This window comes from Mucilaginibacter sp. P5_A4 (genome assembly GCF_056400605.1).
On the sequence record NZ_JBFUKX010000027.1, the window covers coordinates 1 to 57,671 of the forward strand.

Below are 57,671 nucleotides of genomic sequence, written 5' to 3' on the forward strand. Positions count from 1 at the left end.
GTATATTGATAAGCCGCCCAGGCCCTAAAGGGGCCGTAAGTTGCAAATCCAGCAACTTTTCCGCCCACGTCGGCAACAAAAACAGGAATATTGCTTCTATTTTTATCCGCGAGCCAGTCCAACCGCATAGCAATGGTATGCGGTTCATAACTATAAACTGCTGTGGTGTTCACTATGGCGTAGTTGTAAATATCAAGAATATCGCCCGCATCGGCTGCACCGGCCTGGCGAATGACAACCATTGCATGACCATCGTTATTTTTTTCCATAATAAGCTATTTGCATCTAAATATTAAGTATTGAAACTACCAGGGATGATGGTGTGTTAATGATTTACCGCCTAAAACACAAAACCCCTTAAAACAAGTAAAGCCCCTGATGGGCAGGGGCCTTTACTAACCAATTATAAACCTAAATTATGAGAAGACTTTTTTGTGTTTTTGTTATAGTGTAAAAGTAACACTAAGTTTTTATATTATCAAGCATTATTTTGTAATTTTATTGTAACATTTATTAAAACCACTCAATTCTGCTGATTGATTCTCAAAAATACAAATAAATTATTGTTAATGTGATAATTTTTTAAATTTTTAATCTTAATCTATTTAACAAACAAAACAAATCGCAAATTATTATATTTTATTCAAATTTTTTTATCAAAAACATAAAATATACATAAATTACATGCTAAAAATATTATAAATCATTAAAAAATCATGTTTCAATGAATTTTAATCAAATTTTATTCCAAAAAAAGCCACAAAAATAAAAAATAGTCATAAAATTCATTTTTTTTATTCCAATTAGTAAAAAAATTTCCGTTTTTACTAAAATAATAAACTCCCAACCTTTGGAGATATTGTAAGCCCGTGTGTAAAAATTACTTTAAATAAGCATGACTTTAAGATTCCTTCTGCATTTTTGCGGCGCATTTTATATTTTTTCTGCCCATGCTAGCTATCCAATCGCCCAAAACACATCCTCACTTAACATCGTTCACTTTATGGATCATGACCATAGCTACAGGGTTGGTAGTGGCTAATATTTACTACAATCAACCCCTCCTGGCCGATATAGCGCACACTTTTAACATCACCGATAAAAAAGCGCAGCAGGTATCGCTGTTTACACAAATAGGTTATGCAACCGGCTTGCTGTTCATCATCCCTCTTGCCGACATGGTTAAGCGAAAACGGTTAATATTGATTGATTTTATATTCGTGGTTTTCTCCCTGCTGATAAGCGCCCTGGCCCCTTCTGTAACTATATTAACTATAGCAGGTTTTTTAGTTGGCGTATCATCCGTAATACCACAATTATTGATACCCATGGCAGCCCACCTGGCTAAACCGCATGAGCGGGGTAAAAAAATAGGTTTTGTAATGAGTGGGCTATTAATAGGAATACTACTCTCGCGTACCTTAAGCGGTTTTGTAGGCGAACACTTTGGCTGGAGAGCAATGTACTATATAGCAACCGGGCTGATGCTGGCTATGTGGTTAATGCTGTTTTTCTTTTTACCCGAGGTGGAGCCCGATTATAAGGGCAATTATAAAAACCTGATGAAATCGCTCATTCATTTGTTTAAAACAGAGCCTAAGCTACGGATGGCTGCCTTTCGTGGGGCGCTGTGCTTTGCAGGCTTCAGCGCTTTTTGGACAACACTTGTATTTTTACTGAAACAACCCCAGTTTAATGCGGGCAGTACGGTAGCCGGTACTTTTGGCCTGGTTGGGGCTTTTGGCGCTTTAGCCGCCGGACTGATGGGCAGATTAAGTGACAAAATGAATGCCTATAAATTATCAGGTTACACATTGCTGTTGGTGCTTGTCTCGTTTATCATCTTTTATTTCTCCACCCATAGTATAATTGGGTTAGTTATAGGGGTTATTGTGCTTGATATGGGTGTGCAGGCTACACATATCTCCAACCAATCCATAATTTTCTCGTTGATACCAGAGGCCCGCAACAGGTTGAACACGGTATACATGGTATCTTATTTTATAGGCGGCGCCTCTGGTACGTTTTTAGCCAGCCAGGTATGGAAAAGCTACCAGTGGAATGGTGTATGTGTTATTGGCGCCGCTTTAGCTGCCATTGCCCTGGCAGCCCACTTACTTGGTTATCAAAAAAACGTACGGAATTAAAGCAAGTGTCCGGTTATTGAATACTAAGCGGACAGCTGTTTGATGGGGATGAACACGTCCCCTCAAAAAAAATAAAAAAAAATATGCCGATAAAAACCGCTTAAAAACAGCCATTTGCACATTAATTATAAAAAAACCTGGAGATTTAATACCTTTTTTGGCGCGCCGTAAAAATTTTGGCACAGGATTGGAATAAAGCCTATCAAACGTATCTGTTATGAAAAATACCAAGAAACCGGTTAAGGAAGCAGAGAAGGAGTGGGAAAATCCGGTAGAGCCAACAAAAACAACAGACCCACGCGATGAGGAACAACTTTTAAGGCAATACAACGAAGCAAAACGTCGGAAAGAAAACCTTACCGAAAACCAGGAAAACGAAAAGAAAGACTAAACACAAGAAATTAAACTTAAAAAAACTAAACTATGAAAAACCCCAGGAAACCTTCAACCAACAAATTAGTAACACGTTTTGACAACGAATTAAAAATGATATTGGTGAATGATTTGAAAGCTGCTAAGGCAAAAGCATCACGGCTTTTACCAAGCGCGGCTTAATAAAACCAAACATACTTACCTACAAAACATCTACCTATGAAAGCTTATAAAATTGCACCATCAATGAGTAAATTAATTAACAGATTTGACGATGAATTATTAAACATTTTATTGGAAGATTTGAGAAACTTCAAATTGAAAAATCAATTTGTTAAAAACAACACGCAGGTTGCCACGCAACAAACAAGCAAGGCTGCCTGATCATCATATATACCCTACATCTATCTATCCGAAGTACTACACATCTATGAAAACGATAAAACCCTGCCAAAACAGGGTTTTATTTTTTCGAAGCATATTTGATGATAAGGCCCGCGGTTTTAGCCGATGCCCCCGGCTGCCCCATCCTCCCATCAAGCTCATCATAGTTGCTCAGCATGTTTGTACGGTAAGCATTATCATTTATGATAGCGTTAAGTTCGGCGGCTATTTTCAGTTCGTTACAATCCTCCTGTATAAACTCTTTTACAATGCTCTTATCAACGATAAGGTTAACCAAGGATATAAATTTGATTTTAACCAACAAGCGGGCTATCGCTATGGTTAGGGGATTCCCTTTATAAACCACTACCTGCGGTACATTAAACAGAGCGGTTTCCAGCGTAGCCGTGCCCGATGCTACCACAGCGGCATAGGCATGTGTTAATAAATCATAAGTAGCATTAAATATTACGGGGATGTTTTTGCCGCTTAAAAACCGGCTGTAAAAAGATGGCTTAAAAGATGGCGCTCCGGCTATAACAAACTGATGATCAGGAAACTGTTCTGTTACCGCTATCATTTCGGGCAGCAAGTAGCTTATCTCCTGCTTACGGCTGCCGGGTAACAGGGCGATGATCTTTTTATCAGTTAAATGATGCTTCCGTAAAAAACCAGGTTCGGGTTTAAATGCAGTTTTAGCATCCAGCAGCGGGTTGCCTACATAGTCAACAACCATTCCCCAGGTTTTGTAAAACTCAACCTCAAAAGGCAGGATACAAAACAAGTGATCAACTATCTTTTTGATTTTTAAAACCCGTTTCTGATTCCAGGCCCATACTTTGGGCGAGATGTAATAGTAAACGGTTAATCCAGCAGATTTTGCAAACTCCGCTATCTTTAAATTAAAACCGGGGAAATCTATCAGCACCAAAACATCGGGTTGATACGCAACAATATCCTGTTTACAGGCCTTCATGTTTTTCAGGATAGTGCGCAGATTTACTGCTACCTCTACAAAGCCCATAAAAGCCATATCGGCATAATGTTTTACCAATGTACCACCTTCGGCCTGCATCAGGTCGCCACCAAAAAAACGGAATTCGGCTGTTGGGTCGAGCTCTTTTAGGGCCTTCATCAAATTTGCCCCATGCAAATCGCCCGAAGCTTCGCCGGCTACCAGGTAATACTTCATCTGATGGGTTGTAATTTAAGTAAAAAAACAGCCGCCATAAATACAAAGGTAACTAGTATGATACCTACTCCGGTTTTATCATGCCCCTGCTTAAAACAATACCTGGTGATAAACAAATTAAAAGTGATAGCCACCAGGTATGGTACACCCGGCTTGTTGAATATTAAAAAGTTACCTTTTAGTAAGTACAAAAAGACGAACAGACTAATGCCCGGCAGTATTAAACCGCCAATTATCCCTGCCGCTATACTGTTGTTTTTTAGCATGTTTTTAACACGGTAATTTATACATTAAACTGCCAGTTATTTAAAAACGGGATAGCGTGGTGTGCTGTCATATCAAACTGTATAGGTACTACCGATACATAATTATGGTCCAAAGCCCAAACATCGGTATCTTCGCCGCCATCATTCAACTGAAAAACGCCGGTAAGCCAGTAATATGGCCGCTTATGCGGATCAACCCTTTCGTCAAACTCCTCGGCCCATTTGGCATTGGCCTGGCGGCAGATCCTGATACCTTTGATATCAGGTGTATTAGGAAAATTCACATTCAGTAAAGTATTTGCCGGTAAGCCGTTGGCTAAAACCTGCATGGCAAGCTCCTTTACAAATTTAACGCAGTGACTAAAATCTGCATCAAGGTTATAATCATCCAAAGAAAAACCTATTGAAGGGATACTCTCAATTGCGCCCTCAACCGCAGCCGACATGGTACCCGAATACAACACGTTAATGGAATTATTTAAGCCATGATTAATACCTGACACGCACAAATCGGGCTTTTGACCTTTAAAGATCTTGTTCACGGCCAGCTTCACACAATCAACCGGCGTGCCCGAGCAGCGGTACATTTCAATACCCTCGTAAATATCAACCTTATCTAAACGCAGTGGTTTCCCAATGGTAATGGCGTGCCCCATTCCCGATTGCGGACTATCAGGCGCAACCACCACTACCTTTCCAATCCCGCTCATCGCTTCAATTAAAACTTTGATACCGGGAGCGGTTATGCCATCGTCATTTACTACAAGAATATTGGGTTTGGTGATTTTCATTGTGCGAAATTAGTTATATTTGATTTATGCTGACTGCTGATAAGAAAAAGAAATACACCGTTGATGATTATTTGCTGCTGGAAGAAGGTGCCCCTTTTCAGTTGATAAACTATGATTTAATTATGTCGCCATCACCTTCCGCCCTCCATAAGTTGATATCAGGTAAAATATATTTAGCAATTCTGCTTTTTTTAGAAAAATCTGCCAATAATGGGATACTTATGTATGCGCCAATAGACGTCCACTTTGATGATGGAAATGTGCTACAGCCTGATCTTGTTTATATTTCGGAAGAAAGGAAAGACATTATTAAAACTTTTGTTGAGGATGCACCTGATTTGGTTATCGAAATACTTTCACCATCAAATGCCTATTACGATTTGAGGCAAAAAAAAGATGTCTATGAAAAATACGGCGTTAAAGAATATATTATCATCGACCCCGTACAGGAAAATGCAGATTTATATGCTTTAAAAAATGGAGCCTATTACCTACACCAAAAAGCCCAAAAAACCGAAGTACTAAATTCTTTATTACTACCAGGATTTGGCCTTGAGCTTTCAAAGATTTTTAAATGAAAAGGCCCGTTACAGGAGCCTTTTCTAAATCTTATAAACTGTTAATCCACTTCACTAATTCATCTCGGGTTTTACCCGTTTTTTTCTGAAGTTTCCCTAATGTTTCCTCGTCTTTACCTTCTTCATAAGTAAGGTCGTCATCGGTAAGGTCGCCGTAAGCTTGTTTAATCTTCCCCTTTAGTTCGTTCCAGCTGCCTTTTATTTGTAACTTATCCATAATGCCTTTTTATTTAGATGTATTGTTATAACATTCGGAAAACGATATGGTTTGGGGGAAAGAGTCAAGAGATAAGAGTCAAGACTTGTGAATTGGAACGGAGCAATAAATAGAATCCATTCCTGGTTCTTTCAGTCCCTCACAAACCGCTTCAATACCTTGCGCTCAAAATCATTAGAGGACCAAAGTTCTATTTTGTAGTGATCGGTGCCTTCATCTGCTTCGGAATTAATATTTTTGAGATCATAGGAGTAAACCCTTATACGATAATATCCAGGCGTTACTATAGCTTTCAACTGGATTTTATGATGCGGAAAATCAAGCACCTCCAATATCCCGGAACTGATCCTGATACCGGCCTCAACTACGTGATCATACTTTTTAAAATCTTTTTCCCGGCTTGCTGCGTCCAGTACAGCCAGTTCGGCCTTTACATGACCAAAACTTTCTATACCAATTCCTACAATATCTTTATCTTTTGATGTCGCCAATCTATCGGCATAAGCAGCGGAGGTCCAAAAGCTGGTGTCACCGGTTTCGCCTGTAAAGGCAGAATCACAGAGGTAAAACTGGTTTTCTGAAGTGAAAAAATCGAGTTTATATCTTGCAGACGGGCGATCTTTAAACGCCGATAAAAGAACAAGCATAAAAGGAGTAAGGATCAAAGCCATAGCTATTTTCTTCACTATTACTTTGATCCTCGTCATTTACACCTGTTTGATTGTTAATGCTACAAATTAGTTTTCGCTCGTTTATTCAAGCATCCTATTCTTACAAAGCTCCTGCCTTTATCTCTTCAACAACAGCCGGATCAAGCAGGGTGCTGGTATCGCCAAGATTACCTGTTTCACCCTCGGCTATTTTGCGTAAAATACGGCGCATGATTTTACCCGATCGTGTTTTTGGCAGCCCGCTTACAAACTGAATTTTATCTGGTTTGGCAATTGCGCCTATTATCCGGGCAACTGTCATAACTATATCCTTCCGGGTAAGCTCGGCATCACCATGCTGATTTGGGCATACCACAAAGGCATATACACCCTGTCCTTTTATATCATGCGGGTAACCTACAACCGCCGATTCAACTACACTGCTGTGCATGTTAATAGCATTCTCCACTTCGGCTGTTCCAATACGGTGACCGGATACGTTCAGCACATCATCAACACGACCGGTAATACGGTAATAGCCATCTTCATCGCGCAGGCAGCCATCCCCGGTGAAATATAAGTTTTCGTAAGTGGCAAAATAAGTAGTGCGGCAGCGTTCATGGTCACCATAAGTGGTACGCAGCATGCCCGGCCACGGGAACTTGATACATAGGTTGCCACTTACACCATTGCCCTCTATTATCTTCCCATTTTCATCAACCAATACAGGTTGTACGCCCGGTAAAGGCAAAGTTGCATAGCCCGGTTTGGTTGGCGTAACATTACAAATAGGCGATATCATTAACCCTCCATTTTCTGTTTGCCACCAGGTATCGGCAATAGGGCATTTGCCATGGCCTATTTTTTCATCGTACCAATGCCAGGCTTCTTCATTAATAGGCTCCCCTACCGAACCCAGTTTGGTAAGCGAACTCAGGTCTTTCCCTTTTAACGGCTCATCACCAAAACTCATCAACGAGCGAATAGCTGTTGGCGCAGTATATAATATATTTACTTTATACTTATCTACAATATCCCAAAACCTGCCGGCATCCGGATAGGTAGGCACCCCTTCAAACATTAAAGTTGTTGCTCCCTGCGATAGCGGGCCGTATACAATGTAAGAGTGCCCCGTAATCCAGCCGATATCGGCGGTACAAAAATATACTTCGCCCTGGTTGTACTGGAACACGTTAGCAAAAGTATAGCCGGTGTAAACCATATAGCCACCGGTAGTATGCACCACCCCTTTAGGTTTACCTGTTGAACCTGATGTGTATAGGATGAACAACATATCCTCGGCGTCCATTTGTTCTGCAGGGCATGCGGGGTTACCTTGTGTTTCTACCTTTTTAACTTCATCTTCCCACCAAACATCGCGTCCCTTTATCATAGAAACCGGTGTACGGCTGCGGGTTAAAACAATTACACGCTTAACAGATTTACACTGTACCAGTGCGTCATCAATTACCGATTTTAAAGGAATAGGTTTATTAGCCCTAAAGCCCCCATCGGCTGTTATTACAACATTACATTCGGCATCATTTATTCTATCGGCAATGGATTGTGCCGAAAAACCGCCAAATACAACCGAATGAATTGCCCCAATACGGGCACAGGCCAAAACGGCGATGGCCAGCTCGGGTATCATGGGCATGTATATACAGATGCGATCGCCTTTTTTAGCACCGTTATTTTTTAACACATTGGCAAACTGGCAAACCTTATCATGCAGCTGGCGGTAAGTTAATATCCGGTGATCTTCCTGTGGATCATTTGGTTCCCATATAATAGCAGGTTTATCGCCGATAGTTGCCAGGTGACGATCAAGACAATTTTCTGTAATATTGAGTTTAGCCCCCTGGAACCATTTAATCTTTGGCTCTTTAAAGTTCCAGTCGAGTACTTTGTCCCACTTTTTTTGCCATAAAAAATTTTCGGCAATATTGGCCCAGAACTCTTCAGGCTGCTCAACACTCTGCTGGTAAACCTGTTTATATTCGTCAAACGATGTAATCTTCATAGCATTCATAATGGTGGGCGTAAATTAGTAATTTCTGTGTTATGTACATATTAAAAAACATTACTTATTAAATATTTTTAATAAGTGGCGGCATTTAGAAAGCAGGCTAAAAATAGGCCGCTGATCGTTTTTATAAATAATTTGATAATTTTTAAAAACACTGTTGAATAATTGATTTAAAAGTCTGATATTTGCAAACTCTTTTGAATAAAGGGTTGATAATTAAAAATATTTGTCATGTCAAGAATTTGTGATCTAACAGGAAAAGGATCTATTGTAGGTAATAACGTTTCAAACTCAAACGTTAAAACAAAACGCAGGTTTCATCCTAACTTAAAACTTAAGAAGTTTTATATCCCTGAAGAAGATAAATGGATTACCTTAAAGGTATCTACATCTGCTGTTAAAACTATCAGCAAAAACGGCATTACTGCCTGTATCAATAAATTTGTTAAAAAGGGATACATTTAGTAGGTATTACGTTAAGGCCTTATGTTCGGCATAGGTATTAAACGCAGTATATAATTTAAAAAATTACGTAAGCCGGGATGGTGATACGTACAACATAAAAAGAAAATGGCAAAAAAAGGCAACAGGGTTCAGGTAATTTTAGAGTGTACTGAACACAAAACAAGCGGTATGCCAGGCATGTCTCGCTATATTACCACCAAGAACAAAAAAAATACAACTGAAAGACTGGAAATGAAAAAATTCAACCCGGTTTTAAGGAAAGTAACCGTTCACAAAGAGATTAAATAATCAGTTGAAGTTACTGGTAGTTGCTGTAGTTTTATACAGTATACAACTATAACATACAACTCAAAACTTAAATAACATGGCAAAGAAAGTAGTTGCAACACTGAAAGTAGCAGGTAAAGGCAAAGAATATTCAAAAGTTATTACAATGAACAAATCACCGAAAACCGGTGCTTATTCATTCAAAACCCAAATTGTCCCTAACGATTTTGTTAAGGATGCAATTGCAGGTAAAACTATATAATACCTTTTGATTTAAATATTGAAGCCGTCTTGTTTTTACGAGAGGGCTTTTTTCGTTGATGCCTATGCATCAGATGTGCAGACACGCAGATTAAAGTAATTATATTAAACTGACATCTGTTAATTATCATTTGGACATATTTGCATTACTAAATTAAACATCAAAAACACGCACATTATAAATCTGCATATCCGCACATCTAAAATTTGCACATCTAACTATGGGATTATTTGATTTTTTTAAGAAAAAGGAAAACACGCAGCAGGAGCAACAAGCCCTTGATACCGGTTTAGAAAAAACCAAGGATAACTTTTTTTCAAAGATCACCAAAGTTATTGCCGGTAAATCAACCGTTGATGATGATGTGCTTGATGAGCTGGAAGAAGTGCTGGTTACATCTGACGTAGGTGTAAGCACCACCCTAAAGATCATCGAGCGGATACAGGAACGCGTTGCCCGCGATAAATACGTGGGTACAGGCGAGTTAAATACGCTGTTAAAAGACGAAATTCAAAAACTACTTGCCGAAAACAACAGCAATGATTTCCGCAATTTTGAATATGGCGATCATAAGCCTTATGTAATAATGGTTGTAGGTGTTAATGGCGTGGGTAAAACCACTACTATTGGCAAACTGGCACATAAACTTAAACAGGCGGGTAACAAGGTAGTACTTGGAGCTGCAGATACTTTCCGCGCAGCCGCGGTTGAACAATTGCTGCTTTGGGGCAAACGGGTTGATGTAAAGGTTGTAGCCCAGCCAATGGGATCAGATCCGGCTTCGGTTGCCTATGATACCTTACGCTCGGCAGTTGCCAACGGCGATGATGTAGCTATTATTGATACTGCAGGCCGTTTACACAATAAGGTTGGCCTGATGAATGAGCTTACCAAAATTAAAAATGTAATGCAAAAGGTAATTCCCGGCGCACCGCATGAGATCTTGCTGGTATTGGATGCATCAACCGGCCAAAACGCCATTGAGCAATGCAAGCAATTTACCGAAGCCACCAACGTAAATGCCCTGGCTTTAACCAAGCTTGATGGTACCGCAAAAGGTGGTGTGGTGATAGGGATCTCGGATCAGTTTAAGATCCCTGTAAAATATATAGGCGTTGGCGAAGGCGTTGAGCATCTGCAGTTGTTTGACAGGCAAGCGTTTGTAGACTCCCTATTCAAACAATAATTATATCATTGCGAGGAGGTACGACGAAGCAATCTCCTACCTTGCAATTCAATCCTATATAGTTCGCGATTGCTTCGTTCCTCGCAATGACAATTTTTTCATTGCAATGATTAGTGTGTTATGAAGACAAAAGAAATTTCGCGCCCATTATCAAAACCAGTTAAACAACGTGTTAACGTGGTTACTTTGGGTTGTTCAAAAAATATATACGATTCCGAGATCCTGATGGGGCAGCTGAAGGGTAACCAGTTTGATGTGGTACACGAGGCAGAAAAAGTGGGCAAGAATGATATTATTGTTATCAATACCTGCGGCTTTATTGACAACGCCAAGCAGGAATCTATCGATACCATACTACAATACAGCGAGCTAAAGGAACAAGGCAAGGTTGGTAAAGTGATTGTAACCGGTTGCTTAAGCGAACGCTACAAACCCGAGCTGGAAGCCGAGATCACCAACGTTGATGCCTACTTTGGTACTAATGACCTGCAGAATTTATTGCAATCAGTTGGCGCCGATTATAAGCATGAGCTTATTGGCGAGCGCTTGCTTACCACCCCTTCCCACTTTGCCTATTTTAAAATTGCCGAGGGTTGTAACCGCCCATGTTCTTTTTGCGCCATCCCATTAATGCGGGGCAAACACCTGAGTACTCCCATTGATCAATTGGTAAAGGATGCGCAAAACCTGGTTAAAAACGGCACAAAAGAATTGATATTAATTGCACAGGACCTTACCTATTACGGCCTTGACTTATATGGCAAACGTAACCTGGACGAATTGCTTCGCCGCCTGAGCGATGTTAACGGGGTGGAATGGATCAGGCTGCAGTACGCCTACCCATCTGGTTTCCCGATGGAAATATTGGATGTGATGAATGAGCGGGACAATATCTGCAAGTACATGGATATGCCTTTACAGCACATCAGCGATGATATGCTAAAATCTATGCGCCGCGGTATCACCAAACAAAAAACCATCGACATTGTAAACCAGATTCGCGATAAGGTGCCCGGCATAGCCATGCGTACCACCCTCATTACAGGCTATCCCGGCGAAACCCAGCAGGATTTTGAAGAAATGGCCCAGTGGGTTGAAGATACTAAATTCGACCGGTTGGGTTGCTTCACTTACTCGCATGAAGAAAAAACACATGCGCATTCTTTAGTGGATGATGTGCCGGCCGATGTTAAACAGGAGCGCGCCGATGCGATAATGGAAATTCAGCAAGGAATTTCGTTTGATAAGAACCAGGAAAAAATTGGCCATATATTTAAAGTATTGGTGGATAAAAAAGATGGAGATTATTTTGTTGGCCGTACAGAATTTGATTCGCCCGAGGTTGATAACGAGGTACTAATTGATGCCAGCATTGATTACGCAACAATAGGCGGCTTTGTTAACGTAAAGATAGACAGCGCAGAAGACTTTGACCTTTATGGACAAATTGTAAAATAATCCAATTTGTGGTTTCCTATTGGTTTATTTTAAGATTTAAATCTAAATTCGAAATCAGCATTTAATATTTGATGCTGATCACATGTTCTATATTTGAATTTTTAAATCCGAAATCGAACATTCGAAATACAAAACCAAAAATGGAAGCCTCCTGTATAAGTTATAAAGAAACCGGATTTTTTTCGCCCACAGTTATTGACTACCTCGAAAACCGGGCCGAGCTACAATCGTTTTATGCCTTCCGGCCTGATATGGACGGTTTTGCCGAACTGCTGAAAAACAAAAAAGTAGTTGCCAATCGGGAGATATTGTTCCGTGTACTATCAAAGCAGTACGTGCATAATGAACAGGAAGGCAATTCAAAATTCAAAATTCAAAATTCAAAACTTGTCGCAGACAATATTGATCTGCTAAAGCTTGATAACACCTATACAATTACTACCGGTCATCAGCTGAATATTTTTGCAGGGCCGTTATATTTTCTTTACAAAATTGCCACTGCTATTAAACTGGCACAGCAATTAAAAGCAGCTCACCCCGATAAAAACTTTGTACCTGTTTACTGGATGGCCAGTGAAGACCATGATTTTGCCGAGATTAATTACACCAATATTGGTGGGAAAAAAGTGCATTGGTGGTACGAGGCATCGGGCGCTACAGGGCGGATAAATCCTGATACCATGCGCCAGGCGCTTAACCAATACAAAGGGGTTTTAGGGATGGAGGGTCATGCCGTGGAAGTTGCCGAAATTGTTGAAACCGCTTATACCCGCTTTGATAAACTGGCCGATGCCACCCGCTATTTAGTTAACGCACTATTCGGTCAATATGGCCTGGTTATTATTGATGCAGATGACCACGAGTTTAAACGCCAGTTTGCTCCTATTATGGAGCAGGATATCATTAACCAAAACAGTTTTAAAAATATAAGTGCCACCAACGAGCAACTGCAGAAACTGGGGGTACATATCCAGGTTAATCCGCGCGAGATCAACTTTTTTTACCTGAAAGATAGCCTGCGCGAGCGGGTAATATTTGAGCAGGAAAGCTACAAGGTAATGAACACCGAAATTAGCTTTACAGATGCGGAACTGAAAGAAGAAATAGCTAACTATCCGGAACGCTTTAGTCCCAACGTGGTAATGCGCCCCCTTTACCAGGAGTGCATTTTGCCCAACATTGCCTACATAGGTGGTGGCGCCGAGGTGGTGTACTGGCTGGAACTAAAATCAAACTTTGATTATTATAAGGTTGATTTCCCGATCCTGATCCTGCGTAATTCGGCATTGGTAATACGTAAGGAACAGGCGGCAAAAATTGAGCGCATGGATCTTGATGCTGCCGCCCTGTTTAAGCAAGATGATGAGCTTAAAACCGAATGGATAAAAAAACACAGCAACCATAACCTCAGTCTTGCAGGTGAGTGGCGCGAAATGTCTGCAATTTTTGAAAAGATCAAACTCCGCTCCTACAAAATAGACCCTTCCCTTTCGCCATCAACATCAGCCGTACAAGCCAGGCTAAAACATGCTATTGATAATCTCGAAAAGAAATTAATAAAAGCCGAGAAACGCAATTACGCGGTAAGATTGGAGCAATTATCAGCTGTAAAAGCCGAGTTGTTCCCCAAAGACAGTCTGCAGGAACGCACCGAAAACTTTGGTTTGATGTATGTTAAATGGGGACAATCATTCATCGATGAACTCATCCATCATTTTGAACCGCTCGATTTTGAGTTTACCGTGCTAACAGAAGAATAATTGTATTGAAAGCTATGCTGAATTTGTTTCAGCATGATTTTCCCTTAAAGCTTTTCAACAAAAACCCGGCGTTAACCGGGTTTTATATTTATCATTTCTTTGTCCAAACGTTATTGTCGGGGTTATAATCCGGCAATACTTTATCCGGATCATAGGTAACCGATTCAATTTCTTCTGTCGATGGATATTTAAATGTCCAGGAAGCATTACGTTCCCAAACTTCAACAGGTAGTTTCATCCGTTCGGTTTTACCGCTTTTGGTTTTTATTTCCAATATAACCGGCATAGCCATTTTACCAAGGTTATCAATAGTGATCAAAGCACCTTTTGAAGCGTCGTTATCAATGTATTTAACATCGCTAACGGCCACATCTAAACGCCAGTCGTTTAGGAACCACCCCCTCCAAAACCATTGTAAACTTTCGCCTGAGGCATTTTCAATAGTACGGAAAAAGTCGTCTGGTGTTGGATGTTTAAATGCCCAGCGGTTGATATACGTTTTAAAAGCAAAATCGAAACGTTCCGGACCCAGGATCTGCTCGCGCAATAAAACAAGGCCTGCGCTTGGTTTTGCATACAGCAAAGTACCGGTATTTTTTTCTTTAAGATTAGCTGGCTGGCTCATCATCGGTTCAAGCTCGGGTTTGGTAAAAAAATCACCGATTTTATGCATATCGCCTGGTTTTCTTGCATATTCCCCTTTATTGAAATCGGCGGTAGAAAGTGTATTGATAAAAGTATTGAATCCTTCATCCATCCAGCCATATAAACGTTCATTTGATCCTACGATCATCGGGAACCAGGTATGGCCAAACTCATGGTCGTTAACTCCCCAAAGGCTGCCTTTTTTAGCCCTGTATCCACAGAAAACAATGCCGGGATATTCCATACCACCTACTATACCGGCAACGGCGGTAGCAGCAGGATAAGGAAACTCAAACCATTTTGATGAATTGTATTCGATAGATTTTTTAACATACTCTGTTGAACGGGCCCATGCATCAATGCCATCACTTTCAACCGGGTAAGCTGATATGGCTATTGATTTTTTACCACTTGGCAAATCCATCTTAGCCGCGTCAACAATAAATGCTGCGGATGAGGCCCAGGAGGCATCCCTCGCATTTTTAATTTTAAAGTGCCAGGTAAGGGTAGCTTTACCGGCCGGGCGTGATGAAGCTTCAGTAACCTCGGCAGCCGAACGGATAACTACGGTTTTTTCACTCTGAGCAGCTTGTGCCCAACGTTTTTGCTGTTCGGGGGTATATACCTCGGTTGGATTCAGCAACTCGCCAGATGCCACTACAATGTGTTTTGCAGGAGCAGTGATGCTCAGGTCGAAATCACCATACTCAAGGTAAAACTCACCCGGGCCAGTGTATGGCTGGGTGTTCCATCCTAATACTTCATCGTACACACACATACGGGGGTACCACTGGGCCACAGTGTAGATTTTGCCATTTTTTGAGATCTTATCATCCAGGTAACCCATACGGTCTGATCCGTAATTTGGGGATACAAATGAATACTCAATTTTTAGCTTAGCAACACCGCCATTGGCTGTTACCTGTTTTGGCAAAAAAACCTGCATACGGGTATCGCTGATGATGAATTTAGCATCAACCAACGCGCCTTTAAGGCCAACATATTTTACCGATTTAATTTTATAACCGGCCTCAAAAGCCTCGCCACGCCCCCAGTTACGGCTGCCTGCAGGCGGAACGATTGCAGTACCACGGGAATCTAACTTAAACAGGTTTTGATCAAGCTGCATCCATAAAAAGCCCAGGTTTTGCGGGCTGTTATTGGTATATGTTACAACTTCCGAACCGGTAATTTCATTGCTTTGATCGTTCAACGTAGCGGCCAATGTGTAATCAGCACGATTTTGCCAGTATTTAGGGCCCGGCTGGCCATCGGCCGCGCGGAACTCAGTACCATTTTTAGTGTAGAAAGGGGGGCCGAAAGTTTCGTGATAATTGTAATCAGAAGCCGGAGGGGTTGGAGGTGGTGGAGGTGCGGTTTGCTGCGCGTTACCTGCCGTAAATGCAAGCATACAGGCCAAGCTTAAACCGGCCATCAGTTTTAAATTCATTTCAGTCAATTTTTTGAGTATACAAAGCAAGTATACTAAAAAAACTGTTTTTATATTCCCGGTAAAATGATTGTTACGCTTTTATTAAGGATTGAATTAATGATTTATTGAATTATCGATTTGTTTGATAATAATCTATTAATCAGGTAGATTTAATTTGTTTTAACAATTTTCATTGCTTCAAAAAGTGTTCTTCATAAACCTTCTCATCAAAGCCAAAAAACAGGAAACCGCCATCTTCAATAACCGGTCTTTTGATCATGCTGGTTTTTTGTTGCAATAATTTTAAAGCATCCGTATTGGTTTTAACACTTTCTTTTACTTCGGGATCAAGCTGTTTCCAGGTGAGGCCTTGTTTGTTCATGAATTTTTCGTAACCGGCTTTACTATCCCATTCCTGCAGTTTTTCGGTGCTTACACCCAGTTTTTTAAAATCCTGGAAATCGTAATCAACTTTATTGGTTTTGAGCCAGTCGAGCGCTTTTTTTACTGTATTGCAATTGGTAATTCCGTAAACTTTCATGCCGCAAATCTACTGATTTGTCCCACTACTTTTACCCCCGCCTTTGGTATCATCGTTATTTATGCCGCGCTGGTTCTTTTTAATATCGCTGCTAAGCTTACCAAATTTGTAGTTAACCCTGATAGCAAAATTGCGGTAAGGATTTTGATAAACCGATGATTGCGAAAAATCGGGCGTATTGGTGTATGTTTTATATGTGCGGTACTTACTGTAGGGATTGTTTGATACTAATGATATAGTGAGCGTTTTTTTAAGAAACTCCTTTCCTACTACATACGACGAAAATATGCCATGTCCGTTTTTACCCTGCAGGTTAACATCGCCGCTAAAATACCCGGCATCAATACCAAAGCGAAAGCCGCTATCAAACTTATAAGCAAGGTTGGCAAACGCATTACCGGTATACCCGTCATTTTTGTAAAACTGCCCGTTATAAGTTCCCTTTAACCAAACATGCGTTATCCGGGCATTTAAATTGACGGTGAACCTTTTTGTGATAGAATAGTTTGTGTTGATATTTAAGCCCAGGCTGCGGTTGCTGCCTAAGTTTTGATAGGTAGTAGTAGTAACCGTGTCAGTTTTACCATTTAATGTGCTATCAACCCTTATGCTGGTAACATTTTGTATAGCATTGTTTGAAAACGCGTAACTAAGGCTCGCATTAATTGAACCTTTTGAAAAATTACTATACGTAAGCTCAAATGTATTATTAAGCTCGGGGCTCAGGTCGGGATTACCGGTATTAATAAATTTAGGGTTCGATCTGTCAACAAAAGGATTTAACTGGTATATCCCGGGGCGCTGAATGCGCTGGGTAAAACCTAAACTTATACTGCTGCTTTTTAAGCTTCGTTGTACAGATATGGAAGGAATAAGGTTATTGTACCCTTTATCAAGCGGTATCCCCGAAAAATCGGCACTCACCTGGGTGTGTTCCAACCGCAAACCGCCTTTACCTGTCCATTTGCTAAATTTTAACTGGTACGAGTTATATATGCTATAAACATTTTGCTGATAGTCAAAAACATTGGTCTGGTTGGTATTAACCAAGTAATCATTGGTTAATGAGTCGCGGTCTTCGCGTCTGTAATCGCTGAAATTTTTACGCAGGATAGCTTTTGCACCTGTTTCAATGCTGATAGTTTTCAGCGGATAGGCATAATCCAACTGGAGGGTATGCTCTTTATTACCGGCTTTATTATATTGCCTGAAATCGGGCTGTATTTGCTGACCATAATTAACCCTGTCTGTAAAAAGGTTATCGGCAAACTGGGTGCTTGGCGAATAACTATATTTATAGGAAAGCGTAAGCAGTTCATCTTTATGCCCCTTGAAACCTAACTGGTAATTAAGGGCAGCGTCAAATCCCCTGTCGTGATTGTAACCATCGGTTAACTGGCGGTAGCCTTGTGTTAAAACCGCGTTGCTATTTGTTTGGGCCGATACCCTGTCGTTGTCCTGCACAAACTCTCCCTGGAAAAGTTCAACCGAACCAGTAAGCAGGTTAAGGGAATCTATCTCGTAACTTAACTCAAAATCGCCGTAACGGTAATTACCGCCAAAGGTGCCTGTACCATTTTGCAATATGGTGGTATTTTGCGCAAACTGATTCTGCGTATTGGTAAAGATATTATTATTTAAGTTTTGATGGCCAAAACCTGCATAACCGGCTAAGCCAAACTTACCATGCTTTACCGTTCCGTTAAGATTAAAACCCGGTCCCCAGACACTGTTATAGCGCGAGTTGATGCTACCGTTATAACCCTGGTCGGCATTTTTTTTGGTGATGATATTGATGATACCGGATAAACCTTCGGCATCATACTTGGCTGGCGGCGTAGTGATCACCTCTATCTTTTCGATATTGGTGGCCGGCATCGATTTTAGTACATCCGATGGATTTTTGGCCATCAAAGCTGATTCCTTACCGTTAATCAATATCTTATAATTTCCGCTTCCTTTTAGTTTAATCTTATCGTCACCATCAACAGAAAGCAACGGAACCTTGCGCATCATATCCAAAGCCGATATAGCTTTACTCTCCGGGTCGGCCTGCACATCATAGCTCAGGCGATCAACCTCCTGTTTCATCAGAGGTCTTACAGCGGTAATGCTTACCTCGTTCAGCTGCTTGCTAGAAGCCGACAAGTAAATTTTCCCCGCATCAAATACCGTTCCGGCAGGCTTTACAGGCAAGGTTTTGGAAGCAAGCCCCATAGATGCAACAGCCAACTGGTAGATTTTGCCATCTGGCGCTTTTAGCTCAAAGCTGCCGTCATTTTTGGTAAGCGTACTTTTTACGGATGCCTTGGTACCGGCATCCTGCAACATAACGGTAACATACCCTAATGGCCTATTAACGACAGAATCGATAACCAGGCCCTTAACTGTAATATTTGATGGGGTTTGAGTTTGCGCCATTACCTGCATTGAGAAATAACAGCAAAATATGATAAGTAAAAATTGTTTCATAAGGCATTTAGATGATAAGACACCTAAAGTTACCTAAGTGTTGCAAAAGCATGCAAATATTAAACACTTTTTAACTAAATGCTTAGTTTATCAGGGAGTCGCTTTTAAAATATCTGCATGGCAAATTTTGACTGAAGCCGCTTTTTGTTCCTTCGCTACCGTCCCATAAATGGGACGGCAATGAACTTTTAGCTATTTTAAACAGGAACAATCCTTAATTCATTGCCGTTCATGAATTGTTCGTAACCGGCTTACTATCCCATTCCTGCAGCTTTTCGGTACTTACACCCAGTTTTTTAAAATCCCGGAAATCATAATCAACTTTATTGGTTTTAAGCCAGTCGAGCGCTTTTTTACTGTATTGCAATTGGTAATTCCGTAAACTTTCATGGGCGGTGCTTATTGTATAAATCAACCAAAATTACTAATTTTTGCTGCCGCTGCTGGTATCGTCGTTATTAATTCCACGCTGATTTTTTTTGATGGTTCCATTAAGCTTCCCAAGCTTATAATTAAAGCCAATGCCAATAGATCTGTAGTAATTGTAATTATAGGAGTAGGTTTTAAAATCAGGCGTTTGGGTATAAAAATCAAGTTTGTTAAATTTAGCAAAAGGCCCGTTGATGTTTAAAAATATACTGCCTTTCTTTTTAAACAACTCTTTTGATATATTAGCCCCATAACCAAGGTAATAATTATCCGTACCCTGCAATAAAACATAACGGCTATCAAAACCAACATTTAAGCCAACCCGGTAACCGCTATCAAACTTATAGCTGCTGTTGGTAAACATATGCCCCTGCTGGCCGCTGTTGGTAAAAAAAGTACCCTTATAGGTACCCTTCAGCCAAATTTTCAGCAATTCGCCATTTATATTAACATTTAATTTAGGTGTTATTGGGTAGTTAATATTTACATCTAATCCTAAAGTTTGGTTTTTACCTACATTGGCAAATGTAGTAGTGGTAACAGCATCGGGCCCAACACTGGCTAAATTTTGAATAGTGTTATTAGCAAACGAGTAACTGGTGCTGATATTAACAGAACCTTTGGCGAAATTGCCGTAGCTGAGCTCGAAATTATTATTTATAGAAGGCTTTAAACCCGGATTACCTACGGTAATATATTGCGGGTTTGATCTATCGGCAAATGGATTTAACTGGTATATACCCGGCCGTTGGATACGTTGTGTGAAACCAAAATTTAAACTGCTGTTTTTTAAACTACGTTGAATAGAAAGAGAAGGAATAACATTGGTAAAGTTTTGATCTAAATTTCGGCTTGCAGAAAAATTGGCATTTATAGTGGTGCGTTCGTAACGTACACCACCTTTAACCGTCCATTTTGTGAGCTTTATAATATAAGAGTTATATAAACTATACACATCCTGCTGATACGTAAAATTATTGCTTAACGTGGTATCAGTAAGATAGTTCCCCTCACCGTCTGCGACATCGTTAAGAAAATCGCTATAATTATTACGGGCTATCATTTTGCCTCCTGCTTCGAGAGTTATTATTTTAAACGGCTGAACGTAATCCAGCTGGGTTGTATGTTCTTTGGATCCGGCGTTATTATATTGCCGGTAGTTCGATGCATTACCTGGGGTAACGTCATTAAACTGCTTATTGCCAGAGTTACTGTATTTATAAGATACTGTTAGCAATTGGTTTTTATGGTTTTTAAACCCCAACTGATAATTCAACCCAAAATCGGCTCCATGAAAATCGTTATTGCCGTTATTAATACTGGTATAATTTGTTTGCCCGCTGCTATCATGAACGGTAGTAAACTGCTCACTGGCCTGTGTGCCTGTGCCCGAGTAAAAGTTAAATGCGGCAGTCAGCAAGTTTAAGCTATCTGCTTCAAAGCTCAATTCGGTACTACCATAGGTATTTTTGTTACCGTTTGATCGTGTTCCGCTTTGAATTAAGGAAGCAGCAGAGTCAAAAAAATCTGTCTGGTTAAAAAAGCCAAAAGCACGTTGCGGCCGTTCGCCGTGGCCTACGTAACCGTTAAAGCCCAGCTTGCCTTGTTTAATAGTAGCATTAACGTTGGTCCTGTAACCAAAAACGTTATTATAATTGGCATTAACGGAGCCATTATAACCCTGGTCGGCCTTTTTTTGTGTAATAATGTTAATGATGCCTGCCAGCCCCTCGGCATCATATTTAGCGGGCGGTGTAGTTATTACTTCTATCTTCAAAATATTTACTCCCGGCATGGCTTTTAATATATCCGAGGGATTCCGGGCCATTAGCGCCGATTCTTTCCCATTAAGTAAAATTTTATAGTTGCCGCTGCCGCGCAGCTTAATATTATCAGATGCGTCAACAGAAAGTAATGGTACTTTACGGATCATGTCCAAAGCCGTTAATTGTTTACTCTCCGGGTCGGCCTGCACATCATAGCTCAGGCGATCAACCTCCTGTTTCATCAGGGGTTTTACGGCGGTAATACTTACTTCGTTCAATTGCTTGCTGGAAGCCGACATGTAAATTTTACCTGCATCAAATAAAGTTCCGGCAGGCTTTACAGCCAAAGTTTTGGAAGCGAGGCCCATAGAAGCAACAGCTAACTGGTAGATTTTGCCATCCGGTGCTTTCAGCTCAAAGCTGCCGTCATTTTTGGTAAGCGTACTTTTTACGGATGCCTTGGTACCGGCATCCTGCAACATAACGGTAACATACCCTAATGGCTTATTAACAACAGAATCGATAACCAGGCCCTTAACTGTAATATTTGATGTGGTTTGAGTTTGCGCTATTGCCTGTATTGAAAAATAACAGCAAAATATGATAAGTAAAAGTTGTTTCATAAGTATTTAGGTGATATGACATCTAAAGTAACTAAGTGTTGCAAGAGCATGCAAATATTTAACACTTTTTAACTAAATACTTAGTTTATTAAATTCCTGTTAAATAATTATTTATTATACCTGGTCATCGTGAGTTCGGTACCTATAGTGGAGAAGCTCTTGATCATTTCGATGGAGCGATCTATCAAAGCAGGCAGTTCTGGCTTTTCATCGTCATCAAAACMGTTTAATACATAATCAACCTGGCGGCCTTTGGGAAAATTATCGCTGACACCAAAGCGTAAGCGCGCATAATTATTGTGCCCAAGGGTGGCTTCAATATGTTTTAATCCATTATGCCCGGCGGCGCTCCCTTTGGGTTTTAAACGCAGGGTACCTAATGGTAAAGCAATATCATCCACTATCACCAAAACATTTTCCAGCGGGATCTTCAGATCTTTCATCCAATGATTCAAGGCTTTACCACTCAGGTTCATAAAGGTAGTGGGTTTAATGAGGCACAAAGTACGGCCTTTAAAAGAAACCTCAGTATAATAAGCAAGGCGCATATTATAAAATTTGGCCCCCTCCTGTTTGGCCAATTCATCAAGCACCATAAAACCTATATTATGCCGGGTATCAGCATATTCGGGACCTATATTTCCTAAACCTACTATTAGATATTTCATTAGCCCCCCAGCCCCCTAAAGGGGGAGTTTTTATTTGTTTATTTATTACGAAGATATTGCTTTTACATAAAAACAGCGATAAGTTACCTTATCGCTGTTTTAATTTGTCCTTTTATTCCCCCTTCAGGGGGTTAGGGGGCAATTACTTTTTACCAGAAGCAGCTTCCTGCTCAGCCTGACGTAATGCACGTGAAGTGGTTACAGATACGATAGTATCTTCCTGTGCATTGGTAATGGTAAGGTTTGGAACTTTAATTTCCGCTACTTTAACCGATTTACCAACTTCCAAAGCTGCAATGCTTACTTCAATAGCATCTAAATGATCTTTAGGTAATGCTTTGATGCGCAGTTTCCTTAGTTTTTGAACTAATTTACCACCCACTTTAACACCTGGAGAAGTTCCGGTTAATTTAACAGGGATCTCGATGGTGATAGGCTTTTTCTCGTCAAGCAACAAAAAGTCTACGTGGATAATTTGTTCAGTTAAAGGGTGAAACTGCATATCTTTAATAATAGCCTGTGATTTAACACCAGCAACATCAAGATCGATGAAATGAACAACCGGAGTGTAAACTACGGCTCTCAAATCAGCTGCGGACACTGAAAAGTGGGTTTGGGTTGGCCCACCGTAAAGTACTGCAGGCACCAGACCCTGGTAACGCAGTTCTTTAGCGTCTCTTTTCCCTACGTTCTCTCTTGGAGAACCGCTAATAGCAATTGATTTCATTTGTTTTTATTTTATTATTTATTTATTAAGTCCATGGTCAATAAACCATGGATTTGCTTTTATTCATTCAATGTACGTTCATTACCATGGACTATCGACCATTGGCTATGGACATACTACTTAATCCACCTTAAACAACTGGCTTATTGAGCCGTGTTCATTTACGTTAACTATGGCCTTCGCAAAAAGCTCGGCGGTTGATAGTACCCTTATTTTAGGGCTTTCGTGTTTCAACGGTATAGTATCTGTAACTATCAGTTCGGTTAATGCCGAATTTTCGATAGTTTCATATGCTTTACCTGATAATACCGGGTGAGTACAAACCGCACGTACGCTGCGTGCACCCCGCTCCATGATCAACCCTGCTGCTTTGGCCAATGTACCGGCTGTATCACAAATATCATCTATCAGTACAATATCCTGGTCGGTTACATCACCAATCAGTGTCATTGATTCAATTTCGTTGGCGCGTTTACGGCGTTTATCGCAAATAACCACTTCGGCATTAAAAAACTTAGCGAAGCTGCGCGCCCTGTATGAGCCGCCCATATCCGGCGAAGCAATGGTTAAATTGCCTAAGTCCAGGCTTTTTATATACGGTACAAAAATGATTGATGCATCAAGATGATCAACCGGAACATCAAAAAATCCCTGGATCTGCGCTGCGTGCAAATCCATGGTCATAATGCGGTCAATACCCGCTGCAACTAATAAATTGGCTACCAGCTTGGCGCTTATTGCCACGCGGGGCTTATCTTTCCTGTCCTGGCGTGCCAAACCAAAATATGGGATAACCGCGTTTACATAATGCGACGATGCACGGCGGGCGGCATCAATCATCATCAGCAATTCCATCAGGTTATCAGTAGGTTGGTGGGTACTTTGTATCAAAAACACATCGCATCCCCTAACAGTTTCATTAAAATGTGGTTGAAATTCGCCATCACTAAAACGTGAAAGTACTACATCGCCTAACTCGCGACCATAGGCTTCAGCAATTTTTTGCGCCAGCTCTTTTGAGCCCGAACCTGCAAATAATTTAACCGGATTAAATTGTAATGGCATTTTTTTTGATTTTGGATTTCGGATGTTAAATTTCGGATTTGTTTAATTTTCAGCTACTTATCGCTACATGAAAAAATTAATACTCCTGTTGATAACCTCCTAAAATACAATTCGGATTTCATTTTTCCCCCGAATCTAAATCCGAAATTGAAAATACGAAATCCGAAATTCTCTTGTTGCCCGACCAGGATTCGAACCTAGACAAACGGTACCAAAAACCGTCGTACTACCATTATACTATCAGGCAATCTCCTTTGGTTGTTTTACTCTCCGAAAAGGAATGCAAATATAAGACGATTTTTTAACTCTCAAAACAGAATTTGAAAAAAGTATTTATAAGCCTGTTTTACAGTCCAAAATGGGTTAAAAAGTGTTAATAAGGCTGTTTTTGTTTCAGCATCGTCATAGTTTTTCTTACTTTCGGCTATATTAAGCCTTTTGCTATCGAAAACATCCCGACATGAACTACAATAAAATCAATAATATTTTTGGCTGGATAACTTTTATCATCGCCACCTTAACCTACGTTTTAACCCTTGAACCATCATCAAGCTTTTGGGATTGCGGTGAATTTATAGCCTGTATTTTTCGTTTGCAGGTAGCCCACCAACCAGGTGCACCATTATTTACCATGATAGGCAAGGTATTTACGCTGCTATCCATGGGCGATAATACAAAGGTGGCTTACTGGGCTAATATGGCTTCGGCCATTTCAAGCGGGGCTACTATCATGTTCCTGTTCTGGACGGTAACCTCCTTAGCCAAAAAGATTCTGGTTAAAACAACCGAAGACCTTAATATCAGTAATTTGATCATCATAACAGGCTCGGGCCTGGTGGGTGCATTGGCTTATGCCTGGTCTGATACCTTTTGGTTCTCGGCAGTTGAGTCTGAAGTGTATGCGCAATCATCCTTATGTACAGCGGTAGTGTTTTGGGCCATATTAAAATGGGATGCCCATGCCGATGAACCTCGTGCCGACAGGTGGATTGTATTTATCGCCTATATAATGGGCTTATCAATAGGTATCCACTTGTTAAATCTGCTGGTAATACCGGCTATTGCTTTGGTAATTTATTTCCGCAAGGCAAAAAACATTACTACACGGGGTACTTTACTTTCATTTTTTGCAGGTATTGTATCGGTAGCTTTTGTATTGTGGGGAGTTATACAATTTACAGTTAAGGGCGCGGCATTCTCCGATCTGCTTTTTGTGAACACCCTGGGAATGGGCTTTGGCAGCGGTGCAATCGCATTTTTTGTTTTGCTGATAGCAACCATAGTATCGGGCATATGTTATACCATTAAACAATCAAACGCAGCTATTATCACTTGCGCCATCTGCTTTATCCTGGCGCTTGGAATTAGTGCGGGCTACCTCGGAGCTATGGTTGGGATAGTAGTTTTAGCATTGCTTGAATATGTGGTAAAAATACGCGAGAGGCGTTTTGCCCTCAATAGCTTTTTTGTTTGCCTGCTGTTTATCCTGTTTGGCTACAGCTCATTTGTAATGATTGTGGTACGCGCCAAGGCCGATCCTAATTTAAATAACAGCGATCCGCAGGACGCTTTTGCGCTTAACAGCTACCTGAACCGAGATCAGTATGGCGATACACCACTACTATACGGCCAGTTTTTTGATTCGACACCAACCGATCAAACTGAGGGAGCAACAATTTACCGCCGTGGTAAAACCAAATATGAGGTTGCCGGCAAAAAGCTCGCCACTATTTATGATCGTAACACCATATTCCCGCGCATGTTTAGCGATAAGGCCGGGCACCCCCAGTTTTACCGTGCCTGGAGTAAATTAGCCGATAGCGAAAAACCAACCCTTGCTACCAACCTGGGCTTTTTTGGCACCTGGCAGGTTAACCAGATGTATACCCGCTATTTCCTTTGGAACTTTGCTGGTCGCACCAATGACCTGGATGGCCAAACCAGCAACAGCGGATCTGATGGTAACTGGATAAGCGGCTGGAACTTTAACAAACAATTGCCTGATGCGGTTACCAAAAGCAAAAGCTATAACCGTTTATTCTTTTTGCCGCTCATCATAGGCTTGGCAGGCTTATTTTTTCACTTTAAACGCGACCAAAAAAACGCCGGCGTTGTAGGTGTACTTTTCTTTTTTACAGGTTTGGCTATTGTATTGTATCTAAACCAGGACCCATTACAGCCACGCGAACGTGATTATGCTTACGCTGGTTCATTTTATGCGTTTGCCATATGGATAGGCCTTGGCGTTGTTGCCTTAGCCGATTTGTTAAGTAAAAAACTTAATGCAAAAACCAGCGGTATTATTGCCACCGTAGTATGCTTGTTAGCGGCCCCCTTGTTAATGGCCAACCAGGAATGGGATGATCATAACCGCTCAACCAAACTTACGCCGCATGATATGGCCTATAATTACCTTAACTCCTGCGCGCCAAATGCCATTTTGTTTACTTATGCCGATAATGATACCTATCCGCTTTGGTATATACAGGAAGTTGAAAACGTACGCCCCGATGTACGGATTGTGAACCTAAGCCTGCTGGGTACCGATTGGTACATACGTGGGATGAAAAACAAAATGAACCAATCGGAACCATTGCCTATCAGCATGCCTTATGATAAGTTTAAACCAGGCGTACGTGATGTAATTTACTTTAACGATCAAAAAGTGCCCGGCGCTATTGAGCTAAAAGAGATTTTTGATTTCATCACCTCGGATGATAAAGCTGCCATGGTGGAGTATAACAATGGTGATTTGGCCAATTACCTGCCTACCAAAAACTTTAAATTAACAGTTAATCCTGATGAAGTGGTAAAAACCGGGACGTTACCAGCCATCCAAAAAGATAAAATAACCCCGGAAATGGACTGGACCTTTAATGGTAAGTATGTTACCAAGGATATTTTGGCAATGATGGATATACTGGCCCATAATAACTGGAAAAGACCCATTTATTTTGCAACCACTGTACCGGAAGAAAACCTGATAGGACTTAGTAAATATTTATATAGCGAAGGTTTTGCCAACCGCCTGCTTCCGTTAAAACCAGATACCGCAGCAAGCGCGGCAGATGTTACCAATACGCCGGTAATGTACCAGAACATGATGACCAAATTTAAATGGGGCAATATGAAAAATGCCAGTTACCTTGATCATGAATCAAACACCATGTTTTACCCTTTGATATCAAGGCTTTACTCAACCCTTGCCGATAACCTGCTTAATGAGGGTCATCCTGACATGGCAAAAAATGTTTTCAAAAAGTATGATGAAGTAATGCCTGATAACATTCCTAATACCGAGATAGCTATCCGTAAGTATTATATGATAGAGACGGCTTACCGGCTTGGTGATGTGCAAATGGCCAACAAACTGGCAAACCTGGTTGATGATTATATAATCGATCTGCTCAACTATAATTATACGCTTTTACAAAACGGTGAAGTAAGCCTTGATAGCAGGGATCTCCAATATTCGATGTCGATGTTGAATGGTTTAACCGAGTACACCAAAAATTATAAACAAACAGACCTTAATACCAAATTCAGCGCACAGCTTAGGGATTATGAGAAGAAACTGGGAATGGGTTCGAAGTAGCATTACATAGATCCAACAACAAAAAAAGCGACATAAGTCGCTTTTTTTGTTGTTATAAGATTCTTAAAATCTTTTATCCTTTATCTAAAGAATGTCCCTCGTCCAAAAATCCTTATTCCTTATTCCAAAGATTAATCCTCATTAACCACGCCCATCGAACAAAATTTCTCGATGCGCTCGTTAACCAGCTCAGTAATATCTTTCTCTTTCAGGGTTTTAAGATCTTTAAGCAGTTGTTTTTTTAGGGTGGCCGCCATAGCAACCGGATCCTGGTGGGCTCCGCCAAGTGGTTCTTTTATAACACCGTCTATCAGTCTGTTCTTTAACATTTCTGTCGAAGTTAATTTTAATACTTCGGCAGCACGTTCTTTATTTTCCCAGGTTTTCCATAGGATGGTTGAACAGTTCTCTGGCGATATTACCGAATACCACGAATTATCAAGCATCAAAACCCTATCACCGATACCTATACCCAATGCGCCTCCCGATGCACCCTCGCCAATAATAACGCAGATGACAGGAACTTTAAGTATCGACATTTCGAGCAGGTTACGGGCAATGGCTTCACCTTGTCCTCGTTCTTCAGCTTCTAAACCAGGAAACGCTCCCGGCGTATCAATTAAAGTAACAACGGGCTTATTGAATTTTTCGGCCATTTTCATCAGCCTTAAGGCTTTGCGGTAGCCTTCGGGATTAGCCATACCAAAGTTACGATATTGGCGCTCTTTGGTATTACGGCCCTTTTGCTGACCAATAAACATTACAGTTTGCCCGTTCAGGGTGCCAAAACCGCCTATAATGGCTTTATCATCACCAACAGTACGGTCGCCGTGCAGTTCAATAAAATCATCGCACATCAGCTCAATATATTGGAGCGTATATGGTCTTTCGGGATGACGCGAGATCTGCACTTTTTGCCAGCCGTTAAGGTTGGAATATATTTCTTTTTTGGTAGTTTCCAGTTTAGCCTCAAGTTCTGCCACTGTTGCAGACATGTCGAGCTTGTTTTTATCTTCAACCTGCTTCACTTTCTCTATCTGCTGCATCAGCTCGGCCAAGGGTTTTTCAAAATCAAAAGTTATTTTCATACACTTTATTTGGGGCCGCTAAATTAAACAAATCAAACGGCAAATTTATCAATTATGATTTTGCAAAGTTTCCAGCTTTTTAATTTGAGCCGGCGCCAGTAATTTCCACGTGTTATAGCAGGCTAATAATATGGCATTTCTGAGCTCACCGTAGTACAATCCCGATCGGTTGCCATAAAAAATAATACTGCCTTCATCAGTACCCTTCCGCAATAAGTTATCTAATGCCTGTTCATTGGTGATGATGAACTTGCCCATTTCTATTTTTTTACGTTTTAGCTCATTGGCTATTGCTGTAATTTGAGTTACCTGCACCGGGCTAAGCCCAACTTCTTTTTTAAACGCGATAGCCTTATCGGGTAACGGGTAATGATTTACAACAGCAACGGGGGGCATTTCATAAATATCATCACCCTTTAATAAGGCATTGTACTGCGCGTCACTCAAGGTTTTAACCGTCGATTTTTTAAAAGTGCTATCTGCCATTTGCGCTTTCGCGGAACAATAAACAAACAGGATCATCACAAAAACAGGTATGGTTTTTATCATATTTTGCAGTTTACAAAAAAATCCACAACTATTGGGCCATTTAGATGGATAAATATTGCTACCTAAGTCATTCCACCTTAATCACCTTTGTTCTTTCCGAAATTCCGTTCTCGTTAAAGGCCTCTATCTGGAAGTAATAAGGCAGATCCCTGTCCATCCCGCTAAAATAAAACTCATTTTTGCCGTAAACCATCATGTTGTTGTATAGTTTATCGGGCGCTATGCCAAAGTAAATGGTATAGCCGGTGGCTTTATCATTAGGTTTCCACTTAAGCCAGGAGTTGCGGCGCTCACTGTCGCCACGCAGAGCAATCAGGTTTTGAACGGTATCGGGCTTAACGCCAGCGCCTTTACCGAATACCCGGAACCCTGATAGCGCGAACTTGCCGGTTGGCATATGCAGGTTCACCATTTTAAGGTAGCGTGCTTTTACAGGTGTTTTCAACTCAATATAATCATGCGGAACATCGGTTTTGTTTTTGCTTTTGTCGATCAAAAGCTTCCACGTCTTTCCATACAAGGATGAATAAACAATATACTGATGATAAACGCCCAATGATTTACCCACAAATTCGGCATCCTGATCGGCATAGTTGATCTGTACAGCGTTTATAGTACTTATTTCACCAAGATCTGTTTTAAACCATTCGCCTTTGTTCGCAGTTTTGGCGCTCCAGTAAGTCTTGATATCCTCATCAACCGCATTGTTTGCGTAATAAGCGCCCAGGGTTGATGATACCTCCACCGGTTTATTGTAGTTGAGGATCATCCAGCCGGTGAAGTTACTTTTCAGGTGATCCTCCGGACCAGCAGCCAAATATTGCGGATAATCTCCATAGGCTGTATTACAATATAGCGTTCCGTCTTTATCAAAACCGGCAGGCCAGAAGCCTATGCGACGTTCAAAGTTGTTTTTTACCGAAATGCCCATGGTGCTGATATGCCAGTAATTACCAAACTTGTCTGCCCAGGTAGCCCCATGCCCCGCCCCTTTTGCAAAGCCTCCGGGCTTGTACGAGAACGGGTTATGCTTTTGGTAAGTAAACGGACCAAGCGGTTTATCGCCCACAAAAACGCCATCGCCATAGCCGCTTTGCTCGGTGCCGGGTGCGCCAAACTGCAGGTAGTATTTACCGTTATGCTTATTCATCCATGAACCCTCAATAAAGGGTAGCAGGAACACGTTATCATTGTGCTCACCAAAGCGCTCCCAGCCGTGTTTTTCGGGGTCGAGTTTTACCATCTCCTTTTTAGGGCCTATGGGTTCAAATGTTCTTCTGTCTATCTCCTGCCCGTAAAGCGGCAGCGTATTGCTGGAGCCATGGTAAATATATACCCGCCCGTCGTCATCAGCAAACATCCCCGGATCCCAGGCGCCTACTTTAAAATAATCCCTGGCAGCCTTCCAGTCATCTTTGGTGGGATTGGTACTCATCCACAGCGTAAAATCCTTATTATAGGTAGAACCGATCACCAGCAGGGTATCGCCCAAAACTAAAGTGGCAGGGGCGCAAAGTTCATCGCCGGCTACCTGGTTGTATGGGCGTACAAACTTGCGGTATACAAAGTTCCAGTTCAGCATGTCGTTGCTCCACCAGTAACCAAACTGGTTGGTGCTGAAGAGGTAGTATTTACCTTTAAACAGGGTCATGGTTGGGTCGGCGGTAGCGCGGTGCTTGCCCCAGTTTGCAAAATCGGCAAAGGGGGTATAGCCATAGTCGAGGTTAAGCGGGTTGCAGTAAGTAAGCCTCCTGGTTTGCGCGCTTAAATCTTTTAAACAAAAACAAAACAGCAGTATCGGTAAAATACGGGCAGCTATTTTCATAAAGTATAAAGGTTTATAAGATAATAACAGGAAGCTAATATCTGTTTTAAAATATTAATAAAATGGGCACTTATAACTACATTTATTGCACAAATTATCAATTTTATCAAGATTTATTAAGGTTTATCCCGCTCCTGCCGAATCTGAAACATTTTTGTTATTGTGTGTTAAAAACACAATTAATTTGTACCTTCATTTCCAGAACCAATTACCATATTTTTATGAAAAAGAAATACCTGCTGCTTTTCGTTGTGCAATTATTTTTCGGCGCCGCCGCATTTGCTCAATATCCCAAAATGGATAAGCTGCTTTACGGCGTTGCTTATTACGATGAGTACATGCCCTATGAAAGGCTGGATAAGGATGTGCAAATGATGAAGGATTGCGGCATCAACGTGGTGCGAATTGCCGAATCAACCTGGAGCACCGTTGAGCCGCAGGATGGCGTATTTGATTTCACCCATATCGACAGGATGCTGGCCGCCATGCAAAAAGGAGGCATCAAAGTAATCGTAGGCACCCCCACCTACGCCATACCTACCTGGATGGCCAAAAAACACCCCGAGATATTAGCCATCACCCCATCGGGCCAAAACCAATACGGACCAAGGCAAAATATGGATATTACCAATACCGATTTCAGGATGTATGCCGAGCGGGTGATCAGGAAAATAATGGAACATGTGAAAAACAATCCCGCAGTAATTGGTTACCAAATTGATAATGAAACAAAATCATACGGCACATCCGGGCCAAACGTGCAGGCGCTGTTTGTAAAATATATGCAGGCTAAATACAAAACGCTGGATAATATTAACCACATCTTCGGCCTTGATTACTGGAGTAACCGCATCAATAACTGGGACGATTTCCCATCGATGAATGCCACTATCAATGCCAGTTTAGCTTCGGAGTTTGCTAAATTTCAAAGGCAGGTGGTTACGCAATATTTAGGCTGGCAGTCGGCTATTGTGCGTGAATATAAACGCCCCGAACAGTTCATCACCCAAAACTTCGACCTGGATTGGCGCGGCTACTCCTTTGGCATCCAGCCCGATGTTGACCATTTTGCTGCGGCAAAAGCCATGGATATTGCCGGGATAGATATTTACCATCCGAGCCAGGATAAACTTACCGGTTCCGAGATCTCTTTCGGCGGCGATGTTGCCCGGTCAATGAAAGGTGGTAAAAATTATTTGACAATAGAAACCGAGGCCCAGGGTTTCCCGCAATGGACGCCTTATCCGGGGCAACTAAGGTTACAGGCATTCAGTCACCTGGCATCGGGCGCCAATATGGTGGGTTACTGGCCATGGCATTCTATCCATAATTCGGCCGAAACCTATTGGAAAGGCCTGTTAAGTCATGATTTTGAGCCCAACCCGGTTTACAACGAGGCTAAAACTATCGGTAAGGATTTTGACCGGTTGAGTCCGAAACTCATCAACCTGAAAAAGAAAAATGATGTGGCCATATTGTTCAGCAACGAGGCGCTTACCGGCTTCAAAGCTTTTGGCTTTGGCTGGGGTGTACGCACCGGCTACAATGAGGTATTGCGCCAGTTATATGATGGCTTATACCATATGAACGTTGGTTGTGATTTTGTTGACCCTACGAGCCAAAATATCGAGAATTATAAATTATTAGTCGTTCCTGTTTTGTATGCTGCGCCTGATAGTTTATTGCAACGCCTTAACCGGTACGTAAAAAACGGGGGGCATATCATTTACACATTTAAAAGCGGATTTAGTGATGAGAATGTTAAAGTGCGCACAACGCACCAGCCGGGCATAATCAACGAAGCGTTAGGCATTTACTACAGCCAGTTTACCGTACCCGAAAACGTGGGTTTAAAAGGCGATGATTTTAACCTGACGCCCGAAGATAAAAAACTTAATACCTGGATGGAGCTCATCACGCCTACCACGGCAAAGGTACTGGCTTATTATGATCATCCTGTTTGGGGCAAATACGCGGCCATTACCGAAAACACCTACGGCAAGGGGCTTGCCACCTACATTGGTTGCGTAACAACCAGCGCCGTAACCGATAAAATATTGGCCGACGCGGTAAAAAAGGTTGGTTTATGGGGTGCTGATCAGCAGTTGGCTTTCCCGATAATTACCAAGTATGGCGTAAACCAAAGTGGTAAAACAGTGCACTACTATTTCAACTATTCGGGGAAAGAAACCAGCTTTACTTATCCTTATGGAAATGGAAAGGAGCTGATATCAGGAGCCGGCGTAAGCAGCAATTCGGCTATGCAGCTGGAACCGTGGGGGATTAAGATTGTGGAGGTAAATTGATTTTTTATATAGTATTTGTACAAAAAATGTCTAATCGGGCAAAAACTTACGAAGTTTTAAAAACTTCGTAAGTTTGGTTCAACGACATGCAAGGTGTACAGCATGAAAGCCACTTGTCCTGTGGGATGCTGAAACGAGTTCAGCCTGACTTAACTTTTAAGGCTTGGGGTATAATACCGCTTCCTTAACCAAAAAGCCACATTCACCAATGCAATCAATGCCGGCACCTCAACCAGCGGACCAATTACACCTGCGAATGCCTCGCCGCTATTAATACCAAAAACACCGATAGAAACCGCGATGGCCAGCTCGAAATTATTACCAGCGGCAGTAAATGATAAGGCAGCATTTTGCGCATAATCTGCCCCAAGCCATTTGCCGGCCATAAAGGTTACCATAAACATAATGGCAAAATAAATAACCAGCGGAATGGCTATCCGCACCACATCAAACGGGATTTGTACAATCAGGTCGCCTTTGAGGCTGAACATCACCAATATGGTAAATAAAAGTGCTATAAGCGTTACCGGGCTTATTTTGGGGATGAATACGTTATTGTACCAATCATTCCCCTTCATCCTGCGTAATACATACCGGGTTAAAAAACCAGCAAAAAACGGGATCCCTAAATAGATCAGCACGCTTTGAGCTATTTGCCCTATGCTGATGTTTACCACCAGACCCTTCAGCCCAAACCAGGGCGGTAAGACGGTAACAAATACCCAGGCAAACAAACTGTAAAAAAGTACCTGGAAAATACTGTTAAAAGCAACCAGCCCGGCGGCGTATTCACGGTTACCATCGGCAAGCTCGTTCCATACTATCACCATGGCAATGCAGCGGGCCAGGCCAATCATAATTAAACCTATCATATAGGCCGGATGATCGCGCAGAAAAATTATTGATAGCAGAAACATCAGCACAGGACCGATAAGCCAGTTCATAACCAGCGAAAGGGATAAGATTTTAACATTGCTGAATACCCTGCCCAACTCCTCAAACCTCACCTTTGCAAATGGAGGATACATCATCAGCATTAACCCTATAGCAATAGGCACATTGGTAGTGCCCGATTGAAATTGATTAATAAAATCTTTTGCCGAAGGCATAAAATACCCGATAGCTACACCCGCGCCCATGGCCATAAATATCCATAAGGTAAGATACCTGTCTAAAAACGAAAGCTTTTTCCGTTGTGTTGGGTTGCAATTATTTGCACTCATGTTAATAAATTACATTTGTTTATTGCGATAAAGCAATGTATTTGATCAAAAAAAATCAACAACAATCTTTTTCTGGAAAATTCGCGGTTACCAGGAAAGCGCTCAGCTTATCTGCATACTGTTTCCATTTCACCTGGTCAATGCAATAGCTCATGGATGTGCCTTCTATGGTACCTTTTATTATACCGGCTTCTTTAAGCTCACGTAAATGTTGCGAGGTGGTAGGCTGGGCCAAACCCAAAACATCAACCAAATCGTTCCCGATGCAGGCATTGGCCTTTATTAAATGCTCGATAATAGCGATGCGCGCGGGATGCGCCAATGCTTTAAGCATTTTGGCCAGCTCGTTTTGAGCCTCGGTAAAGTTTTCTGTTTTGGTTAATCCCATTGTAAGCAATATTACGATAAAGCACTTAATAATCAAACCCAGGTTTAAACGTGCCGCTGTATAAAATCTACAGAGAATACTTTAATCATGTCCCTTACGCGCCTAAACTCGTCCATCACCTCCTCTTCAGTTCCGGTAGCTTTAGCCGGGTCGGGAAAGTTTTGGTGAAAACGTACGGCTTTGGATGGAAAGTAGGGGCAATTCTCTTTGGCATTATCACAAACAGTAATAATATAATCAAAAGGGATCTCCATATATTCATCCACATTATTTGATGTGTGTTGCGAGATATCTATATGATCTTCGGCCATTATTTTGATGGCTTTTGGGTTAACACCGTGGATCTCCACCCCGGCGCTATAAATTTCGGCTTTATCACCGGCAAAATATTGCAAATAGCCATGAGCTATCTGGCTGCGGCAACTATTGCCTGTACATAACACTAATATTTTTTTCATTTCAATTTATTTCTTTTTTCATTACGATGGCCGATACGGGGCATACATGGCTAAACTCAGATGATTGCTTTACCTCTTCGGGTATGTCCCCGCGCAAAATTGCTGTATAACCTTTGCGGCTAAAATATTCCGGTGCGGTTTCTGTAAGCAGGCAAATAACTTTAAGCTTATTTAACAGGGCCATACTTTCCACCTCCTGCAGTAACTTATCTGCAATGCCCTGGTTACGAAATTCCGGTTTAACCGCTACCGAACGGAGCAAAGCATTTGTACCATAAATTTCAAAACCTGCTACGCCTATTACCTGGCCGGTATCGTCTACGGCTGCCAAAAAGTTATTTAACAACGGCGGAAGATCATCAACAGGAAGCTTAGCAGCGCTAAGCAATTGCATTATACCATCTCTGTAGTTTTCGGCATTTTTTATTACCATGGTATTCTTATTTAGCAGCAACCACCACCGGGTGTACAGCATTCGGCAGCAACAGCCAGGTTCTTTAATTCAACTTTGGGTTTCACAGCAACCGGTGCGCAACACTCTTCGCCGGTAGCAGTGGTACCACAACTGCCGCCGCGTTCAATTGCCTTGCACTGCACAGTATCGGGCCGAAGATCAACAATCAGGTTACCGCCCTCAGCAATCACCTGGTTGGGATACATCTGGCGGGTATCAAAGTCCGAATTACCAAACTCAATTTTAACCTTTGCCAGCGGATTTAAAGGTAATGTTTTCTCAACCAATTCAACGATGGATAAAGCCTTGCCAACCTGCATTGGCCTTTCCTGCTGTTGATTTACAGGTTCCCAAAGTTGAACAATGATCTCGGTCCAGCTGTTCATTTTACCCCCGCAATCAACTGATGTGATGGGTGCCTGTTTAATTTCGGTGATGTGGTACGATGCATCTACCCACTTGTTTTCGGCATACTGAAATTGCAGATCCAGTTGCGGATGGGCAAGCAATTGCTCTTTAAATTCCATCCAGTTTATAGCTTCCTGATTTTTCATAATACAAGCATTGAATTATATATTGCAATATTACGATAAATAGTTTAAAATGCAAATGAATTTTAGAAGATCTTAACTGCGGTTGCAAAATCCGGGGAAATGACGTTTTTAAAGATTTGTCATCCTGAACGCAGTGAAGGATCTATTCGCAAACTGTACAGGGCGACGAAGCATGGCGAATAATAGATGCTTCACTCCGTTCAGCATGACAAGTGGCTTTTTTGCAAACACGTCATGGGTAGGTTATAAAAATGATTTGGTCATCCTGAACGCAGTGAAGGATCTATTCGCAGACTGTACTGGACGAAGAGGCATGACGAATAATAGATGCTTCACTACGTTCAGCATGACAAGTGGCTTTTTTGCAAACACTCATTGGTAGAAGCACCCGGGAGAGGCAGAGCTACACCGCCCTTTTCAGCGTAAAAGCAAACCTGCTGCCTGCCCCTATTTCACTATCAACGCCTATGTGGCCCGATTGGGCTTCAATAAAATCCTTGGCTATAGCAAGGCCCAAACCGGTTCCGGTTTGGTCGGCAGTGGCGTTGGGAACTTTAAAATAGCGTTCGAAAAGGCGCGACAGGTATTGCTCCTCTATACCTTTACCATGATCGGTTACAGAAAATTCTATCTCGTCGTTCTTGTATTTTTTAACCACCAGCTCCACTATCGATTTTTCGTGACTGTATTTTATAGCGTTTGATAACAGGTTGATAAGCACCCAGGTGGTTTTATCCAGGTCGGCATGCACTTCGGGCAAGCTGTCATCGCATTTTACCTTAATAGCAACGTGCTTTTGGTCGGCAGTAAATTTAATTGCCTTTACGGCATAGTCCACTATGTTTTTTGGATGGGTGCTGCCAAAGTTAAGCTGTAGTTTTCCGGTTTCTACCTGTGCCATATCCAGCAGTTCGCCGGTAATTTGTAACAGGCGGCGGGCATCGTCATCAATATTTTCCAGCAGTTGCCGCTGCTCGGTATTCACGTTACCTATCCGTTCATCTTCCAGCAATTTCAGGCTCATTTTTATAGACGATATAGGCGTTTTTAACTCGTGCGATATCGTAGCTATAAAATTGGTTTTAGCCTCATCCAGTTGCTGGTATTCGGTAATGTTTTTCAGGATAATCACCTTCCCTATCACTTTATTTTTGCTGCTTACCGATAACGATTCGCGTGAGTAAAAACTTTCGCGGTTATCGGCAAATATCTTAAGCCGGGGCTGCTCGTTTACTAAAAGGTTGCGCAGCAGATCGTTTTCCAAAGCTACATCCGGAGCATAACGGCCGGTAAGCTGCGCTGTACTCATACCTATTAATGAGCAGGCTACCTCGTTGGCAAATATGATAATCATCTTTTCATCCAACCCCACAATGGCATCCTGCATGGTATTGATGATGGTTTCGATCCTCTTTTTCTCGAACAAAATACTGGCCAGGTTACTGTTTTCATATTCATCCAGCTTTTTGGTCATGTTATTAAAAGCCTGGCCAAGCTCACCAAACTCGTCGTCCGACTGGAAATCTATCTGCTGATGATAATTGCGGTTTGATATTTCTTTTATCTTTTCTGTTAATTCTTTTAGGGGGTTTGCAATATATCCGGGGAAGTTCACCGCGAAAGTAAATGCGATGGTGAATAATAATACGGCGCAAAAGGCAACCAATATATTGGCTCTTTTGGCGGTATTAGCTGCAACAGAATTTTTATGCGCAATGGAATCCATATTTAAACGCATTATGCCATAAATCAATCGCCGTGCCTGCGCCCGTGCCTCAATTTGTGCACCAGCAACACCAGGCAGTTTAATATCCCGGTAAACAGCGGTTAATGAGTCGGTTAATTTCCCCTCACCTTTCTCTGTAATGTTATGCTGCTGCCTGTAAAGGTTATCATCAATTACAGCAATTTGCTTAGCCGAAAGCGGGCCGTCACCGGCATCTATCTCGTTCAGGATATTTTGCGTGTATTGCAGGGTTTTATAGTTATCCTTCAATATCACCCCGGCATCGGCCGAAAGACGGTTAAGGAAATATACTGATAAGCCGCAGCAGATGAGCGCCAGTACAAACAAAAAGCCAATGCCTGTACGGAGTTTATTTTTAATAGTCATTGTTATGATAGTATTACAAGGTCAATATCTGTTTTAGACATTTTATTTAATAACTGGGTAAACACAGCTGTTTTCATGATCAGTTGGTAAAATTTAAACCGTGGTTTACCAATACAAATAGTGGTGACGTCATATTTTTCGGCAGTTTCCCATATGGTTTGAGCTATCCGGTCGCTTTTTACTTTGAGCACCTGGCCGCCTAACTGGGTAGCCAGTTTCATATTATTAATCAAATGGCGCTGCGATGCCAGGTTTATCTTATCGCTACTTTCCCTTGAAGTTTGCACATACAACACAAAAAACTTTGATCGGTAATATGATGATAACCTTGCGGTTTTACGTATAATTATTTTTGCCGATGCGTCATTTGTACTGATGCAGGCTAAAAAAATCTCGGGCCTTAATTTAATGTTCCTGGGGATCTCAATATCAATTTTACGCTCTACCTGGTGGGCTACCTCGCGCAGAGCCAGTTCGCGCAGCTGCAGGATCCTATCCGACTGGAAAAAATTATTGAGGGCCAGGGGCACCTTTTTTTCATCATAAATCTTACCCTCTTTTAAACGGTCTATCAGCTCATCGGCGGTAAGGTCGATATTCACTACCTCATCTGCCAATTGCAAAACCTTATCGGGGATTCGCTCATTAATGGCGGTGCCGGTTATGCGCTCAACTTCCTCGTTAAGGCTCTCCATATGCTGAATGTTTACCGCGCTGATCACATTGATACCGGCGTTCAGGATCTCCAATACATCCTGCCAGCGTTTTTCGTTACTGCTGCCTTCAATATTGGTATGCGCCAGTTCATCAACCAAAACCACTTCGGGCCGCAAGCTGATAATGGCCTTCAAATCCATCTCTTCCAGCTCCTTCCCCTTGTAAAAAAGCTTACGGCGTGGAATTACGGGCAAGCCTTCCAGCTGCGCCACGGTTTCCTTACGGTTATGGGTTTCAATATAGCCTATTTTAACATCAATACCATTGCGCATTAATGCCTGGGCTTCCAGCAGCATGCGGTAAGTTTTACCCACACCGGCGCTCATGCCAATGTAAACCTTGAACTTGCCCCGCCGCGACCGTTTTATCAGTTCCAGGAAATGCTCAACCGATTGTTCTTTACTTTCTTCGCTCATTGCTTTATGAATTATTTTTCAAATTCATTAGTTTCATTATGTGTATAAATGTAATAAAAGGAGCCCCCTGACAGGTCCCCTTTTTACGTATGAACGTTCATGCTAACCAAACTTATAATTAACAACCAAAATTAATTATAAAACAATCCATACATATCTTTATCAGAAGGCATACACCGCAGCCAGCACAAATTGCGAGGCTGTTTTTGCAGGATCTCCTGAATGATTTTTAAACGCATCTGCCGATCCGCTATCAAGCCTGATCTCGGGGATCAGCGCCAGCGGACCAGCTTTTATATTTGCTGTAAAAGTAACAGCCGTTACATTTTCGCCGGGCGCCGGTGCAGCTGTTGATGTATAGGTACCGGTTTTGGTTTTAAAGTACTCGCCCCTTAAACCTAATGTTACTTCTTTTGATACTGCATATTGCGGATATAAAGCCAAACCTGTAAAACCACCGGTAACGCCACTATTGGCTTTATAATCGGCAGCATTTAAGCCTAACTTAAAAGCATCGGTTATTTGATAAGCGGTAGTCAAGTCAAATTCTGTTCCCTGCAGTCCGCCGGTTATCAGGTTCAGGTAAGCTGTCCATCCTTTTACAGGTGTAATGGCTAACTGGGCACCAAAATTATTTACCTTTTTTGTAGACTGATAGGCGTTCCAGTTATCATTAAAAGCGCCAACCATCAGGCTTATCTTATCGGTAAAAGCATAGGTTGCTTTAACACCGGCATTCTGGAAAGGCCCGTTGGTGAACAGGTATGATGTAGAATAGTTAAAATTACCTACGGGGCTTATCACCTCATAACCTATAAAGGTTGACATATAACCGCCTGCCAGCGTTAGTTTGTTAGTTACATCGTAAGATACATACAAGTTTTGGATGTGGTAGGAATCGCCGCTGGTACCATTAGGGATAGATTGTGCCTGCCCGCGCGGGCCAAATGAAAGCTCGCCTACAAAAGCTGATTTGCCTACTTTCTTTTTTAGTCCAAGATCGATCATTCCTATTGATACAGAGTTTTGATCTGTAGCAAAACTGGTTGGTATCTGCGAGCCTCTATTGGCAAAATCGTATTTATAATAAGTATCAACCGAACCAAAAATAACCAATGGCGCATCGGATGTTGTTTTTACAGTATCCTGGGCTTTTACAACGCTAAAGCCAGTTAAAAGTATTGCGAATAATAATATGTTCTTTTTCATTTATGTAGTTAAGTTCTCTTAAAACCCTTTGTCATTTCGAAATAAACAGACCGTCATTGCGAGGTACGAAGCAATCTCTACGTAAGCAGGTCGATCATGCTTGTGCCATACTGTTCTTTTCTCTCTGTATAGCTTAGAGATTGCTTCGTTCCTCGCAATGACGTGTTTGCAAAAAAAGCCTTTGTCATGCTGAACGTAGTGAAGCATCTATTATTCGCCATGCTTCTTCGCCCTGTACAGTCTGCGAATAGATCCTTCACTGCGTTCAGGATGACAAACCTTTTCTCTACCGGGGGGCTTTAGACGAAGCCTATTTCTTCAACTCATCCAAAGCCACATTCAATTTCAGCACGTTCACTTTAGCCGGACCGAATACACCCAATAAAGGTTTTTCGGTATGAGCATCAACCAATTTGGTTAACGCATCCGCAGATAAACCACGTACTTTTGCAATACGGGCTACCTGTACCTGCGCTCCTGCCGGAGAAAGGTCAGGGTCCAGGCCACTACCCGATGCGGTAACCAGTTCGGCAGGGATCTGCGCACGGGTTACACCGGGGTTATGTTTTAAAAAATCCTGGATCCTGCCCTCAACCTGTTTCAAATAATCGGGGTTTGAAGGCCCTTTGTTTGAACCACCTGAACCGGCAGCATTGTAATCAACTGCCGACGGGCGGCTCCAGAAGTATTCGTCTTTAGTAAATTTTTGACCTTCGTTGGCATAACCAACCACGCGGCCCTTGTAACTTACGGTCTCCCCGTCGCCATGACCGGGCGTTAATTTGCCTACACCGGCGATAGCTAATGGATAAATTCCGGCTGTTATTACTATCAGTATGATAGTTAACTTAATAGATGGCAACAAATATGTTTTCATTTCTTTTAGATTTGAGATATTAGATTTGAGATGTGAGATTAGCCCCGCATCCTTGAAATGTAGATCTGAGTGCTCCGATATAAGATATTCGACTTTTATTTTTTGTCTCAAATCTCATATCTCACATCTCATATCTAAATAAATACGCCTACTGCAAGGTCAATCAGTTTTATACCGATAAATGGTATCAGTACGCCGCCAAGGCCATAGATCAACAGGTTACGGCGCAATAATGCGCTGGCGCCAATCGGCTTATATTCTACCCCCCTTAAGGCCAATGGTATCAGCATCGGTATAATAATAGCGTTAAATATTACTGCCGATAATATGGCCGATTCCGGACTATGCAAGGCCATGATGTTAAGCGCCCTTAACGATGGTATAGATACCATAAATAAAGCCGGCACAATAGCAAAGTACTTGGCCACATCATTGGCGATAGAGAATGTAGTGAGGGTACCACGGGTCATCAGCAATTGCTTGCCTATTTCCACAATCTCAATCAGCTTGGTTGGGTCGTTATCCAAATCCACCATATTACCGGCTTCTTTGGCTGCCTGGGTACCGCTGTTCATGGCCACGCCAACATCGGCCTGGGCCAATGCAGGTGCATCATTTGTACCATCGCCCATCATAGCTACCAGCTTACCACCTTGCTGCTCTTTTTTAATGTAGTTCATTTTATCCTCTGGCTTAGCCTCGGCAATAAAATCGTCTACACCTGCTTTTTCGGCAATAAATTTGGCGGTTAAAGGGTTATCACCAGTAACCATTACGGTTTTAACACCCATTTTACGCAAGCGGTCAAAACGTTCGGCTATGCCGGGTTTAATAATGTCCTGTAATTCAATTACACCCATTATCTTCTCGTTTTGCGATACCACCAGCGGTGTACCACCATTTGAGGCTATCTTTTTAACGTTATCCTCTACCTCTGCAGGGAAGGGGTGACCGGCCTTTAAGGCGATGTTACGAATAGAATCAAAAGCTCCTTTGCGAACGCGTAAACCTTCGGGTGTATCTAAACCGCTTGACCGTGTTTCGGCAGTGAACTTTATAAATACCGAATCTTTAGGAGCGTTTACTGATGGCACCGACTTATCAAGGCTTGCCAGTTCAACTATCGATTTACCTTCGGGGGTTTCATCAGCCAGCGAACTCAATACACAGGCGGTAACAAAATCGGCCGGTTTTACACCTGTTGCAGGGTAAAAGTTGGTAGCCTTACGGTTACCAATGGTGATGGTACCTGTTTTATCTAATAACAGCGTATCCAAATCGCCTGCTGTTTCAACAGCTTTACCCGATTTGGTGATCACGTTGGCACGCAGCGCCCTATCCATCCCGGCAATACCGATAGCCGATAACAGGCCACCAATGGTGGTAGGGATCAAACAAACAAACAGCGATATAAAAGCAGCTATAGTTATAGGGGTATTGGAATAATCGCCGAATGGTTTCAGGGTTACGCATACAATAACGAAGATGAGCGTAAAGCCTGATAACAGAATGGTAAGTGCTATCTCGTTTGGTGTTTTCTGGCGCGATGCACCTTCTACCAGGGCTATCATCTTATCCAGGAAGCTTTCGCCTGGCTGGGTAGTTACCATTACCTTTATCCTGTCGGATAATACTTTGGTACCGCCTGTTACTGATGATTTATCACCCCCAGATTCGCGGATAACCGGTGCAGATTCGCCTGTGATAGCAGATTCATCTATTGTAGCAATACCTTCAATAATCTCACCATCGGTTGGGATGTTATCGCCTGTTTCGCAGATAAATACGTCACCTTTTTTTAATTGTGATGACATTACTCTTGTCTCTTTACCGTTAACCAATAAACGGGCGGGTGTTTCTTCACGGGTTTTCCTCAAACTTTCGGCTTGTGCTTTACCACGGGCTTCGGCAATGGCCTCGGCAAAGTTGGCAAACAAAACGGTGAGCAACAGTACCAAAAATACGGTGAAGTTATAGGCAAAACTGCCCTGGCCTTTATTTGCAAAAGAGAATATAGAAACAATAAGCATTACTGCGGTACCTATTTCAACGGTAAACATAACCGGGTTACGGAACAGTATGCGTGGGTTTAGTTTGATGAAGGACTGTTTAAAAGCCTCCTTCATCTGATCGCCCTGGAATAATGTATTTGAGGTTTTCATGATTATTTAAGTGAAAAGTGTTCGGCAATTGGACCTAAAGCCAGTGCAGGGAAGAATGAAAGGGCGGCTATAATAACAATCACCGCGAAGATCATTAATCCAAAAGTTGAAGTATCGCTTTTAAGGGTACCGGCTGATTCTGGAATGAATTTTTTGTTGGCGAGTAAACCGGCTATAGCCAGCGGACCAATTATGGGTAAAAATCTGCCCAATACCATTACTATACCTGTGGTAAAGTTCCAGAAGATGTTGCCATCGCCCAAACCTTCAAATCCCGACCCGTTGTTGGCTGCTGCTGAGGTATACTCATATAACATTTCGGAAAAGCCATGGTTGCCCGGGTTGTTTAACCAGGCCGATGGTTTTACCGCCCAATCTGCACCCGGCATATGTACCACAACGTATGATGATATGGCTAAGCCAACCAATATGATGAATGGGTGTAATAAAGCTATCAGCGATGCTATCTTCATTTCCCGGGCCTCAATTTTGCGCCCTAAAAATTCCGGTGTTCGCCCAACCATTAATCCCGATATAAATACGGCTATAATGATGAAAATATAAAAGTTAAGGAAACCTACTCCGCAGCCACCATAAAAGCAGTTAACCATCATACCCAGCAATTGCATAGCGCCGGATAAAGGCATAGTGCTATCATTCATGGAGTTTACAGAACCCGTGGATGTAACGGTGGTCATGATGCTCCAATAGGCGGAGTTAGCTGGTCCAAACCGTACTTCTTTCCCCTCCATGGCACCGGTGGGCTGGCTAATACCCATGTGGGCAATTGCCGGATTACCGCTCAGTTCGGCGTTCATAGTTGGTATAAGCAACAGCAACGTACCCAGTGTCATCACCCCGAAAATTACATATGCGAATTTCCTTTTGTTGAGATAAAAACCCAGCGCAAATACCAAACCAATAGGGATAATAAGCTGTGCAACCAGTTCAACGGTATTGGTTAAGTAATTAGGGTTTTCTATAGGATGGGCCGAGTTGGCGCCAAACCAGCCGCCTCCGTTTGTACCCAGGTGTTTAATAGCTACCAAAGGAGCAACCGGTCCGCGGGATACGTGAACGGTATCGCCCTGCATGCTAATGAAGGTATCTTTACCTGCATAGCTGGTGGTCATGCCGTTAAAGGCGAAGATGACAGCTATAACAAATGATATAGGTAATAAAATGCGGGTGATTGATTTTACAAAGTAATCCCAAAAATTACCCAATTTATCGGTCACCTTATCTTTTAATGCCCTGTATAGTACCATTAGCGCTGCAATACCGGTAGCTGCCGATACAAAGTGCAGGAACATAAATACAAAGTGCTGTGTAAAATAAGTAGCGCCGCTTTCGCCCGAGTAGTGCTGTAAGTTACAGTTAACCAAAAAGCTGATGGCTGTATTGAAAGCAGTATCGGCAGACTGGCCAGGGTTTGCATCCGGGTTAAGCGGCAAGTGGCCTTGTGCCATTAAACACACAAAAGCATAAATAAGCCAAACGCTGTTAATGGTAAGCAGGGCAAATAAATGCTGTTTCCAGTTCATTTCCTTTTTGGTATCAATGCCGCTAAAACGGAAAATGAAACGGTCGAGCGGGGCTAAAAAGTCGAGCCATGTTTTTTCGCCCTTAAAAACGCGGGCCATGTAACGACCTAAGGGGATGGCTATTACAAGCGTGAGGAGGTAGGTAAAAATTACACCTGAAATTTCAGTGTTCATGGTTTTAATAATTAAAATTTTTCGGGTTTAAGCAGCACGTACACCATGTATATAAACACGGCTATGGCCACAATGAATAATGCGATCATGATGATTAGATTTTTTCGAAGTAATTAACTGATTTGAAGAAGATCCAGAAGATGACTATGAACGTCACCACATAAATAACAACCTGTAAAATATCCATAGTATTCGTTTTTGCAGAAGGCTTTACCAAGGGGATGCCAACAAATGGCAAAATCAATTAAATAACTATTAATCAGTTATTTAATTGATTTTACAAACGCAACTTTAGTTTTAACAGGTAAAATATGCCTATCATTTTGATAGGCGATTATCAATGTGGAATAACGCTGTGATTATTAGTTGACCCGGGAGTGAAATTGGGCAATCGGAAGTCTTTTTTATTGAAAGGGATTTAGATAAAAAATCATCACAACTGTATCAACGCAATTCATTTATGCGTAATCATCAGTATGAAAACAAAACTTAGCCTGATCAAAATGTTCAGCCTTTTGGCCGCTGTTTTAGTATTTGCATTTTCTGCCTGTAAAAAGGATGCCGCAAACGGAACCATTGATATTACCGGGAAATGGGCAAAAATACAATTCCAGGGGATTGATCAATATGAGTTTAAAAACGACAATACCGTTGAATACAATATAATTGCAACAGATTCCATCACTAAAAAAATAATAGGATACCGCTTTAGAAGTATAGGGAAATATAGTGTCAAAAATGATTCATTAACCATGTTTGATCTTGTAAATTATTCAAACTCAAAAAATAGTTTTGGTCCGGCAACCGAACTTGTGCCCATTGATGGCTCCAAAACGGTTGGTTATACCGTATCACTCAACGCGCAAAAAAATAAACTTTTACTTTACTTTACCTGTCCGTTTAATGCAGATTGCGTTCCTTCGCCCATTATTTATAACAAGCAGTAGCAATATACCTCGTCAAGAAAAAGTTGATACTATTGTTAAGCCGGCATGAAATTACCGGGGGTATTTACTCTAACCCGTATTCTTTCAGCTTCCTGTACAATGTAGCTACCCCAATATTCAAAAGATTGGCCGCTTCGGCGCGGTTGCCGTGGGTATGGTTAAGTACACGCTGTATGTGGAGTTTTTCAACCGATGAAAGATCAAAGGCTGACATTGAGCTTCCTGCCTTTACCTGTTGCTGTTGAATTTCATAAGGTAGCAGGCTTTCATCAAGGGTGTTGTTATCGGTAAGTATTACAGCTCTTTCAATAATGTTTTTTAGCTCGCGGATATTGCCCGGCCAGTGGTAAGCTTCCAGTTTAGTTACAAACTCATCGCTTAGCACATTTATCTGTTTTTTAACCTTAAGGCCAAAGTACTGCATAAAGTACTCTGCCAGTAGTTTAATGTCCCTTTTGCGTTCGCGCAAGGGTGGCAAGGTGATCTGGAACACCGATAAACGGTAAAACAAATCCGAACGGAAATGGCCATCAGCTATTTCTGTTTGCAGGTTACGGTTGGTTGCAGCAAGTATGCGTACATTAACTTGCGTAGGTTTGGTATCGCCTATTTTTAAAAACTGCTGTGATTCAAGCACGCGAAGCAGCTTGGCCTGCAGGTCGTGATCAAGCTCGCCTATCTCATCTAAAAATATGGTGCCGCCGCTGGCTTCTTCAAAAAGGCCTTTTTTATCTTTTAAGGCGCCGGTAAATGAGCCCGCTTTATGCCCAAACAGTTCACTCTCTAACAACTCCTTTGTAAAAGCACTGCAGTTTACAGCCACAAACGATTTTGTATTGCGTTTACTGGCCTGGTGAATAGCTTCGGCGAAGATCTCTTTGCCGGTACCTGTTTCGCCTAATAACAGAACGGTGGTATCGGTTAGGGCTACCTTTTGAGCAAGCTTGATCACATCACCAATAGCGGTTGATCTGCCAATCAGCCTGTCGAAGCCAAATTTTTCATTCAGCTTGCTTTGCAACTCTATCACGGTTTGCTGTAACAGGGCTTTATCCATTGCTTTGCTTACCAACGGAATGATCTTTTCGTTATCATCCCCCTTGGTTATGTAATCAAATGCCCCTGCTTTAATCGCTTTAACGCCATCGTTAATAGTGCCATAGGCGGTAAGCACAATAATTTCTGTTGCGGGGTATGTTTTTTTTATAGTTTCGGTGAGGGTAATGCCATCAATATCGGGCAACTTTACATCGCTCAATACAACATGTATATGCTCCTGCTGTAATTTGCGCAAGCCTTCTTTACCGGTTGCTGCAGTAATTACCTCGTGCCCTTCCAGTTGTAGAATGCGAGCCATAAGGTTACGCAGGCGTTCCTCGTCATCAATAATTAATAGCTTACCTTTTTGCACTGTTGATCGATTTGATTTTTTTGCTGATTTTGCCTGCAAACATAACTATTTTCAAATCATCAAATTCTCAAATCAGCTTTTACCACGCCCTTGCTCTTCTTGTAGCTCTCATCAATTGCCGGTGCCTTCGGGCGTCATAATAATCGCTGGTAACCAATATGGAGTGAATAACCCCGGGGATCCAAAAAAACAGGGTCAAAAATATATTAAGGATAAATGCGCCTATCCTGCCGGTGGTTAATATGGCCAGAGGAGGCATTAAAAAACATAGAAAGTATCTCATGGATAATTGATTTTAAGCTAATACCATTTAGACCATACCAGTTACTTTTTGTTACGGATTTAATCTTTGAGATTTAACGGCAGTTGCTCACCAAAGAAAAGGGCCTTTAACTCGGTAGCATCATTAGGGTGCATTTTACCCCCCAGGATTAAACGCAGCTGGCGGCGGCGCAGGGCGCCTTCATATAGCGCTATTTCTTCTTCAGTTTCGGGCAGTAATATTGGTACCTGCGTTTTTTGCCCGTCGCCATCCAATGCCACAAATGTATAATAGGCCTCGTTGCTTTTTACCTTGGTGCCCGATGGGATATTTTGCGCCCATACATCCATCCTTACCTCAACCGAGGTGGTAAACGCTCGGGTAACCCTTGCCTCGATACTGATCACATCACCTAGTTTAACCGGTGCCTGGAACGATACATTATCCACCGAAGCTGTTACTACAATACGGTTGCTATGTTTTTGCGCCGATATAGCTGCGGCGATATCCATCCAGTGCAGCAGGCGCCCACCCATCAGGTTGTTTAATGTATTGGTATCATTGGGTAATACCAGTTCATTCATGATGGTATATGATTCTTTGGGTGCTTTGCCTGTCATACTGATGATTTTAAGGCAAATATAGACATTTATAGCCAGCCAAATAACAGTTGAAGCCTTTCATAAGCTGGGTGTTTAAGGATAGGTTAACACCTGAAACTGCAGCATAGTTAAATTTATTGGGCAATTCAACTTTACCGGGCATCATCCCGTGCTTTGTAGATTATTGAACGTTTCCGTTTTATATAAATACCGGTTTGAAAACGCCAGTATAATCAGCCAGATCAATGGCTCCAAAGCATTTACAATGGTATCGCCGCTATTGAAATGTGCAACACAGGCCGAGATTAACACAATACCAAATCCGGCGTATGCCCATTCTTTAATTTTTGCGGGGATCTGCGGAACAAGCAACACAATGATACCGGTTATTTTGGCTATTGCAAGCTCAACTCTGAAATATTTTGGAAACCCCAGGTGTTCATAATCTGCCGAATACATTTTGTAAATGCTAAAAAGCATGATGCACGAAATGATGATGGTGGTTGTCCAATAAATGGTCTTGTCCTTTTTCATGATATAAATTATTTGATGTTAACAGCCAGTTACAAGCTGGCGGGGTTTGTTCGTTTTCCATAGCAGGCGATTTTTAATTGAATTTAAAAACGCTTAATATGATGATGGTTATAAAAATGGCCAGCTGGATAATATAAAAGCGGTTGAGCTTACTCCTGCTTTGCATAATTTGCGGGCTCAGCTCAAAGCCGCCATCTGTAAGTAGCTTTCTGAATTTTAGTCCGTGGCGTCTGCCCACAATTACCGCGTTGGCTACCAGGATGATTACCAAACCAAACTTAATCCTGAACCATAGTTGTTCGCCAAAAACTCCTTTTGTTAAAGCCATCATTCCAAGCCCGGTCAGGATAAGTATTGCCGCCCCTATTCCAATCAGCCTCGAAAACCTGGCTGTCACTTGCAACAAGCTGTCGGGTTTTTCTTTTCCATGGTCAAGTAAATTCCAAATGTTACTAAAAGCTATATAATCCACAAAGGTGGTTCCTGCCATCAGTACAAGGCCCATCACATGCAGGCATAATAGCGTCAATAGGTAAGTTCCGTTATTCATATTACTACTTTTTGGTTGTATTTTGTTACAATATTAAACCAAAAAGTAGTTAATTGCAAATTATTGGTAACATTTTTTTATAATTGCTACCAAATGGCAGGAAATATGAATAAAACAGTTGAACTGGTTAAACTATGGGGAGCGTTCGAGGAGCAGTACCCCGAAGGCACACTTGAAGACTTTTATCGCCTGCAGTTAACAGCCACCATCAAACAGGATTTGCCTATAGCAACCAAATGGCAGATAATGCCGGATATTAATGGTCAGCTGGTTATCCTCATCCGTAAAATCGGCAAGTTTCATGTCATGTATTCCAATAAGGCCTTGGAAGGTACTGGCTTAGACCAGATTGAAGAGTTTGGCATCCTGGTAATTATTTTTAACAAAAAGAGCCCCATTAAATCAGAGGTGATCTATGATAACCTGCTGGAACTATCCAGCGGAACCAACATGCTTATCAGGCTTAAAAAACGCGGCATGATCAGCGAATATAACGACCAGGACGACAAGCGTGTGGTACGGCTCCGGCTAACCCCAAAAGGCGAGGAAACCCTGGATAAAGCAAAAATAGAAGTTTTGAAAGTAGCAGGCATGATGGTAAATGGCTTAACCGACGACGAAAAACAATTATGCATCCAATTGCTAAACCCCATCAGCACGCGGTTTTCGTCTATCTTTCAAAAACATAAAAACATACCTTTTGACGAGATTTACCGCGACATTATGAACATTGATAATTGAGTAATGAAATATACGGCAAAGCAATCAACACAGCGATCTGGCACCGTGCAATCCCTTTTTATAAATAGACACCCAACGCATTGACAACAAGGCTAAAATGGGCAAAACGAAGAATTATTTTATTGATATATGATCGTTGTTTTCGTAACTTCACATTAAGAAGAAACGCTATCCCCAGCGTTAAGCCAGTAAAAACCTAAAAAGCCAAATTATGCCAAAGTATGTAATTGAAAGAGAAATACCTGGAGCAGGTGAGCTTTCACAAGAACAACTAAAAGCCATTTCACAAGCCTCATGCGGTGTATTGAGCAATATGGGCCCGCAAATTCAATGGGTGCAAAGCTATGTAACCGATAACAAGATCTATTGCGTTTACATTGCCCCCAATGAGGATATGGTTAGGGAACATGCCCGGCAAGGTGGATTCCCGGCAAACTCCGTTAGTGAGGTTGGTACAATTATCGACCCAACAACTGCCGAGTAAATGGGCTTGTGATTACTGCATGCAGCCGGAATATTTTCTATTCTCCCGTCAGAAGAAGCGTGTTTATCCCCCTGAGGTAGACAGAAATCTCTATGAGCTGTTGCCGGTGTTCCACCGTTTAGGTGCAAGCTGACACACTATTTTCAAATACAGAGGCAAGCTATTATATATCAAATAGTTATAAAATTTCACTACGACATGACTTGTCGTAGTGGAGGCTGTTTGTCTGTTCGTTCATGGAACGGTGACTTTCCTGCTAACTCCAACCAACCGGGAACTTTACACAATACGCATCCACTTCACAATATGCGTACAATATCTAATTACGCACTTAACACCCACTGGCTATCAGTAAATTGTATCATAATAAAAGTTAACCAACTAAACCAGCGAGGGCTTATTTGCGGGTATGAACAAACCCGGCAAACGGCAAAAACCTTTAGGCCATGTAAATAGATCATCATTGCGAGTAACCACCAGGATAATCCTGGAAAAAATGGGGATGACGTGCTGGCTTTAGGGGGCTTACAACAACCATGTCATTGCGAGCGCAGCGCGGCAATCGCGAACTGTGCAGGTCCGCTCTGTATAGCATGCGATTGCTTCGTGCCTCGCAATGACATAGATTACATTAAAATACAACACTGATAATCAGCAATTTATAAACACGCCATTATAAGACACGAAGCAATCCTCTACCTACAGAGTAGCCGTGCAATCAGCTCTGCATAGTTCGGGATTGCTTCGTACCTCGCAATAACGGTCCGTTTTTTTATTTTTAAACAGCCTCTTATAATTTAATTAATATGCGTCTTAAGCCTTACGTTTTAGTCCAATTTATATCTGTTTGCAGCATTTTATCATATTTAAGTGCAGGTATTCATTACTGCCTTATAACTTCCAGGGTTTTAAAAATGCCGTTTTACATTTTAAACGGTAAAAGCCAATTATATAAAAACCTTAATCAAATCTGGTACACCCGGCTTGTCAGGCGGGTTATCTCGGTATCCGTGCGAAGTCCGCTTCGCCTCACTACACTCCGTTTGGTAAATTTTAATGTTACTATCCCTCCCGATTCTGGTTGTGTTATAGCCATTTGCCATACACCATGGAAAAGATTATTGGTGCAATGGTGCCTTGAAAACAATTTTTCGTTAATTATTGCAGGTGGTAAATGGACCAAACAAAGAGAGCGCATTCAACGACAGGCGCTGGGGATTACCGACTTGCGGTGTATAGTGAAATATTTGAACCAAAAAGGGCGAATAGTTATTGCCTGCGATATTTTTAATAATTTAAACAATTGCCCGGTTAACTTTTTAGGAAAACACCATAATGTATCGTTGCTTCCTGCCCGTTTAGCACGAATAGCAGGGGTACCATTAATTACAGCTGTACCGGTACTTAAAAAAGGGCATATCAATTTTGATGGGGGGCCGCAATTCAACCCAAGCAACCTGGATGCCGACCCCGGCGACGCAATGCAAAAAATTGTTTCGTTTTTGGAAACCGAAATAAAAAACAACCCGAGTGTGTGGCTAACAGCATATGTCAAAAATTTCGCTTAAAAACAAAAAAAGCCTCCTTTTGCAAGGAGGTCCGGTATAAATAAGTTTATAAATATGGATTAGCTTGAAAGGGCAGCCGCACCGCTCACAATCTCGGTAAGCTCGGTGGTAATGGCAGCCTGGCGGGCCTGGTTGTATGAAAGCTTAAGGGCTTTCAGCAGCTCGCCGGCATTGTCGGTAGCCTTATCCATGGCTGTCATACGTGCGCCATGCTCAGATGCGTTTGAATCTAATACAGCACGGTATAACTGGATCTTGATGTTTTTAGGGATCAGCTGCTCTACTATTTCCTCTTGCGATGGCTCCAGGATGTAATCAACATTGGCAGTTTTTACAGCTTCCTTCTTATCTGGTTTTGGCACAGGCAATAACTGCTCGGCAATAAGGTATTGTACAGCCGCGTTCCTGAAGTGATTATATACCAGTTCAACACGGTCAAACTTACCATCAACAAAACCTTCCATAATGCTTTCAGTAATTTTTGAAGCATTCTCGAAGTTAAGGTCAAGGTACAAATCGTTATTGTTACCAATTACGTTGTACTTGCGCCTTTCGTAAAACTCCTGGCTTTTTTTACCTATGGCAACTATCGAAACGTTACCTGCCTGCAATTGCTTACTGTACTTTTCGGCAATTAGGTTATTGGCCGTTTTAATTACGTTTGCATTAAATGCACCCGCCAAACCCCGGTTTGATGATACCACTACCACCAAAACACGCACGGGCTCGCGCTCCTGCAAATAAGGTGATGAGCCATCCTCTAAACTTTGAGAAAGGTTTGCCAGCAGCTCTTTAAGCTTATTAGCATAAGGGCGCAATTGAACGATAGCATTTGTAGCGCGCTTTAACTTGGCAGCCGAAACCATTTTCATGGCCTTGGTGATTTGCTGTGTTGACGTTACAGATTTTATCCTGTTTCTTACTTCTTTTAAATTAGCCATCTTTTGAGATTTGAGATGTGAGATTTGAGATTTGAGACAATCGCCTCAATATTCAAATACCCAACCTCGCTATGTTTATTATCTCTATTAAGATGTGAGTGAGCTTATCTCATATCTCACATCTAATATCTCACATCTAATTAATATTTACCTGCCAGTTCTTTAGCTACCGTTTCCAGTACGCCTGTTATCTGGTCGTCAAATTTACCTGCTTTAAGGGCAGCTAATACTTCGGGGTGACGAACTTCTAACTGGCTTGTGTATTCTGCTTCAAACTTCCTGATGTCTTTTACAGGAACATTACGCATCAGGTTTTTTGTACCTAAATAAATGATGGCTACTTGCTTTTCAACTGTTACCGGTGAGTACTGGCCTTGCTTTAACACTTCCACGTTACGTACGCCTTTATCAAGCACGTTTTTGGTTGATGCATCAAGATCAGATCCGAATTTTGAGAAAGCCTCTAATTCGCGGTATTGAGCCTGGTCAAGTTTCAAAGTACCTGCTACCTTCTTCATTGATTTAATCTGCGCGTTACCACCCACACGTGATACCGAGATACCTACGTTAATAGCCGGACGAACACCCGCGTTAAACAAGTTTGATTCAAGGAAGATCTGGCCATCGGTGATCGAGATCACGTTGGTTGGGATGTACGCAGATACGTCACCAGCCTGGGTCTCGATGATAGGCAATGCGGTTAATGAACCACCACCTTTAACGATACCACGGATAGACTCCGGCAAATCATTCATCGCCTGGGCGATAGAATCATTGGCGTTGATTTTAGCGGCACGCTCTAATAAACGGCTGTGCAGGTAAAACACGTCACCAGGATAAGCCTCACGGCCCGGTGGACGACGCAATAATAAGGATACCTCGCGGTAAGCAACAGCTTGTTTCGACAAATCATCATAAACGATCAATGCCGGGCGACCTGTATCGCGGAAGTACTCGCCAATAGCCGCACCTGCAAAAGGAGCAAAAAACTGCATGGTAGCAGAATCAGCAGCACTTGCAGCAACAACGATAGAGAAAGGCATAGCGCCGTTTTCTTCAAGCGTGCGTACAATGTTTGCAACTGTTGATGCTTTTTGACCGCAGGCAACATATATACAGATAACCGGTTTACCGGCATCGTAAAATTCTTTTTGGTTGATGATGGTATCCACGCAAACAGCGGTTTTACCTGTTTGGCGGTCACCAATAACCAACTCACGCTGGCCACGACCAATAGGGATCATCGCGTCGATAGCTTTGATACCTGTTTGTAAAGGCTCGGTAACCGGCTGACGATAGATAACACCAGGCGCTTTACGCTCCAATGGCATTTCGTAAGTTGTACCTACAATTGGTCCTTTACCATCAATTGGGGTTCCTAAAGTATCAACAACACGGCCAAGCATGCCTTCGCCAACATTGATTGATGCAATGCGATTGGTACGTTTTACAGTATCACCTTCCTTAATATCGTCAGATTTACCTAACAATACCACGCCCACGTTATCTTCTTCAAGGTTAAGTACGATACCTTGCAATCCTGTGCCAAATTCTACAAGCTCACCTGATTGTACTTTTGTTAATCCATAAACGCGCGCAATACCGTCACCCACCTGGAGTACAGTACCCACTTCTTCTAATTCAGATTCTGACTTAAAGCCTGCCAATTGCTGACGCAAAATTGCCGATACTTCGTCTGGTCTTACCTCTACCATTGTTTAAATTTATTTTAGAGTTTTGTTTTTACTATTATTGAATCACCTTCAGGGCAAATTCTTTTTTCAATTTTTTCAAGCTTGCGGCAATGCTGGTATCAATCTGCTTGTCGCCCACAGTTAGTACAAAACCACCAATTAATGATGGGTCAACCTTGGTTTCCAATACAACAGTACCACCTACTGTGCTTTGCACTTCGGCTATAATGGTTTTTTTATTTGCTGCCGATAATTCGGTAGCCGATGTAACCTTAGCCTTTGTAATATGCCTTTTAATATTAAACAGGTTTATATACTCAAAAGCAGTAGTATATAAAACCTCGCCACGGCCTTTATCAACCATCAGTTTAAAAAACGCAATAGTTGCCTTGTTTACCTTTTTCAGGAATACAGCATCAAGTATTTTGGTTTTTTTGGAGTGAGCAACAATAGGATTGCTCAAAACAGCTTTAAGCTCCGGACTGGCCTTTAAGGTATGTATAAACAGATCCATATCTGCTTTAATCGCATCAACAATATTTTGTTCCTGTGCAAGGTCAATAAGGGATTTTGCGTACCTGGATCCTACCGTTAATTCTGACATATTTTCTTTAGATGTGAGATGTTAGATATGAGATTGGAGACCGGAGAAAAAATCTCATATCTCATATCTCATATCTCAAATCTATACTATTATAATTTCACTTCTTTTAATAATTGGCTTACCAGAGCATCTTGTTTTTGCTGATCTTCAAATTGCCTGCGTAATATTTTCTCGGCAATATCTAATGATAAGGTAGCAACCTGGTTTTTAACATCAGCCATCGCGATAGCTTTCTGGTTGTTAATTTCCACGCGGGCAAGTTCAATCATGCGTGCGCCTTCTTTATGAGCAAGTTCTTTAGCATCAGCAATCATTTGCTCTTTAACTTTACGGGCATCGTTAAGTATCTGGTCGCGCTCGGCACGGGCTTGTTTTAATAACGACTCGTTTTCGTTAGTTAAACGGGCCATTTCTTCTTTAGCTGCTTCAGCTTTTGAAAGTGCATCTTCAATAAAACGTTCACGATCGCTAAGCGCGCCTAAGATAGGTTTCCAGGCATATTTCCCTAATATAAATAACAGGATCCCGAAGGATATTGTTGTCCAGAAAACTAAACCTAATGCGGGTGTAACTAAATCCATAAGTGTGTATAGTAATTACTTTGAGTATATTTCTTTTTTTAATGGGATTAAAAACAAGCCCGAAACCAATCGTTCCGGGTTGTTTTTTTCTTTTTTGCCTAATAATAATTAGAGCAAAGCTACTACCACGGCAAACAAAGCAACACCTTCAACAAGGGCTGCAGCGATGATCATGTTAGTTTGAATTTTTGAGGCAGCCTCTGGCTGACGGGCAATACCTTCAACGGCTTTACCGCCAATAGAACCGATACCAATACCAGCGCCGATAACAGCTAAGCCAGCACCAACTGCACCAAGGCTTCCATGTATTCCTGTAGTTGCCTGAGCTACAACCGTACCAATGGTTCCAATCATTCCAATCATTGTTTGATAATTTAACGTGTATATATAATTATAATTAATTCAGATTAATGGTGATGCTCTTCAACAGCCATACCTATAAACAGGGATGTAAGCATCGTGAAAATAAAGGCCTGCAAAAACGCCACAAGCAACTCAATAGTATCCATAAATACCACAAACGGAACAGATACTGTTGACATCCATGCGGTTTTAAAGATAAATATCAATGATATTAAACTCAACACGATAATGTGACCCGCAGTAATGTTTGCAAACAAACGAATCATTAACGCGAAAGGCTTTGAGATAATACCAATAATCTCAACCGGAACCATGATAGGGTATAACCATAGCGGAATATCCGGT

58 protein-coding genes and 1 tRNA gene (1 of these 59 running past the window's edge) are annotated in these 57,671 nt (G+C 41.7%); 17 read left to right on the forward strand and 42 right to left on the reverse strand.

The genetic code is table 11. The annotated features are described in order from the left end of the window. A partial coding sequence (locus tag AC1DQW_RS16315) for an N-acetyltransferase family protein (RefSeq protein WP_477455067.1) occupies positions 1–269 on the reverse strand: 269 nt, incomplete at its 3' end. Between the two features lie 681 nt (positions 270–950). Between AC1DQW_RS16315 and AC1DQW_RS16320 the strand changes: the two genes are divergently transcribed. The 4 genes from AC1DQW_RS16320 (at position 951) to AC1DQW_RS16335 (ending at position 2,903) form a co-directional block, all read left to right on the forward strand. Beyond that, positions 951–2,147, forward strand: coding sequence for an MFS transporter (locus AC1DQW_RS16320; protein WP_477455068.1), 1,197 nt, complete (start codon positions 951–953; stop codon positions 2,145–2,147). Between the two features lie 217 nt (positions 2,148–2,364). Then, positions 2,365–2,538 carry a hypothetical protein gene (locus AC1DQW_RS16325; protein ID WP_477406517.1) on the forward strand — a complete coding sequence of 58 codons (174 nt, stop codon included), beginning with the start codon at positions 2,365–2,367 and terminating at the stop codon, positions 2,536–2,538. Positions 2,539–2,570: 32 nt separating this feature from the next. Next, positions 2,571–2,702, forward strand: coding sequence for a hypothetical protein (locus tag AC1DQW_RS16330; protein WP_477406519.1), 132 nt, complete (start codon positions 2,571–2,573; stop codon positions 2,700–2,702). 36 nt (positions 2,703–2,738) lie between these two features. Beyond that, entirely contained in the window at positions 2,739–2,903 is a 165-nt protein-coding gene (locus AC1DQW_RS16335; protein WP_477406521.1) for a hypothetical protein, read from the forward strand. Between the two features lie 79 nt (positions 2,904–2,982). Here AC1DQW_RS16335 and lpxB read toward each other — a convergent pair whose 3' ends face one another. Genes lpxB through surE form a run of 3 tightly spaced genes read right to left on the reverse strand, consistent with a single transcriptional unit; the run spans position 2,983 to position 5,152 of the window. Next, positions 2,983–4,095, reverse strand: coding sequence for a lipid-A-disaccharide synthase (gene lpxB / locus AC1DQW_RS16340; protein ID WP_477455069.1), 1,113 nt, complete (start codon positions 4,093–4,095; stop codon positions 2,983–2,985). Further along, positions 4,092–4,361: a hypothetical protein gene (locus AC1DQW_RS16345; protein WP_477455070.1), complete on the reverse strand. Its 270-nt coding sequence runs from the start codon at positions 4,359–4,361 to the stop codon at positions 4,092–4,094. Before AC1DQW_RS16345 ends, lpxB begins: the two co-directional genes overlap by 4 nt. A 17-nt stretch (positions 4,362–4,378) precedes the next feature. After that, positions 4,379–5,152: a 5'/3'-nucleotidase SurE gene (surE, locus tag AC1DQW_RS16350; RefSeq protein WP_477416862.1), complete on the reverse strand. Its 774-nt coding sequence runs from the start codon at positions 5,150–5,152 to the stop codon at positions 4,379–4,381. A gap of 26 nt (positions 5,153–5,178) precedes the next feature. Here surE and AC1DQW_RS16355 point away from each other — a divergent pair, with 26 nt between their 5' ends. After that, the gene (locus tag AC1DQW_RS16355) at positions 5,179–5,730 is read left to right on the forward strand and encodes a Uma2 family endonuclease (RefSeq protein ID WP_477455071.1); all 552 of its coding nucleotides are present in this window, start codon (positions 5,179–5,181) and stop codon (positions 5,728–5,730) included. 31 nt (positions 5,731–5,761) lie between these two features. Here AC1DQW_RS16355 and AC1DQW_RS16360 read toward each other — a convergent pair whose 3' ends face one another. The 3 genes from AC1DQW_RS16360 to acs all read right to left on the reverse strand — a co-directional run bounded on the left by AC1DQW_RS16360 (position 5,762) and on the right by acs (position 8,620). Continuing rightward, on the reverse strand, positions 5,762–5,947 hold the full coding sequence (locus AC1DQW_RS16360; RefSeq protein ID WP_477406531.1) for a CsbD family protein: 186 nt from the start codon (positions 5,945–5,947) through the stop codon (positions 5,762–5,764). A gap of 131 nt (positions 5,948–6,078) precedes the next feature. Continuing rightward, complete coding sequence (locus tag AC1DQW_RS16365; RefSeq protein ID WP_477455072.1) at positions 6,079–6,654, reverse strand: hypothetical protein; 576 nt, start codon at positions 6,652–6,654, stop codon at positions 6,079–6,081. Between the two features lie 64 nt (positions 6,655–6,718). Further along, positions 6,719–8,620: an acetate--CoA ligase gene (gene acs / locus AC1DQW_RS16370; RefSeq protein ID WP_477455073.1), complete on the reverse strand. Its 1,902-nt coding sequence runs from the start codon at positions 8,618–8,620 to the stop codon at positions 6,719–6,721. A 237-nt stretch (positions 8,621–8,857) separates the two neighbouring features. Here acs and rpmB point away from each other — a divergent pair, with 237 nt between their 5' ends. From rpmB to bshC, 6 genes are all read left to right on the forward strand, one after another. Continuing rightward, a complete protein-coding gene (gene rpmB / locus AC1DQW_RS16375; RefSeq protein WP_022830076.1) occupies positions 8,858–9,091 on the forward strand; it encodes a 50S ribosomal protein L28 in 234 nt (77 codons plus the stop codon). A gap of 105 nt (positions 9,092–9,196) precedes the next feature. Beyond that, on the forward strand, positions 9,197–9,379 hold the full coding sequence (rpmG, locus tag AC1DQW_RS16380) for a 50S ribosomal protein L33 (RefSeq protein WP_067063463.1): 183 nt from the start codon (positions 9,197–9,199) through the stop codon (positions 9,377–9,379). Positions 9,380–9,455: 76 nt separating this feature from the next. Then, on the forward strand, positions 9,456–9,620 hold the full coding sequence (locus AC1DQW_RS16385) for a DUF4295 domain-containing protein (RefSeq protein WP_477401119.1): 165 nt from the start codon (positions 9,456–9,458) through the stop codon (positions 9,618–9,620). 220 nt (positions 9,621–9,840) lie between these two features. Then, entirely contained in the window at positions 9,841–10,806 is a 966-nt protein-coding gene (gene ftsY / locus AC1DQW_RS16390; RefSeq protein ID WP_477401121.1) for a signal recognition particle-docking protein FtsY, read from the forward strand. Between the two features lie 120 nt (positions 10,807–10,926). After that, positions 10,927–12,264 carry a 30S ribosomal protein S12 methylthiotransferase RimO gene (rimO, locus tag AC1DQW_RS16395; RefSeq protein WP_477455074.1) on the forward strand — a complete coding sequence of 446 codons (1,338 nt, stop codon included), beginning with the start codon at positions 10,927–10,929 and terminating at the stop codon, positions 12,262–12,264. Positions 12,265–12,404: 140 nt separating this feature from the next. Next, entirely contained in the window at positions 12,405–14,024 is a 1,620-nt protein-coding gene (gene bshC, locus AC1DQW_RS16400) for a bacillithiol biosynthesis cysteine-adding enzyme BshC (protein ID WP_477455075.1), read from the forward strand. A 91-nt stretch (positions 14,025–14,115) separates the two neighbouring features. Here bshC and AC1DQW_RS16405 read toward each other — a convergent pair whose 3' ends face one another. The 9 genes from AC1DQW_RS16405 to AC1DQW_RS16445 all read right to left on the reverse strand — a co-directional run bounded on the left by AC1DQW_RS16405 (position 14,116) and on the right by AC1DQW_RS16445 (position 24,639). Further along, positions 14,116–16,119: a M1 family metallopeptidase gene (locus AC1DQW_RS16405; protein WP_477455076.1), complete on the reverse strand. Its 2,004-nt coding sequence runs from the start codon at positions 16,117–16,119 to the stop codon at positions 14,116–14,118. Between the two features lie 172 nt (positions 16,120–16,291). Further along, entirely contained in the window at positions 16,292–16,642 is a 351-nt protein-coding gene (locus AC1DQW_RS16410) for a Spx/MgsR family RNA polymerase-binding regulatory protein (RefSeq protein WP_477455077.1), read from the reverse strand. 9 nt (positions 16,643–16,651) lie between these two features. Further along, complete coding sequence (locus AC1DQW_RS16415) at positions 16,652–19,114, reverse strand: TonB-dependent receptor (RefSeq protein ID WP_477455078.1); 2,463 nt, start codon at positions 19,112–19,114, stop codon at positions 16,652–16,654. A gap of 229 nt (positions 19,115–19,343) precedes the next feature. Next, positions 19,344–19,481, reverse strand: coding sequence for a hypothetical protein (locus tag AC1DQW_RS16420; RefSeq protein WP_477455079.1), 138 nt, complete (start codon positions 19,479–19,481; stop codon positions 19,344–19,346). Between the two features lie 57 nt (positions 19,482–19,538). Then, positions 19,539–21,932 carry a TonB-dependent receptor gene (locus AC1DQW_RS16425; protein WP_477455080.1) on the reverse strand — a complete coding sequence of 798 codons (2,394 nt, stop codon included), beginning with the start codon at positions 21,930–21,932 and terminating at the stop codon, positions 19,539–19,541. A 107-nt stretch (positions 21,933–22,039) separates the two neighbouring features. Next, positions 22,040–22,600: an aminoacyl-tRNA hydrolase gene (gene pth, locus AC1DQW_RS16430; RefSeq protein WP_477455081.1), complete on the reverse strand. Its 561-nt coding sequence runs from the start codon at positions 22,598–22,600 to the stop codon at positions 22,040–22,042. Between the two features lie 142 nt (positions 22,601–22,742). Next, the gene (locus tag AC1DQW_RS16435) at positions 22,743–23,327 is read right to left on the reverse strand and encodes a 50S ribosomal protein L25/general stress protein Ctc (RefSeq protein ID WP_477455082.1); all 585 of its coding nucleotides are present in this window, start codon (positions 23,325–23,327) and stop codon (positions 22,743–22,745) included. Positions 23,328–23,447: 120 nt separating this feature from the next. After that, positions 23,448–24,392, reverse strand: coding sequence for a ribose-phosphate pyrophosphokinase (locus AC1DQW_RS16440; protein ID WP_477455083.1), 945 nt, complete (start codon positions 24,390–24,392; stop codon positions 23,448–23,450). Between the two features lie 176 nt (positions 24,393–24,568). Then, positions 24,569–24,639 (reverse strand) — tRNA-Gln (locus tag AC1DQW_RS16445). A 213-nt stretch (positions 24,640–24,852) separates the two neighbouring features. Here AC1DQW_RS16445 and AC1DQW_RS16450 point away from each other — a divergent pair. Next, positions 24,853–27,987: a DUF2723 domain-containing protein gene (locus tag AC1DQW_RS16450; protein WP_477455084.1), complete on the forward strand. Its 3,135-nt coding sequence runs from the start codon at positions 24,853–24,855 to the stop codon at positions 27,985–27,987. Positions 27,988–28,118: 131 nt separating this feature from the next. Here the strand turns inward: AC1DQW_RS16450 and AC1DQW_RS16455 are convergent, their stop codons facing one another. The 3 genes from AC1DQW_RS16455 to AC1DQW_RS16465 form a co-directional block, all read right to left on the reverse strand. After that, positions 28,119–29,075 (reverse strand): acetyl-CoA carboxylase carboxyltransferase subunit alpha, encoded by a 957-nt coding sequence (locus tag AC1DQW_RS16455; protein WP_477401134.1) that lies wholly within the window; start codon positions 29,073–29,075, stop codon positions 28,119–28,121. 48 nt (positions 29,076–29,123) lie between these two features. Next, on the reverse strand, positions 29,124–29,624 hold the full coding sequence (locus AC1DQW_RS16460) for a hypothetical protein (protein WP_477455085.1): 501 nt from the start codon (positions 29,622–29,624) through the stop codon (positions 29,124–29,126). Positions 29,625–29,691: 67 nt separating this feature from the next. Then, entirely contained in the window at positions 29,692–31,449 is a 1,758-nt protein-coding gene (locus AC1DQW_RS16465; protein ID WP_477455086.1) for a family 43 glycosylhydrolase, read from the reverse strand. Positions 31,450–31,670: 221 nt separating this feature from the next. Between AC1DQW_RS16465 and AC1DQW_RS16470 the strand changes: the two genes are divergently transcribed. Beyond that, positions 31,671–33,755, forward strand: coding sequence for a beta-galactosidase (locus AC1DQW_RS16470; protein ID WP_477455087.1), 2,085 nt, complete (start codon positions 31,671–31,673; stop codon positions 33,753–33,755). Between the two features lie 149 nt (positions 33,756–33,904). On the opposite strand, the gene arsB is transcribed toward AC1DQW_RS16470, so the two are convergent. From arsB to kdpF, 12 genes are all read right to left on the reverse strand, one after another. Next, positions 33,905–34,978: an ACR3 family arsenite efflux transporter gene (arsB, locus tag AC1DQW_RS16475; protein ID WP_477455088.1), complete on the reverse strand. Its 1,074-nt coding sequence runs from the start codon at positions 34,976–34,978 to the stop codon at positions 33,905–33,907. A 55-nt stretch (positions 34,979–35,033) separates the two neighbouring features. Next, positions 35,034–35,366, reverse strand: coding sequence for an ArsR/SmtB family transcription factor (locus AC1DQW_RS16480; RefSeq protein WP_477455089.1), 333 nt, complete (start codon positions 35,364–35,366; stop codon positions 35,034–35,036). Between the two features lie 44 nt (positions 35,367–35,410). Next, positions 35,411–35,824 (reverse strand): arsenate reductase ArsC, encoded by a 414-nt coding sequence (locus AC1DQW_RS16485; RefSeq protein ID WP_477455090.1) that lies wholly within the window; start codon positions 35,822–35,824, stop codon positions 35,411–35,413. A gap of 1 nt (position 35,825) precedes the next feature. Beyond that, positions 35,826–36,257 (reverse strand): arsenic resistance N-acetyltransferase ArsN2, encoded by a 432-nt coding sequence (arsN2, locus tag AC1DQW_RS16490; RefSeq protein WP_477455091.1) that lies wholly within the window; start codon positions 36,255–36,257, stop codon positions 35,826–35,828. An 11-nt stretch (positions 36,258–36,268) separates the two neighbouring features. After that, positions 36,269–36,832, reverse strand: a complete 564-nt coding sequence (locus AC1DQW_RS16495) for a DUF6428 family protein (protein ID WP_477455092.1) — start codon at positions 36,830–36,832, stop codon at positions 36,269–36,271. A 403-nt stretch (positions 36,833–37,235) separates the two neighbouring features. Next, positions 37,236–38,945, reverse strand: coding sequence for a HAMP domain-containing sensor histidine kinase (locus AC1DQW_RS16500; RefSeq protein WP_477455093.1), 1,710 nt, complete (start codon positions 38,943–38,945; stop codon positions 37,236–37,238). Positions 38,946–38,947: 2 nt separating this feature from the next. After that, entirely contained in the window at positions 38,948–40,078 is a 1,131-nt protein-coding gene (locus AC1DQW_RS16505; RefSeq protein ID WP_477455094.1) for a sensor protein KdpD, read from the reverse strand. Positions 40,079–40,240: 162 nt separating this feature from the next. Then, positions 40,241–41,287 (reverse strand): outer membrane beta-barrel protein, encoded by a 1,047-nt coding sequence (locus tag AC1DQW_RS16510; RefSeq protein ID WP_477455095.1) that lies wholly within the window; start codon positions 41,285–41,287, stop codon positions 40,241–40,243. Positions 41,288–41,597: 310 nt separating this feature from the next. Next, positions 41,598–42,164 carry a K(+)-transporting ATPase subunit C gene (locus AC1DQW_RS16515; RefSeq protein ID WP_477455096.1) on the reverse strand — a complete coding sequence of 189 codons (567 nt, stop codon included), beginning with the start codon at positions 42,162–42,164 and terminating at the stop codon, positions 41,598–41,600. 134 nt (positions 42,165–42,298) lie between these two features. After that, entirely contained in the window at positions 42,299–44,326 is a 2,028-nt protein-coding gene (gene kdpB / locus AC1DQW_RS16520) for a potassium-transporting ATPase subunit KdpB (RefSeq protein ID WP_477455097.1), read from the reverse strand. Between the two features lie 2 nt (positions 44,327–44,328). Beyond that, the gene (gene kdpA, locus AC1DQW_RS16525; protein WP_477455098.1) at positions 44,329–46,044 is read right to left on the reverse strand and encodes a potassium-transporting ATPase subunit KdpA; all 1,716 of its coding nucleotides are present in this window, start codon (positions 46,042–46,044) and stop codon (positions 44,329–44,331) included. 11 nt (positions 46,045–46,055) lie between these two features. Further along, positions 46,056–46,133 (reverse strand): K(+)-transporting ATPase subunit F, encoded by a 78-nt coding sequence (kdpF, locus tag AC1DQW_RS16530; protein ID WP_169611101.1) that lies wholly within the window; start codon positions 46,131–46,133, stop codon positions 46,056–46,058. A gap of 387 nt (positions 46,134–46,520) precedes the next feature. On the opposite strand from kdpF, the gene AC1DQW_RS16535 reads away from it, so the two are divergent. Next, positions 46,521–46,991 carry a hypothetical protein gene (locus tag AC1DQW_RS16535; RefSeq protein ID WP_477455099.1) on the forward strand — a complete coding sequence of 157 codons (471 nt, stop codon included), beginning with the start codon at positions 46,521–46,523 and terminating at the stop codon, positions 46,989–46,991. A gap of 64 nt (positions 46,992–47,055) precedes the next feature. Here the strand turns inward: AC1DQW_RS16535 and AC1DQW_RS16540 are convergent, their stop codons facing one another. The 5 genes from AC1DQW_RS16540 to AC1DQW_RS16560 form a co-directional block, all read right to left on the reverse strand. After that, on the reverse strand, positions 47,056–48,402 hold the full coding sequence (locus tag AC1DQW_RS16540; RefSeq protein WP_477455100.1) for a sigma-54-dependent transcriptional regulator: 1,347 nt from the start codon (positions 48,400–48,402) through the stop codon (positions 47,056–47,058). 79 nt (positions 48,403–48,481) lie between these two features. Next, positions 48,482–48,685: a YqaE/Pmp3 family membrane protein gene (locus AC1DQW_RS16545; protein ID WP_477414578.1), complete on the reverse strand. Its 204-nt coding sequence runs from the start codon at positions 48,683–48,685 to the stop codon at positions 48,482–48,484. Between the two features lie 59 nt (positions 48,686–48,744). Next, positions 48,745–49,284, reverse strand: coding sequence for an acyl-CoA thioesterase (locus tag AC1DQW_RS16550; RefSeq protein WP_477455101.1), 540 nt, complete (start codon positions 49,282–49,284; stop codon positions 48,745–48,747). A 144-nt stretch (positions 49,285–49,428) separates the two neighbouring features. Continuing rightward, positions 49,429–49,800, reverse strand: coding sequence for a DoxX family protein (locus AC1DQW_RS16555; protein ID WP_477455102.1), 372 nt, complete (start codon positions 49,798–49,800; stop codon positions 49,429–49,431). A gap of 73 nt (positions 49,801–49,873) precedes the next feature. Continuing rightward, positions 49,874–50,350, reverse strand: coding sequence for a hypothetical protein (locus AC1DQW_RS16560; RefSeq protein ID WP_477455103.1), 477 nt, complete (start codon positions 50,348–50,350; stop codon positions 49,874–49,876). 105 nt (positions 50,351–50,455) lie between these two features. Between AC1DQW_RS16560 and AC1DQW_RS16565 the strand changes: the two genes are divergently transcribed. The 3 genes from AC1DQW_RS16565 (at position 50,456) to AC1DQW_RS16575 (ending at position 53,143) form a co-directional block, all read left to right on the forward strand. Continuing rightward, positions 50,456–51,091 carry a MarR family winged helix-turn-helix transcriptional regulator gene (locus AC1DQW_RS16565; protein WP_477455104.1) on the forward strand — a complete coding sequence of 212 codons (636 nt, stop codon included), beginning with the start codon at positions 50,456–50,458 and terminating at the stop codon, positions 51,089–51,091. A gap of 211 nt (positions 51,092–51,302) precedes the next feature. Continuing rightward, the gene (locus tag AC1DQW_RS16570; RefSeq protein WP_477455105.1) at positions 51,303–51,575 is read left to right on the forward strand and encodes a DUF4242 domain-containing protein; all 273 of its coding nucleotides are present in this window, start codon (positions 51,303–51,305) and stop codon (positions 51,573–51,575) included. A gap of 914 nt (positions 51,576–52,489) precedes the next feature. Next, positions 52,490–53,143 (forward strand): LpxL/LpxP family acyltransferase, encoded by a 654-nt coding sequence (locus AC1DQW_RS16575; protein WP_477455106.1) that lies wholly within the window; start codon positions 52,490–52,492, stop codon positions 53,141–53,143. A 59-nt stretch (positions 53,144–53,202) separates the two neighbouring features. On the opposite strand, the gene atpG is transcribed toward AC1DQW_RS16575, so the two are convergent. The 6 genes from atpG to atpB form a co-directional block, all read right to left on the reverse strand. Beyond that, entirely contained in the window at positions 53,203–54,084 is an 882-nt protein-coding gene (atpG, locus tag AC1DQW_RS16580; protein WP_477414591.1) for an ATP synthase F1 subunit gamma, read from the reverse strand. Positions 54,085–54,224: 140 nt separating this feature from the next. Next, positions 54,225–55,799 (reverse strand): F0F1 ATP synthase subunit alpha, encoded by a 1,575-nt coding sequence (gene atpA, locus AC1DQW_RS16585; protein ID WP_477455107.1) that lies wholly within the window; start codon positions 55,797–55,799, stop codon positions 54,225–54,227. A gap of 34 nt (positions 55,800–55,833) precedes the next feature. Continuing rightward, on the reverse strand, positions 55,834–56,382 hold the full coding sequence (atpH, locus tag AC1DQW_RS16590) for an ATP synthase F1 subunit delta (protein ID WP_477455108.1): 549 nt from the start codon (positions 56,380–56,382) through the stop codon (positions 55,834–55,836). 89 nt (positions 56,383–56,471) lie between these two features. Continuing rightward, positions 56,472–56,963 (reverse strand): F0F1 ATP synthase subunit B, encoded by a 492-nt coding sequence (gene atpF / locus AC1DQW_RS16595; protein ID WP_477414597.1) that lies wholly within the window; start codon positions 56,961–56,963, stop codon positions 56,472–56,474. Between the two features lie 108 nt (positions 56,964–57,071). Next, positions 57,072–57,272: an ATP synthase F0 subunit C gene (gene atpE, locus AC1DQW_RS16600; RefSeq protein WP_477404072.1), complete on the reverse strand. Its 201-nt coding sequence runs from the start codon at positions 57,270–57,272 to the stop codon at positions 57,072–57,074. 98 nt (positions 57,273–57,370) lie between these two features. Then, on the reverse strand, positions 57,371–57,671 hold the 3' portion of the coding sequence (gene atpB, locus AC1DQW_RS16605) for a F0F1 ATP synthase subunit A (protein WP_477404054.1). Its footprint extends 770 nt past the window's final position; only the last 301 of its 1,071 coding nucleotides appear in the window; its start codon lies off the right edge, out of view — the gene reads right to left on this strand; the stop codon is at positions 57,371–57,373.

What these genes read in the sequence shown, in the direction of transcription:
- AC1DQW_RS16320 (WP_477455068.1), top strand. Translation starts at nt 951, where the DNA reads ATGCTAGCTATCCAATCGCCCAAAACACATCCTCACTTAACATCGTTC.
- AC1DQW_RS16325 (WP_477406517.1), top strand. Translation starts at nt 2,365, where the DNA reads ATGAAAAATACCAAGAAACCGGTTAAGGAAGCAGAGAAGGAGTGGGAA.
- AC1DQW_RS16330 (WP_477406519.1), top strand. Translation starts at nt 2,571, where the DNA reads ATGAAAAACCCCAGGAAACCTTCAACCAACAAATTAGTAACACGTTTT.
- AC1DQW_RS16335 (WP_477406521.1), top strand. Translation starts at nt 2,739, where the DNA reads ATGAAAGCTTATAAAATTGCACCATCAATGAGTAAATTAATTAACAGA.
- lpxB (WP_477455069.1), bottom strand. Translation starts at nt 4,095, where the DNA reads ATGAAGTATTACCTGGTAGCCGGCGAAGCTTCGGGCGATTTGCATGGG.
- AC1DQW_RS16345 (WP_477455070.1), bottom strand. Translation starts at nt 4,361, where the DNA reads ATGCTAAAAAACAACAGTATAGCGGCAGGGATAATTGGCGGTTTAATA.
- surE (WP_477416862.1), bottom strand. Translation starts at nt 5,152, where the DNA reads ATGAAAATCACCAAACCCAATATTCTTGTAGTAAATGACGATGGCATA.
- AC1DQW_RS16355 (WP_477455071.1), top strand. Translation starts at nt 5,179, where the DNA reads ATGCTGACTGCTGATAAGAAAAAGAAATACACCGTTGATGATTATTTG.
- AC1DQW_RS16360 (WP_477406531.1), bottom strand. Translation starts at nt 5,947, where the DNA reads ATGGATAAGTTACAAATAAAAGGCAGCTGGAACGAACTAAAGGGGAAG.
- AC1DQW_RS16365 (WP_477455072.1), bottom strand. Translation starts at nt 6,654, where the DNA reads ATGACGAGGATCAAAGTAATAGTGAAGAAAATAGCTATGGCTTTGATC.
- acs (WP_477455073.1), bottom strand. Translation starts at nt 8,620, where the DNA reads ATGAAGATTACATCGTTTGACGAATATAAACAGGTTTACCAGCAGAGT.
- rpmB (WP_022830076.1), top strand. Translation starts at nt 8,858, where the DNA reads ATGTCAAGAATTTGTGATCTAACAGGAAAAGGATCTATTGTAGGTAAT.
- rpmG (WP_067063463.1), top strand. Translation starts at nt 9,197, where the DNA reads ATGGCAAAAAAAGGCAACAGGGTTCAGGTAATTTTAGAGTGTACTGAA.
- AC1DQW_RS16385 (WP_477401119.1), top strand. Translation starts at nt 9,456, where the DNA reads ATGGCAAAGAAAGTAGTTGCAACACTGAAAGTAGCAGGTAAAGGCAAA.
- ftsY (WP_477401121.1), top strand. Translation starts at nt 9,841, where the DNA reads ATGGGATTATTTGATTTTTTTAAGAAAAAGGAAAACACGCAGCAGGAG.
- rimO (WP_477455074.1), top strand. Translation starts at nt 10,927, where the DNA reads ATGAAGACAAAAGAAATTTCGCGCCCATTATCAAAACCAGTTAAACAA.
- bshC (WP_477455075.1), top strand. Translation starts at nt 12,405, where the DNA reads ATGGAAGCCTCCTGTATAAGTTATAAAGAAACCGGATTTTTTTCGCCC.
- AC1DQW_RS16405 (WP_477455076.1), bottom strand. Translation starts at nt 16,119, where the DNA reads ATGAATTTAAAACTGATGGCCGGTTTAAGCTTGGCCTGTATGCTTGCA.
- AC1DQW_RS16410 (WP_477455077.1), bottom strand. Translation starts at nt 16,642, where the DNA reads ATGAAAGTTTACGGAATTACCAATTGCAATACAGTAAAAAAAGCGCTC.
- AC1DQW_RS16415 (WP_477455078.1), bottom strand. Translation starts at nt 19,114, where the DNA reads ATGAAACAATTTTTACTTATCATATTTTGCTGTTATTTCTCAATGCAG.
- AC1DQW_RS16425 (WP_477455080.1), bottom strand. Translation starts at nt 21,932, where the DNA reads ATGAAACAACTTTTACTTATCATATTTTGCTGTTATTTTTCAATACAG.
- AC1DQW_RS16435 (WP_477455082.1), bottom strand. Translation starts at nt 23,327, where the DNA reads ATGAAATCAATTGCTATTAGCGGTTCTCCAAGAGAGAACGTAGGGAAA.
- AC1DQW_RS16440 (WP_477455083.1), bottom strand. Translation starts at nt 24,392, where the DNA reads ATGCCATTACAATTTAATCCGGTTAAATTATTTGCAGGTTCGGGCTCA.
- AC1DQW_RS16450 (WP_477455084.1), top strand. Translation starts at nt 24,853, where the DNA reads ATGAACTACAATAAAATCAATAATATTTTTGGCTGGATAACTTTTATC.
- AC1DQW_RS16455 (WP_477401134.1), bottom strand. Translation starts at nt 29,075, where the DNA reads ATGAAAATAACTTTTGATTTTGAAAAACCCTTGGCCGAGCTGATGCAG.
- AC1DQW_RS16460 (WP_477455085.1), bottom strand. Translation starts at nt 29,624, where the DNA reads ATGATAAAAACCATACCTGTTTTTGTGATGATCCTGTTTGTTTATTGT.
- AC1DQW_RS16465 (WP_477455086.1), bottom strand. Translation starts at nt 31,449, where the DNA reads ATGAAAATAGCTGCCCGTATTTTACCGATACTGCTGTTTTGTTTTTGT.
- AC1DQW_RS16470 (WP_477455087.1), top strand. Translation starts at nt 31,671, where the DNA reads ATGAAAAAGAAATACCTGCTGCTTTTCGTTGTGCAATTATTTTTCGGC.
- arsB (WP_477455088.1), bottom strand. Translation starts at nt 34,978, where the DNA reads ATGAGTGCAAATAATTGCAACCCAACACAACGGAAAAAGCTTTCGTTT.
- AC1DQW_RS16480 (WP_477455089.1), bottom strand. Translation starts at nt 35,366, where the DNA reads ATGGGATTAACCAAAACAGAAAACTTTACCGAGGCTCAAAACGAGCTG.
- AC1DQW_RS16485 (WP_477455090.1), bottom strand. Translation starts at nt 35,824, where the DNA reads ATGAAAAAAATATTAGTGTTATGTACAGGCAATAGTTGCCGCAGCCAG.
- arsN2 (WP_477455091.1), bottom strand. Translation starts at nt 36,257, where the DNA reads ATGGTAATAAAAAATGCCGAAAACTACAGAGATGGTATAATGCAATTG.
- AC1DQW_RS16495 (WP_477455092.1), bottom strand. Translation starts at nt 36,832, where the DNA reads ATGAAAAATCAGGAAGCTATAAACTGGATGGAATTTAAAGAGCAATTG.
- AC1DQW_RS16500 (WP_477455093.1), bottom strand. Translation starts at nt 38,945, where the DNA reads ATGACTATTAAAAATAAACTCCGTACAGGCATTGGCTTTTTGTTTGTA.
- AC1DQW_RS16505 (WP_477455094.1), bottom strand. Translation starts at nt 40,078, where the DNA reads ATGAGCGAAGAAAGTAAAGAACAATCGGTTGAGCATTTCCTGGAACTG.
- AC1DQW_RS16510 (WP_477455095.1), bottom strand. Translation starts at nt 41,287, where the DNA reads ATGAAAAAGAACATATTATTATTCGCAATACTTTTAACTGGCTTTAGC.
- AC1DQW_RS16515 (WP_477455096.1), bottom strand. Translation starts at nt 42,164, where the DNA reads ATGAAAACATATTTGTTGCCATCTATTAAGTTAACTATCATACTGATA.
- kdpB (WP_477455097.1), bottom strand. Translation starts at nt 44,326, where the DNA reads ATGAAAACCTCAAATACATTATTCCAGGGCGATCAGATGAAGGAGGCT.
- kdpA (WP_477455098.1), bottom strand. Translation starts at nt 46,044, where the DNA reads ATGAACACTGAAATTTCAGGTGTAATTTTTACCTACCTCCTCACGCTT.
- kdpF (WP_169611101.1), bottom strand. Translation starts at nt 46,133, where the DNA reads ATGATCGCATTATTCATTGTGGCCATAGCCGTGTTTATATACATGGTG.
- AC1DQW_RS16535 (WP_477455099.1), top strand. Translation starts at nt 46,521, where the DNA reads ATGAAAACAAAACTTAGCCTGATCAAAATGTTCAGCCTTTTGGCCGCT.
- AC1DQW_RS16545 (WP_477414578.1), bottom strand. Translation starts at nt 48,685, where the DNA reads ATGAGATACTTTCTATGTTTTTTAATGCCTCCTCTGGCCATATTAACC.
- AC1DQW_RS16550 (WP_477455101.1), bottom strand. Translation starts at nt 49,284, where the DNA reads ATGACAGGCAAAGCACCCAAAGAATCATATACCATCATGAATGAACTG.
- AC1DQW_RS16555 (WP_477455102.1), bottom strand. Translation starts at nt 49,800, where the DNA reads ATGAAAAAGGACAAGACCATTTATTGGACAACCACCATCATCATTTCG.
- AC1DQW_RS16560 (WP_477455103.1), bottom strand. Translation starts at nt 50,350, where the DNA reads ATGAATAACGGAACTTACCTATTGACGCTATTATGCCTGCATGTGATG.
- AC1DQW_RS16565 (WP_477455104.1), top strand. Translation starts at nt 50,456, where the DNA reads ATGAATAAAACAGTTGAACTGGTTAAACTATGGGGAGCGTTCGAGGAG.
- AC1DQW_RS16570 (WP_477455105.1), top strand. Translation starts at nt 51,303, where the DNA reads ATGCCAAAGTATGTAATTGAAAGAGAAATACCTGGAGCAGGTGAGCTT.
- AC1DQW_RS16575 (WP_477455106.1), top strand. Translation starts at nt 52,490, where the DNA reads ATGCCGTTTTACATTTTAAACGGTAAAAGCCAATTATATAAAAACCTT.
- atpG (WP_477414591.1), bottom strand. Translation starts at nt 54,084, where the DNA reads ATGGCTAATTTAAAAGAAGTAAGAAACAGGATAAAATCTGTAACGTCA.
- atpA (WP_477455107.1), bottom strand. Translation starts at nt 55,799, where the DNA reads ATGGTAGAGGTAAGACCAGACGAAGTATCGGCAATTTTGCGTCAGCAA.
- atpH (WP_477455108.1), bottom strand. Translation starts at nt 56,382, where the DNA reads ATGTCAGAATTAACGGTAGGATCCAGGTACGCAAAATCCCTTATTGAC.
- atpF (WP_477414597.1), bottom strand. Translation starts at nt 56,963, where the DNA reads ATGGATTTAGTTACACCCGCATTAGGTTTAGTTTTCTGGACAACAATA.